58 protein-coding genes (1 of these 58 cut by a window edge) are annotated in these 54,826 nt (G+C 59.3%); 26 read left to right on the top strand and 32 right to left on the bottom strand.

Annotated features, from left to right (window positions below; translation table 11 throughout):
* The 3 genes in view from AC13Q5_RS32565 to AC13Q5_RS32555 are tightly spaced (each overlapping or abutting the next) and all read left to right on the top strand, a layout consistent with a single transcriptional unit that may run on beyond the window.
* On the top strand, positions 1–790 hold the 3' portion of the coding sequence (locus tag AC13Q5_RS32565) for an ATP-binding cassette domain-containing protein (RefSeq protein ID WP_488504522.1). The gene continues 98 nt to the left of window position 1, outside the view; 790 of the gene's 888 nt are visible here — the last part of the coding sequence; the start codon falls outside the window, past its left edge; its stop codon occupies positions 788–790.
* Complete coding sequence (gene znuB / locus AC13Q5_RS32560) at positions 783–1,610, top strand: zinc ABC transporter permease subunit ZnuB (RefSeq protein ID WP_488504521.1); 828 nt, start codon at positions 783–785, stop codon at positions 1,608–1,610. The genes AC13Q5_RS32565 and znuB overlap by 8 nt, the downstream gene beginning before the upstream one ends.
* On the top strand, positions 1,607–2,005 hold the full coding sequence (locus AC13Q5_RS32555; protein WP_457877624.1) for a Fur family transcriptional regulator: 399 nt from the start codon (positions 1,607–1,609) through the stop codon (positions 2,003–2,005). The genes znuB and AC13Q5_RS32555 overlap by 4 nt, the downstream gene beginning before the upstream one ends.
* 51 nt (positions 2,006–2,056) lie before the next feature.
* Here AC13Q5_RS32555 and AC13Q5_RS32550 read toward each other — a convergent pair whose 3' ends face one another.
* Entirely contained in the window at positions 2,057–2,587 is a 531-nt protein-coding gene (locus tag AC13Q5_RS32550; RefSeq protein WP_488504520.1) for a gamma carbonic anhydrase family protein, read from the bottom strand.
* Positions 2,588–2,603: 16 nt separating this feature from the next.
* On the bottom strand, positions 2,604–3,299 hold the full coding sequence (locus AC13Q5_RS32545; protein WP_075850762.1) for a fumarylacetoacetate hydrolase family protein: 696 nt from the start codon (positions 3,297–3,299) through the stop codon (positions 2,604–2,606).
* Positions 3,300–3,437: 138 nt separating this feature from the next.
* Here AC13Q5_RS32545 and dusA point away from each other — a divergent pair, with 138 nt between their 5' ends.
* Positions 3,438–4,451, top strand: coding sequence for a tRNA dihydrouridine(20/20a) synthase DusA (dusA, locus tag AC13Q5_RS32540; RefSeq protein ID WP_488504519.1), 1,014 nt, complete (start codon positions 3,438–3,440; stop codon positions 4,449–4,451).
* A 279-nt stretch (positions 4,452–4,730) separates the two neighbouring features.
* Here dusA and AC13Q5_RS32535 read toward each other — a convergent pair whose 3' ends face one another.
* A complete protein-coding gene (locus tag AC13Q5_RS32535; protein WP_069613123.1) occupies positions 4,731–4,943 on the bottom strand; it encodes a cold-shock protein in 213 nt (70 codons plus the stop codon).
* A 544-nt stretch (positions 4,944–5,487) separates the two neighbouring features.
* Between AC13Q5_RS32535 and AC13Q5_RS32530 the strand changes: the two genes are divergently transcribed.
* A complete protein-coding gene (locus AC13Q5_RS32530) occupies positions 5,488–6,894 on the top strand; it encodes an ATP-binding protein (protein WP_488504518.1) in 1,407 nt (468 codons plus the stop codon).
* Positions 6,895–7,514: 620 nt separating this feature from the next.
* On the opposite strand, the gene AC13Q5_RS32525 is transcribed toward AC13Q5_RS32530, so the two are convergent.
* From AC13Q5_RS32525 to uvrB, 3 genes are all read right to left on the bottom strand, one after another.
* Entirely contained in the window at positions 7,515–8,579 is a 1,065-nt protein-coding gene (locus tag AC13Q5_RS32525; RefSeq protein ID WP_488504565.1) for an adenylate/guanylate cyclase domain-containing protein, read from the bottom strand.
* A gap of 164 nt (positions 8,580–8,743) precedes the next feature.
* Positions 8,744–9,199: an SRPBCC family protein gene (locus AC13Q5_RS32520; RefSeq protein WP_488504517.1), complete on the bottom strand. Its 456-nt coding sequence runs from the start codon at positions 9,197–9,199 to the stop codon at positions 8,744–8,746.
* Positions 9,200–9,396: 197 nt separating this feature from the next.
* A complete protein-coding gene (gene uvrB, locus AC13Q5_RS32515) occupies positions 9,397–12,183 on the bottom strand; it encodes an excinuclease ABC subunit UvrB (RefSeq protein WP_488504516.1) in 2,787 nt (928 codons plus the stop codon).
* Positions 12,184–12,467: 284 nt separating this feature from the next.
* Between uvrB and AC13Q5_RS32510 the strand changes: the two genes are divergently transcribed.
* Complete coding sequence (locus AC13Q5_RS32510) at positions 12,468–13,718, top strand: MFS transporter (RefSeq protein WP_075850757.1); 1,251 nt, start codon at positions 12,468–12,470, stop codon at positions 13,716–13,718.
* Positions 13,719–13,774: 56 nt separating this feature from the next.
* Here AC13Q5_RS32510 and AC13Q5_RS32505 read toward each other — a convergent pair whose 3' ends face one another.
* From AC13Q5_RS32505 to AC13Q5_RS32480, 6 genes are all read right to left on the bottom strand, one after another.
* A complete protein-coding gene (locus tag AC13Q5_RS32505; protein WP_488504515.1) occupies positions 13,775–14,290 on the bottom strand; it encodes a hypothetical protein in 516 nt (171 codons plus the stop codon).
* 101 nt (positions 14,291–14,391) lie between these two features.
* Positions 14,392–15,228, bottom strand: coding sequence for an RDD family protein (locus tag AC13Q5_RS32500; protein ID WP_083961247.1), 837 nt, complete (start codon positions 15,226–15,228; stop codon positions 14,392–14,394).
* A 160-nt stretch (positions 15,229–15,388) separates the two neighbouring features.
* Positions 15,389–16,459 carry a tetratricopeptide repeat protein gene (locus tag AC13Q5_RS32495; protein WP_488504514.1) on the bottom strand — a complete coding sequence of 357 codons (1,071 nt, stop codon included), beginning with the start codon at positions 16,457–16,459 and terminating at the stop codon, positions 15,389–15,391.
* Between the two features lie 55 nt (positions 16,460–16,514).
* Entirely contained in the window at positions 16,515–18,107 is a 1,593-nt protein-coding gene (locus tag AC13Q5_RS32490) for an SEL1-like repeat protein (RefSeq protein ID WP_488504512.1), read from the bottom strand.
* A gap of 121 nt (positions 18,108–18,228) precedes the next feature.
* Positions 18,229–18,819: a hypothetical protein gene (locus tag AC13Q5_RS32485; RefSeq protein WP_075850752.1), complete on the bottom strand. Its 591-nt coding sequence runs from the start codon at positions 18,817–18,819 to the stop codon at positions 18,229–18,231.
* A gap of 4 nt (positions 18,820–18,823) precedes the next feature.
* Positions 18,824–19,213 (bottom strand): acyl-CoA thioesterase, encoded by a 390-nt coding sequence (locus tag AC13Q5_RS32480; protein WP_075850751.1) that lies wholly within the window; start codon positions 19,211–19,213, stop codon positions 18,824–18,826.
* 243 nt (positions 19,214–19,456) lie between these two features.
* On the opposite strand from AC13Q5_RS32480, the gene AC13Q5_RS32475 reads away from it, so the two are divergent.
* Both AC13Q5_RS32475 and AC13Q5_RS32470 read left to right on the top strand, forming a co-directional pair.
* A complete protein-coding gene (locus AC13Q5_RS32475; protein WP_488504511.1) occupies positions 19,457–20,650 on the top strand; it encodes an extensin-like domain-containing protein in 1,194 nt (397 codons plus the stop codon).
* 106 nt (positions 20,651–20,756) lie between these two features.
* A complete protein-coding gene (locus tag AC13Q5_RS32470) occupies positions 20,757–21,011 on the top strand; it encodes a hypothetical protein (protein WP_075850749.1) in 255 nt (84 codons plus the stop codon).
* A gap of 1 nt (position 21,012) precedes the next feature.
* Here the strand turns inward: AC13Q5_RS32470 and AC13Q5_RS32465 are convergent, their stop codons facing one another.
* Positions 21,013–21,417, bottom strand: a complete 405-nt coding sequence (locus AC13Q5_RS32465; protein WP_143525364.1) for a hypothetical protein — start codon at positions 21,415–21,417, stop codon at positions 21,013–21,015.
* Between AC13Q5_RS32465 and AC13Q5_RS32460 the strand changes: the two genes are divergently transcribed.
* The 4 genes from AC13Q5_RS32460 (at position 21,398) to AC13Q5_RS32445 (ending at position 25,020) form a co-directional block, all read left to right on the top strand.
* Complete coding sequence (locus AC13Q5_RS32460) at positions 21,398–22,324, top strand: ABC transporter ATP-binding protein (RefSeq protein WP_075850748.1); 927 nt, start codon at positions 21,398–21,400, stop codon at positions 22,322–22,324. The two genes, AC13Q5_RS32465 and AC13Q5_RS32460, sit on opposite strands and share 20 nt — an antisense overlap.
* Positions 22,321–23,082, top strand: a complete 762-nt coding sequence (locus tag AC13Q5_RS32455; protein ID WP_075850747.1) for an ABC transporter permease — start codon at positions 22,321–22,323, stop codon at positions 23,080–23,082. Before AC13Q5_RS32460 ends, AC13Q5_RS32455 begins: the two co-directional genes overlap by 4 nt.
* A 79-nt stretch (positions 23,083–23,161) precedes the next feature.
* Positions 23,162–24,493, top strand: coding sequence for a bifunctional folylpolyglutamate synthase/dihydrofolate synthase (locus AC13Q5_RS32450; RefSeq protein WP_488504500.1), 1,332 nt, complete (start codon positions 23,162–23,164; stop codon positions 24,491–24,493).
* Positions 24,490–25,020, top strand: coding sequence for a GNAT family N-acetyltransferase (locus tag AC13Q5_RS32445; RefSeq protein ID WP_488504498.1), 531 nt, complete (start codon positions 24,490–24,492; stop codon positions 25,018–25,020). The genes AC13Q5_RS32450 and AC13Q5_RS32445 overlap by 4 nt, the downstream gene beginning before the upstream one ends.
* Positions 25,021–25,050: 30 nt before the next feature.
* Here the strand turns inward: AC13Q5_RS32445 and AC13Q5_RS32440 are convergent, their stop codons facing one another.
* The 4 genes from AC13Q5_RS32440 to AC13Q5_RS32425 form a co-directional block, all read right to left on the bottom strand.
* Complete coding sequence (locus tag AC13Q5_RS32440; RefSeq protein WP_488504496.1) at positions 25,051–25,956, bottom strand: DMT family transporter; 906 nt, start codon at positions 25,954–25,956, stop codon at positions 25,051–25,053.
* Positions 25,957–26,062: 106 nt separating this feature from the next.
* A complete protein-coding gene (locus AC13Q5_RS32435; protein WP_075850743.1) occupies positions 26,063–26,764 on the bottom strand; it encodes a retropepsin-like aspartic protease family protein in 702 nt (233 codons plus the stop codon).
* Entirely contained in the window at positions 26,761–26,982 is a 222-nt protein-coding gene (locus AC13Q5_RS32430; RefSeq protein ID WP_075850742.1) for a DUF1289 domain-containing protein, read from the bottom strand. The genes AC13Q5_RS32435 and AC13Q5_RS32430 overlap by 4 nt, the downstream gene beginning before the upstream one ends.
* A gap of 19 nt (positions 26,983–27,001) precedes the next feature.
* Positions 27,002–27,778: an adenosylcobinamide-GDP ribazoletransferase gene (locus tag AC13Q5_RS32425; protein ID WP_488504490.1), complete on the bottom strand. Its 777-nt coding sequence runs from the start codon at positions 27,776–27,778 to the stop codon at positions 27,002–27,004.
* Between the two features lie 127 nt (positions 27,779–27,905).
* On the opposite strand from AC13Q5_RS32425, the gene cobT reads away from it, so the two are divergent.
* Both cobT and AC13Q5_RS32415 read left to right on the top strand, forming a co-directional pair.
* Complete coding sequence (gene cobT, locus AC13Q5_RS32420; protein ID WP_488504486.1) at positions 27,906–28,922, top strand: nicotinate-nucleotide--dimethylbenzimidazole phosphoribosyltransferase; 1,017 nt, start codon at positions 27,906–27,908, stop codon at positions 28,920–28,922.
* 185 nt (positions 28,923–29,107) lie between these two features.
* Entirely contained in the window at positions 29,108–29,500 is a 393-nt protein-coding gene (locus tag AC13Q5_RS32415; protein WP_075850739.1) for a diacylglycerol kinase, read from the top strand.
* A 21-nt stretch (positions 29,501–29,521) separates the two neighbouring features.
* Here the strand turns inward: AC13Q5_RS32415 and AC13Q5_RS32410 are convergent, their stop codons facing one another.
* Entirely contained in the window at positions 29,522–31,051 is a 1,530-nt protein-coding gene (locus tag AC13Q5_RS32410) for a sensor histidine kinase (RefSeq protein WP_075850738.1), read from the bottom strand.
* Positions 31,052–31,174: 123 nt separating this feature from the next.
* On the opposite strand from AC13Q5_RS32410, the gene AC13Q5_RS32405 reads away from it, so the two are divergent.
* The 3 genes from AC13Q5_RS32405 (at position 31,175) to AC13Q5_RS32395 (ending at position 32,935) form a co-directional block, all read left to right on the top strand.
* Entirely contained in the window at positions 31,175–31,750 is a 576-nt protein-coding gene (locus tag AC13Q5_RS32405) for a thermonuclease family protein (protein ID WP_488504481.1), read from the top strand.
* Positions 31,747–32,379 (top strand): uracil-DNA glycosylase family protein, encoded by a 633-nt coding sequence (locus tag AC13Q5_RS32400; RefSeq protein ID WP_488504479.1) that lies wholly within the window; start codon positions 31,747–31,749, stop codon positions 32,377–32,379. The genes AC13Q5_RS32405 and AC13Q5_RS32400 overlap by 4 nt, the downstream gene beginning before the upstream one ends.
* Positions 32,380–32,446: 67 nt before the next feature.
* Positions 32,447–32,935 (top strand): Lrp/AsnC family transcriptional regulator, encoded by a 489-nt coding sequence (locus AC13Q5_RS32395; protein ID WP_069613098.1) that lies wholly within the window; start codon positions 32,447–32,449, stop codon positions 32,933–32,935.
* Between the two features lie 58 nt (positions 32,936–32,993).
* Here AC13Q5_RS32395 and AC13Q5_RS32390 read toward each other — a convergent pair whose 3' ends face one another.
* Complete coding sequence (locus AC13Q5_RS32390; protein ID WP_488504564.1) at positions 32,994–33,887, bottom strand: NAD(P)-dependent oxidoreductase; 894 nt, start codon at positions 33,885–33,887, stop codon at positions 32,994–32,996.
* 246 nt (positions 33,888–34,133) lie between these two features.
* On the opposite strand from AC13Q5_RS32390, the gene AC13Q5_RS32385 reads away from it, so the two are divergent.
* From AC13Q5_RS32385 to AC13Q5_RS32370, 4 genes are all read left to right on the top strand, one after another.
* Positions 34,134–35,102 carry an aliphatic sulfonate ABC transporter substrate-binding protein gene (locus AC13Q5_RS32385; RefSeq protein WP_075850734.1) on the top strand — a complete coding sequence of 323 codons (969 nt, stop codon included), beginning with the start codon at positions 34,134–34,136 and terminating at the stop codon, positions 35,100–35,102.
* Positions 35,103–35,296: 194 nt separating this feature from the next.
* Positions 35,297–36,472 (top strand): FMNH2-dependent alkanesulfonate monooxygenase, encoded by a 1,176-nt coding sequence (gene ssuD / locus AC13Q5_RS32380; protein ID WP_075850733.1) that lies wholly within the window; start codon positions 35,297–35,299, stop codon positions 36,470–36,472.
* A 24-nt stretch (positions 36,473–36,496) separates the two neighbouring features.
* A complete protein-coding gene (gene ssuC / locus AC13Q5_RS32375; RefSeq protein ID WP_488504473.1) occupies positions 36,497–37,333 on the top strand; it encodes an aliphatic sulfonate ABC transporter permease SsuC in 837 nt (278 codons plus the stop codon).
* A 10-nt stretch (positions 37,334–37,343) separates the two neighbouring features.
* On the top strand, positions 37,344–38,144 hold the full coding sequence (locus AC13Q5_RS32370; RefSeq protein ID WP_488504470.1) for an ATP-binding cassette domain-containing protein: 801 nt from the start codon (positions 37,344–37,346) through the stop codon (positions 38,142–38,144).
* Here the strand turns inward: AC13Q5_RS32370 and AC13Q5_RS32365 are convergent.
* From AC13Q5_RS32365 to AC13Q5_RS32350, 4 genes are all read right to left on the bottom strand, one after another.
* Complete coding sequence (locus AC13Q5_RS32365) at positions 38,141–38,617, bottom strand: SRPBCC family protein (RefSeq protein WP_174179549.1); 477 nt, start codon at positions 38,615–38,617, stop codon at positions 38,141–38,143. The genes AC13Q5_RS32370 and AC13Q5_RS32365 overlap by 4 nt on opposite strands.
* Positions 38,614–38,958 (bottom strand): ArsR/SmtB family transcription factor, encoded by a 345-nt coding sequence (locus AC13Q5_RS32360; RefSeq protein WP_075850729.1) that lies wholly within the window; start codon positions 38,956–38,958, stop codon positions 38,614–38,616. Before AC13Q5_RS32360 ends, AC13Q5_RS32365 begins: the two co-directional genes overlap by 4 nt.
* Positions 38,951–39,643 (bottom strand): glutathione S-transferase family protein, encoded by a 693-nt coding sequence (locus tag AC13Q5_RS32355; protein WP_488504469.1) that lies wholly within the window; start codon positions 39,641–39,643, stop codon positions 38,951–38,953. Before AC13Q5_RS32355 ends, AC13Q5_RS32360 begins: the two co-directional genes overlap by 8 nt.
* 122 nt (positions 39,644–39,765) lie before the next feature.
* Complete coding sequence (locus tag AC13Q5_RS32350; RefSeq protein ID WP_488504468.1) at positions 39,766–40,590, bottom strand: class I SAM-dependent methyltransferase; 825 nt, start codon at positions 40,588–40,590, stop codon at positions 39,766–39,768.
* A gap of 160 nt (positions 40,591–40,750) precedes the next feature.
* Between AC13Q5_RS32350 and AC13Q5_RS32345 the strand changes: the two genes are divergently transcribed.
* Positions 40,751–41,464, top strand: a complete 714-nt coding sequence (locus AC13Q5_RS32345) for a DUF2270 domain-containing protein (RefSeq protein ID WP_488504563.1) — start codon at positions 40,751–40,753, stop codon at positions 41,462–41,464.
* Between the two features lie 33 nt (positions 41,465–41,497).
* Here the strand turns inward: AC13Q5_RS32345 and AC13Q5_RS32340 are convergent, their stop codons facing one another.
* The 4 genes from AC13Q5_RS32340 to AC13Q5_RS32325 all read right to left on the bottom strand — a co-directional run bounded on the left by AC13Q5_RS32340 (position 41,498) and on the right by AC13Q5_RS32325 (position 44,482).
* Entirely contained in the window at positions 41,498–41,764 is a 267-nt protein-coding gene (locus tag AC13Q5_RS32340) for an usg protein (protein WP_075850725.1), read from the bottom strand.
* Positions 41,765–41,950: 186 nt separating this feature from the next.
* Positions 41,951–42,781, bottom strand: coding sequence for an ABC transporter permease (locus AC13Q5_RS32335; protein WP_488504467.1), 831 nt, complete (start codon positions 42,779–42,781; stop codon positions 41,951–41,953).
* Positions 42,778–43,581 carry an ABC transporter permease gene (locus AC13Q5_RS32330; protein ID WP_488504466.1) on the bottom strand — a complete coding sequence of 268 codons (804 nt, stop codon included), beginning with the start codon at positions 43,579–43,581 and terminating at the stop codon, positions 42,778–42,780. The genes AC13Q5_RS32335 and AC13Q5_RS32330 overlap by 4 nt, the downstream gene beginning before the upstream one ends.
* A gap of 118 nt (positions 43,582–43,699) precedes the next feature.
* Positions 43,700–44,482 (bottom strand): ABC transporter substrate-binding protein, encoded by a 783-nt coding sequence (locus AC13Q5_RS32325; protein ID WP_075850722.1) that lies wholly within the window; start codon positions 44,480–44,482, stop codon positions 43,700–43,702.
* 370 nt (positions 44,483–44,852) lie between these two features.
* Here AC13Q5_RS32325 and AC13Q5_RS32320 point away from each other — a divergent pair, with 370 nt between their 5' ends.
* Positions 44,853–47,351, top strand: coding sequence for an OmpA family protein (locus AC13Q5_RS32320; RefSeq protein WP_488504465.1), 2,499 nt, complete (start codon positions 44,853–44,855; stop codon positions 47,349–47,351).
* A 49-nt stretch (positions 47,352–47,400) separates the two neighbouring features.
* On the opposite strand, the gene mobB is transcribed toward AC13Q5_RS32320, so the two are convergent.
* From mobB to AC13Q5_RS32305, 3 genes are read right to left on the bottom strand one after another with little or no spacing between them, the layout of a single operon-like run.
* Complete coding sequence (gene mobB / locus AC13Q5_RS32315; RefSeq protein WP_457877652.1) at positions 47,401–47,931, bottom strand: molybdopterin-guanine dinucleotide biosynthesis protein B; 531 nt, start codon at positions 47,929–47,931, stop codon at positions 47,401–47,403.
* Positions 47,928–48,578, bottom strand: coding sequence for a molybdenum cofactor guanylyltransferase MobA (gene mobA / locus AC13Q5_RS32310; protein ID WP_488504460.1), 651 nt, complete (start codon positions 48,576–48,578; stop codon positions 47,928–47,930). Before mobA ends, mobB begins: the two co-directional genes overlap by 4 nt.
* Before the next feature lie 10 nt (positions 48,579–48,588).
* Positions 48,589–49,500, bottom strand: coding sequence for a DMT family transporter (locus AC13Q5_RS32305; RefSeq protein WP_488504459.1), 912 nt, complete (start codon positions 49,498–49,500; stop codon positions 48,589–48,591).
* A 66-nt stretch (positions 49,501–49,566) separates the two neighbouring features.
* Between AC13Q5_RS32305 and AC13Q5_RS32300 the strand changes: the two genes are divergently transcribed.
* Together AC13Q5_RS32300 and AC13Q5_RS32295 are read left to right on the top strand one after the other, a co-directional pair.
* Complete coding sequence (locus AC13Q5_RS32300; protein WP_488504457.1) at positions 49,567–49,755, top strand: hypothetical protein; 189 nt, start codon at positions 49,567–49,569, stop codon at positions 49,753–49,755.
* An 81-nt stretch (positions 49,756–49,836) separates the two neighbouring features.
* The gene (locus AC13Q5_RS32295; protein ID WP_488504456.1) at positions 49,837–52,386 is read left to right on the top strand and encodes a methyl-accepting chemotaxis protein; all 2,550 of its coding nucleotides are present in this window, start codon (positions 49,837–49,839) and stop codon (positions 52,384–52,386) included.
* Positions 52,387–52,490: 104 nt separating this feature from the next.
* On the opposite strand, the gene AC13Q5_RS32290 is transcribed toward AC13Q5_RS32295, so the two are convergent.
* On the bottom strand, positions 52,491–53,240 hold the full coding sequence (locus AC13Q5_RS32290) for an MBL fold metallo-hydrolase (RefSeq protein WP_488504455.1): 750 nt from the start codon (positions 53,238–53,240) through the stop codon (positions 52,491–52,493).
* 19 nt (positions 53,241–53,259) lie between these two features.
* Positions 53,260–54,309, bottom strand: a complete 1,050-nt coding sequence (gene moaA / locus AC13Q5_RS32285) for a GTP 3',8-cyclase MoaA (protein ID WP_075850715.1) — start codon at positions 54,307–54,309, stop codon at positions 53,260–53,262.
* 133 nt (positions 54,310–54,442) lie between these two features.
* On the opposite strand from moaA, the gene AC13Q5_RS32280 reads away from it, so the two are divergent.
* On the top strand, positions 54,443–54,817 hold the full coding sequence (locus AC13Q5_RS32280) for a gamma-butyrobetaine hydroxylase family protein (protein ID WP_488504451.1): 375 nt from the start codon (positions 54,443–54,445) through the stop codon (positions 54,815–54,817).
* Positions 54,818–54,826 lie beyond the last annotated feature (9 nt).

The following is a 54,826-nucleotide window of genomic DNA, read 5'->3' as shown; positions in this document are numbered from 1 at the left end:
TTCCGTCAGTCGCGGTGAGATCGTCACCCTGATCGGCCCGAACGGCTCCGGCAAGTCGACCAGCGCCAAGACGGCGATCGGCGTCATGAAACCGGACGAGGGGCGTGTCGAGCGTATAGCCAATCTGAAGGTCGGCTATGTGCCGCAGAAGCTTGCCATCGATTGGACCTTGCCGCTCAGCGTGCAGCGTCTGATGACGTTGACGGGACCTTTGCCCGAACGCGAGCTGATCGGCGCTTTGGAATCGGTTGGCATTGCCCATCTCGCGAAAGCAGAGGTGCAGCACCTTTCAGGTGGAGAATTCCAGCGGGCGCTGCTGGCACGCGCCATTGCCCGCAAGCCTGACCTGCTCGTTCTCGATGAACCTGTACAAGGCGTCGATTTCAACGGCGAGATCGCGCTTTACGATCTCATCAGGTCGATCCGGAATACAGAGGGCTGCGGTATCCTGTTGATTTCGCATGATTTGCACGTTGTCATGGCGGCGACGGATACGGTGGTTTGCCTGAACGGCCATGTCTGCTGCCGCGGCACGCCGCAAACTGTCAGCCAGAGCCCCGAATATGTGAAGCTGTTCGGCACGCGGGCGGCGCAGTCCCTGGCCATCTACAGCCACCATCACGACCATACGCATCTGCCTGACGGCCGTGTGCAGCACGCGGACGGCTCGATCACGGACCATTGCCACGCCGATGATGGCCACCACCATCATGAGCATGACGAACATCACCACGATCACGATGATCACCATCACGGCCATGACCATGCCGAGGGAGAGCGCCATGTTTGACGATTTCTTCCTGCGCGCTGTCGTTGCCGGCGTCGGGCTGGCACTGACAACCGGGCCGCTTGGCTGCTTCATCATCTGGCGGCGCATGGCCTATTTCGGCGATACGATCTCGCATTCGGCGCTGCTCGGTGTGGCGCTGTCGCTGTTGTTTCAGCTTAATCTCACGCTCTCGGTCTTTGCGGTCGCGGCGCTGGTCTCAATTCTACTGCTCTTCCTGCAGCGGCGGCAGGCGCTGTCGGCGGATGCGCTGCTCGGCATTCTCTCTCATGCCACGCTGGCGATTGGCCTCGTCATCGTCGCCTTCATGAGCTGGGTGCGGATCGATCTCATCGCCTTCCTCTTCGGCGACATTCTGGCTGTCAGCCAGTCCGACATAGCGGTGATATGGGGCGGCGGCATTCTCGTGCTGGCGGCGATTGCCTGGCTCTGGCGGCCGCTTTTGGCTTCGACGGTCAATCCGGAGCTTGCAGAGGCCGAGGGACTGCGGCCGGAGCGTGCAAGGCTGTTCTTCATGCTGCTGATGGCCGTCGTGATCGCGATCGCCATGAAGATCGTCGGCATTCTCCTGATCACCGCGCTGTTGATCATTCCCGCGGCCACCGCGCGCCGCTTTGCCGCGACGCCGGAGACAATGGCGATTTTCGCGTCGTTGCTCGGCGCCATCGCCGTTGTTGGCGGGCTGTTCGGATCGCTGCGCTATGACACGCCGTCCGGACCTTCCATCGTCGTCGCGGCGCTCGTCCTATTTATCATCAGTCTGCTGCCCCTCATTCGCAGGGCCGGCACGCCAGCGGCGCAACAGAGAGGACAGTCATCATGACCACTCCGATGCTCACCAAGAACCAGACGCTTGTTTTCGACGTCCTGACCAAGGCGGAAGCACCGCTTAGCGCCTATACTATCCTGGACAAGCTGCGCGATCAGGGTTTTCGCGCGCCGCTGCAGGTCTATCGCGCGCTGGACAAGCTGCTGGAATATGGCGTGGTGCATCGGCTTGAGAGCATCAACTCCTTCGTCGCCTGCGCGCATCCGCATGAGGATTGCCACAGCCACGGTCTGGTCGCCTTCGCTATCTGCGAAAGCTGCGGCCAGGTGATCGAGTTCCACGATCACGAAGTGGATCACCGGTTGATGGACTGGCTGAAGTCGCAGAAGTTCAAGGCTGAGAAGTCGACCATCGAAATTCGCGGCCATTGCGCCAATTGCGCGGCTTGAACTTCGGGCAGAGGTCTATCAGACGCTCTGCCAGTTACTTGCAAGAATTCTCTAATCTAATCTCTTAAGATCGTGAGCGAAGTGCTGCCAGTTGGCGACGTAATGCTGAGCGGAGCGGCGCAGTCCTTCGATTGCCGTCTCGTCCAGCATCCGGATTGCTCTTGCCGGTGCGCCGACGATCAGGGAGCCATCCGGGAATTCCTTGCCTTCGGTGACGAGCGCATTGGCGCCGACCAGACAATTATTGCCGATCTTCGCGCCGTTCAGAATGGTTGCGCCCATGCCGATCAGGGAGTTGTTGCCAATCGTGCAGCCATGGATGATCGCATGATGCCCGATGGTGCAGCCTTCGCCCACCGTGACCGGGAAGGCCGGGTCGGTGTGGACCATCGTGCCCTCCTGGATATTCGTGGCCTTGCCTATTTTGATCAGCTCATTGTCGCCGCGCAGGACCGAGCCGAACCAGATGCCGACATCCTCGCCGATCTCGACCTTGCCGATCACGCTTGCATCCGGTGCGATCCAGTACCGGTCCGGACCAGGCGTTTTCGGCGTCAGGCCGGCAAGGGCGTAGAGCGGCATGGTCGATCCTCCTCGATCAGACGACGTTCAGGACAAGATTGGCGACGCCGTCGACGGCGCAGCTGATCCGGTCACCGCGTGCAACGGGGCCGACGCCGGCCGGCGTGCCGGTCATGATGATATCACCCGGCGCGAGGGTGAAGAGCTTGGAGAGCTCGGCAATGACTTCCGGCACCTTCCAGATCATCTGCGAGAGATCGCCTCTCTGGGCAGCCTCGCCATTGCGCATCAGCCAGATGCCACCCTTGTCGGGATGGCCGACGCGGGTGGCCGGTGCGAGTGCGGAGACGGGCGCCGAATGATCGAAGGCCTTGCCGATTTCCCAGGGGCGGCCGAGCTTCTTGGCCTCACCCTGCAGGTCGCGGCGGGTGAAATCGATGCCAACGCCATAACCATAGACGCAATCCAGCGCCTGTTCGACCGGGATGTTCGTGCCGCCGCTGCGCAACGCCACGACAAGCTCCACCTCGTGATGCACGTCCGACGACAGAGCGGGATAGGGGAAATCGCTCGACACAAGCAAATTGTCCGGATTCTTCTGGAAGAAGAAAGGCGGCTCGCGGCTCGGGTCATGCCCCATCTCGATGGCATGGTCGGCATAGTTGCGGCCGACGCAGTAGACGCGACGCACGGGGAAAAGCTCGGTCTCACCCTCGATCGGCAGAAGGACGGGGGCGGGTGGCGGAATGACTGTGGTCAGTGGGGCGTTCATATGGGCTTTCGAAACTCTCATCTTTTTCAGAGGGCTACTGCCGTCCGACTCCGTTCAGCAAGCTAGCATTATTGTTACAGCCACGAAAACTGGCGTTTTTGAGGGATTTGGTGTAGAGGGCGGGCAGAAAGGTTTCCCATGTATAGCGACGCGCTGAAAACTGGCCGCAAGATCTTTGCGGTTGCCCCCATGATCGACTGGACGGATCGCCATTGCAGATACCTGCATCGGCAGATCAGCCGGCATGCGTTGCTCTATACCGAGATGGTGGTGGCGGATGCGATCATCCACGGGCCGCGCGACCGGCTGCTGGGGCATGATGTCGCCGAGCATCCCGTTGCGCTGCAGCTTGGCGGCTCCGATCCGGCCAAACTCGCCGAAGCTGTGCGAATTGCGGAAGCCTATAATTACGACGAGATCAACCTCAATGTCGGCTGCCCGTCCGATCGCGTACAATCGGGCACCTTCGGCGCCTGCCTGATGCTGACGCCGGAGACGGTCGCATCCTGTGTTGCCGCGATGAAGGCAATTTCGAAGGCACCCGTCACTGTGAAATGCCGGATTGGTGTCGATGAGCAGGAGCCGGAAGAGGCGCTCCCCGAGTTGATGACGCGCGTGCTCGATGCCGGTGCCGATGCGATCTGGATCCATGCGCGCAAGGCCTGGCTGAAAGGCCTGTCGCCGAAGGAAAATCGCGAAATACCGCCGCTCGACTACGATATCGTCTATCGCATGAAGCAGCGTTGGCCAGACGTCTTCATCGGCATCAATGGCGGTATCCAGACGCTGGATCAGGCCGCGGCGCATCTGACCCATGTCGACGGCGTCATGCTTGGCCGCGCCGCTTATCAGAATGCCGCGATCCTCTCGGATGTCGATCATCGCTTCCATGGCGAGCCTGCCGTTGAGGCCGATTGGGACGGGCTGCGCGATCGGATGATGGCTTATGTGGAGCGCCATATAGCCAATGGCGGCCGCCTGCAGCATGTGGCGCGCCATATGGTCGGTCTCTTTACCGGCCTGCCGGGTTCGCGCCGTTATCGCCAGATCCTCTCCACCGACGCTAACAAGCCGGGCGCGGGGCCGGAAGTGATTGCCGCCGCCTTCGCCGCGGTCGATTTTGCTGGAGAGCGCGAAAAAGCGAGTGCTTGAGGGTGATATCCAACCCGCCCTCGTGGTTCGAGGCTTCAGCCTTTCAGGCTTTCGCACCTCACCATAAGGGCTAATCGATTGCGGGCGCGTCCGGCCGCAAACTGGCTCCAGGCAGAACTGCGAGGCTCACTCCACCCTCATCCTGAGGCGCGGAAGCCGAAGGCTGAAGCCTCGAAGGACGAGGTGGCCCGCCACATACTTGAAAAGCATTTCACAAACGAAAAACGGCGCGGTTTTCACCGCGCCGTTCGAAACCTTGATCAGGCAGTCAGCAGAGGCTTAGGCAGCCTGGATGTTGACAGCCTTCGGGCCCTTGCCCATGCGATCCGGCTCGGTGTCGAAGGTGACCTGCTGGCCTTCGCGCAGCGACTGGATGCCGGAAGCCTGAAGAGCGGAGATGTGGACGAAAACGTCCTTTGCGCCGCCGTCAGGAGTGATGAAACCAAAACCCTTGTCCTGGTTGAAGAATTTTACGGTGCCCTTGGTGGCCATGGGGGATAGTCCTTTACCCATCAGTCTTAGTTTATCCGGATGAACCCGGACGGCTTTGCTTCCGCAACATGCGAAAGCCAGTCGAGAAGTTCACGTACGGGGAAAGAACGTCTGCGCGGGTTGAAAGACCCAACCACTGCCTGCCGCCAGCGGATCACCAAATCAGTCCAGTCACCGGCATGCAAATGCCCGAGCATGTGTATGGGTGACAGGGTTTGTGGAAAAAGGCAAGGGGCAATATTAGGGCAGGGTGGGAAACGGGTAGGATTGGGTGGGGAATTTCAAGGGGTTGGATGGCAAACCTAGTGGCAGATAAATCATCTTGGAAGATGTATAAATGCTCCGAAAGATTGTGATAGCTCTTACAGCATTCCTGAAAATTCGCCATTAACGGAAGCAAGTTGGACGGTCGTCTGTCCTTCTGGGAAAGATTTTAATTTAGCTGTGTAAATACGAGTGCTTTCTTCTGCTTCTTTTATCAATTTTGACTGCATAATGGTACAACTATTCGGAGACCCTAAAAACCTGCTATATAGGTGCATAGATGCTTCAGTTCGATGACTTAACCGTAGAGCATATATTTGGCGCCGACGATGCAGAGAATGAGAATCCAGAGCGCTTTAAACAATATTTTTACAGAAATCGAGCGTTTGAGTCTCTGATATCTCCGCTACCGGTACGTATACTTGTGGGCCACAAAGGGGTTGGGAAAAGCGCGCTGCTTCGTCGGGCTTTTATGGAAGACGAGGACAGCAATCGGGTTGCCATATGGCTCAAACCGAATGATATCGTTGATATCAAAACGGAAGCGTCGGGCCATAACGATTTTATTCTGAAGATCGAAGCATGGAAAAAGGGCCTACTGCTTGAGATAATCGAGCGTGTCTTCATGAGCGTCTATGGTGAGGGGTCCCGTAGCGTGCTGGATGATGTGCGCTCCGCAAAGCCGAAGGAATTATTGAAGCTTCTACAAAGAACCCTGAGCGAAAGCACCAATGAGCGGTTCGTTAATGTCTACATAGATGATATTGATAGAGGGTGGTCCGCCTCGGTGGAAGATATTCGTACTATTTCCGCTCTTTTGAACGCAATTCGAGATATCGGCGGCGAATATGACACTGTTAGGTTTCGAATCGGCCTACGAAGTGACGTGTATTTTCTTGTCCGCACGTCGGATGAATCTACAGATAAAATCGAACGCAACGTAGTGTGGCTTCGCTGGGACAATGATGCAATCTTAAGGGTTGCAGCTAAGAGAATCGTTTCATATTTCGCGATGTCAATTTCAGATGATCAAATTGATAAGATGTCCCAAAGAAATATATCCGAACGTATACTTTCAAAAGTAATTGACCCAAGATTTCAGGGTCGTGGAAGATGGGAGGATAGGCCAACCCATACAATACTTATGTCATTGACAAGAGCTAGGCCGCGGGATCTTGTTAAATTATTCCATCTGTCAGCCAAAAATGCCTATGTTGATCGCTCGAGTATAATTCACACTGCTCATTTGGAGGCGGCTTTAGAACCATACTCCCAAGAGCGCCTACAAGACATTATTAATGAATATAAGAGCGAAGTCCCGCAGATTGAAAGGCTGCTATTAGAGATGCGGCCTTCGACAAAAGAGCGGCGCACCGCAGAGAGCTTCCAGTTTAATACTGCAGAACTCCGACAGAAAATCAACAATGCTTTAAACCACGTAAATGTTACATTCTCCAATGGGCGAATTGTGAACTCGGGATCTATAATACAATTCATGTATAAAATAGATTTTATTACTGCAAGAAAACAAATAGGCGATGAAATCGACAGAAAGTATTTCAGTGAGGGAAGGTTTTTGGCTCCAGAGTTCGCTGATTTTGGTTATGACTGGGAAATTCATCCGGCGTACCGTTGGGCTCTTCAGCCACAGGGCATTCAAGACATACTGGCTAACTTGTTTAAGTAAGGTTTAGCTTATGGATTGGCACTTAGTAAGAGCCATTGGTAATAGCAAGCCGGCGAAGGCTTCAATAATGATGCCGTTTGTTGGATACCTAATTGTTTTTAATGAGAAATTGACTAATTTCTTAGGTTTTTTACCTTTTGAATCGCGGGATTTCCCGAGTGGCCTTGGAAGCTTGTACTACTTCTATATGGGTTCTGTTTTAATTGGTATTGCTTCGATAATTTATCAGATACGTTGCCCTAGCCTTGTGAAGGAATTCCAGAACCAGCGCGAGTTTATCTCAAGGTATAAGGCGCACCTCGATTCCGATGAAGTTAAGGAGATTTGTAAGTTCCTTGTTGCTAATAGGAAATTTGATAACTTATTAGACGAAGGCCGAGTTCAATCTATAGCTTTGTTGTATGATTCTGGTAATTTTTCGGTCGGAGATCATTCGCTTGACTATGTTTTGGGAAGGTATTATTGCTTATTAAGCTCAAATAAATTTATTTCAATACTTTCATCCACCATACTATATGCTTTTGGTATATTTGTAATATCAATTCCAACGATAATTACTGCGCTGAAGATATTTAAAAATTACTTTTCTGTCGCGTTGATATGGAACTAGGGATGGGTTCTCACAGTTGGTCTCCGACTAGCGTAAATACCTTACAAGGCTCGGCAATCCCGCGCAGCTCATAATTCCCCAATGACATCAGCGGCATGCCCGTCTCTGCTGCGATCGAGCCCGAAATCAGGATATTTCTGCCCAGCGGCTTGCAAAGGCCCTCCAGCCGGCTGACGAGATTGACGGCGGGGCCGATGGCGGTGAAGTCCAGGCGGTCGGCAGCGCCGATATTGCCCCAAAACATGTCGCCGAAATGCAGGGCGACGCCGAAGGGGAGCGGCGGCAGGCCTTGGTTTGCTCGCGACGCGTCGAGATGCGCCATGCCGGCGCGGATGGCGGTGGCGGCGCGCAAGGCTGCCTCGCAGGCTTCCTTCGCCGTCCCGGTCACCGGGAAGATCGCCAGCACGCCATCGCCCATGAATTTCAGCACTTCGCCGCCGAAAGCATGCACGGCGCCGGCAACGCGGTCGAACCAGGCATCAAGCGCGGCGATCATGACGGTCGGTTCCGTCGCTTCGGAAAGGGCGGTGAAATCCCGAAGGTCGGCGCAGAGCAGGGCCGCGCGAATGGTTTCGCCGCTATTGCGGCTGAGCGCGCCGGCCTGCACACGGGCAGCGCTTCTGCGGCCGAGATAGGCTTCGAGCAGGGTCGATAGGGTGGCGCGGGCGGCCAAGCCCGCCAAGGGGGCGGCGGCAAAGCGGGCGATCTCGCGCAGGCTATCCGTCTCGGCGGAGGTGAAGGGCCGAGTACCGGCCCAGGCAAGAGCGGAATTGCCGGGCGCAATCCCGATCGTTTCCTCGCAGGTCGGGCCGAGATCGCCGAGCCAATCGCGGCCGGCCTGGCCGAGCGCCGTGCCGGCGAAGCCGAGGGCTTCGGTCACCGCGCCGGTTTCGGCGCGCCAGAGCCATGTATGTTGGGTTATGATCGGATGCGGCGCTGCAAGGGTCAGCGCGCTGCCGGCCAGCGGCATATCGGCGGCCAATAGTTGTCCGCCCAGATCGGCCAGGAAGCGTTCGGGGCTGGGCGAGGTGCCGGCCTCGTCAACCAGCCAGGCAAGGGGGGCGGGTAGATCCATGCCGCGATCATGCCATGGCGGTTGCAGCCTGTCATCCGTGCCGATGCGACCTTGCGGCCAGCGTTGGATCGTCACGATATCGAAGGCGAAGTTGTTGCCTCCGGCTGGTGACATGGCTTGCGCGCCAAGGCATAGAACTCGATGGCGCCGTGCTTAAAACGTCGTCAGCTTCTGCCGTCGTGACCGCGCATGGAGTCGGGGCCGGGATCGCGTCCGGCGGCCACTGCGGCCATACGGTCGAGATAATGCGCCCAACCCTTTGCGTGCGCTTCACATTGTTCAACGGTCGGCAGGCCGGTATGGGTGAGGCGCACCAGCGTCCCGTCCGGCTGCTCTATCAGGTCGATTTCCACCAAGCTTGATCCGGGAGGCACTTCCTCGCTGCCGTCCCAGCCGAAGCTGTAGGCGAGGCGATGGACCGGCACGACTTCGCGAAACGAGCCACGCGCGAAGCGGGCTCCGGTAACATTGACGAGATAGATGCCGCCGGGCTGCAGCTCCGTCTGGGCTTCCGTGCCCATCCAGCGCAGGATTTTCTCCGGATCGGTGAGCAATGCGAATATGGCGGCAGGCGGCGCCGAGACATGGGTCTCGCGACGGACGATTAAAGGCTCGGACATCAGTCTCTCTCCCCAGGTTGCTGTCGCTTCCCACCGGTTCGGTATGCACTCAAGCACCTTCCGTCCCTCCGTGGGCCTCCTCATGAGAACATGTAGCGGTTGCGGCCTCGCCAGCAAGGCATTGCTCAATGCTCGCGGGCTCAGCCCTCACAAATCGACAACTCAGGGCGGGTCGGCATCTGATAGACGCCGTCGCCCTATCGCCCGGGCCGCCCCGTCTTGCCTTTCGTCCGTCCCTTGCGCTGCTTCTCGTCAATCGGGTCCTCATAGGAACCGACGCCAGGCTTCGCACGGGTGATCGGCTTGTCCGGCACCTTGCCCGTCACCGGCTTTTCGGTGCGGCCGACGGTCATCTCGTCCAGCGTGTTCTTGCGGAAAAGCGGCGTACCGGCGTCGCTGCCCGGACCCATTTCGTCGAGGCTCGGTTTGGCGAAGTAAGAGCGAGATTCCGGCGCCGGCGGTGCGCGCTTGCCTACCGCCGCACCTCGACTTTCGAGGCTTTTCGCTTCCTCGCGGGCCAGCGGATCGTCCATGGCGGCGAGTTCGACGGCCTTGAGGCGTTTGATCTCGTCGCGCAGCCGTGCCGCCTTTTCGAAGTCCAGGTCGGCGGCAGCGTCGCGCATGGATTTTTCCAGCGCGTTGAGATGGGCCTGCAGATTGTTGCCGACGAGATGGCCGCCATCGGCAAAGCCCTTACCGGAGGCGCCGCCGATATCGGCGCGGACATGGTCCTTCTCGTAGACGCTGTCGAGAATATCGGAAATTTTCGCCTTGACCGATTCCGGCGTAATGCCGTTTTCAATGTTGAACGCCATCTGCTTTTCGCGACGGCGGCTGGTCTCGTCCATCGCCCGCTGCATCGAGCCGGTAATGTTATCGGCATAGAGGATGACCTTGCCGTCGACGTTACGCGCGGCGCGGCCGATGGTCTGGATCAACGACGTTTCCGAGCGCAGGAAGCCTTCCTTGTCGGCATCGAGGATGGCGACGAAGCCGCATTCCGGAATATCGAGACCCTCACGCAAAAGGTTGATACCGACGAGCACGTCGAAGGCACCGAGGCGCAGGTCGCGGATGATCTCGATGCGCTCCAGCGTGTCGATGTCAGAGTGCATGTAACGCACGCGTACGCCCTGCTCATGCAGATATTCCGTCAGGTCCTCGGCCATGCGCTTGGTCAGGACAGTGCAGAGCGTGCGATAGCCCTTGGCGGCGGTCTCGCGGATTTCGCCGACGACATCATCCACCTGCGTACGGGCCGAGCGCACTTCCACCGGCGGGTCGATGAGGCCCGTCGGACGGATGACCTGTTCGGCGAAGACGCCGCCGGATTGCTCCATTTCCCAGCTGCCCGGCGTTGCCGAAACCGCGATCGTGTCCGGGCGCATGGCGTCCCATTCCTCGAAGCGCAGGGGACGGTTGTCCATGCAGGAGGGCAGGCGGAAGCCGTATTCGGCAAGCGTCGCCTTGCGCCGGAAGTCGCCGCGATACATGCCGCCGATCTGGCTGACCGAGACGTGGCTTTCGTCGATGAATAGCAATGCGTTATCGGGAATATATTCGAACAGAGTCGGCGGCGGCTCGCCGGGATTGCGGCCGGTCAGGTAGCGGGAATAGTTCTCGATGCCGGCACAGGAGCCGGTGGCCTCAAGCATTTCGACGTCATAGCGGGTACGCTGTTCCAGCCGCTGCGCCTCGAGCAGGCGGCCGGCTTTCTCCAGCTCGGCAAGCCGGATTTTCAGCTCTTCCTTGATCGCCTTGATGGCGCCGTTCAGCGTCGGGCGCGGCGTGACATAGTGCGAATTGGCGTAGATCTTCACCGACTTCAGGTCACCGGTCTTCTGGCCGGTCAGCGGATCGAATTCGGTGATGGCGTCGATCTCGTCGCCGAACATGGAGATGCGCCAGGCGGCATCCTCCAAGTGGGCCGGGAAGATCTCGATCGTGTCGCCGCGGACGCGGAAGGAACCGCGGATGAAATCCATATCGCGGCGCTTGTATTGCTGCGCCACGAGGTCGGCGAGAAGCTGGCGCTGATCCAGCCGGTCGCCGACATTCATCTGGAACGTCATCGCCGTATAGGTTTCGACCGAGCCGATACCGTAGATGCAGGACACCGAGGCGACGATGATACAATCGTCACGCTCCAGCAGCGAGCGTGTCGCCGAGTGGCGCATGCGGTCGATCTGCTCGTTGATCGAACTTTCCTTCTCGATGAAGGTGTCCGAGCGCGGCACGTAGGCTTCCGGCTGATAATAGTCGTAGTAGGAGACGAAATACTCGACCGCATTGTCCGGAAAAAAGTTCTTGAATTCGGAATAGAGCTGCGCGGCCAGCGTCTTGTTCGGCGCGAGGATGACGGCAGGACGCTGCGTCGCCTCGATGACCTTGGCCATGGTGAAGGTCTTGCCGGAGCCGGTGACGCCGAGCAGCACCTGGCTGCGGTCGCCATTCTCCAATCCTTCGACGAGGTCGCGGATCGCCGTCGGCTGATCGCCGGCGGGCTGATACTCCGAGGCCATGCGGATCTCGATGCCGCCTTCGGACTTTGCCGGACGGGCAGGGCGATGCGGCGTCCAGAGCTTGCCGTCCTTGAAGAGCGGATTGCCGCTCTCGATCAGCTTCGACAACGCTTCCACGGTCGCAGTCACACCGCTCGTTGCGATCTTGTCGGCATCCTCGAGCGCGATATCAAGGCCAGCCACCGGATTGAGGCCGGCGGCGGCGCGCGTCTTCGGGTCGGTCGAACCACCCATCGAGGTGCCGCGTGCCGATTTGGAAGCGGCGATTTCCACCTTCTTGCGATGCTTGCCGGCCTTGGAGGCGATCTCGCGCTGGGTTTCGATGCCAGAGGATTCCGCATCCGCTTCGAGCTGCTTTACCCAATCGGCAACGCTGCCGCTGAGCGGCGCACCCTCAAACGATGCCTGTGGCGCCTCTTCGAAACCGGTCGGGGCGGGGGATTTTTTCGGTGATTTGGCCATGGGGCGAATATGGAGACAGATCGCACAGATGTGAAGGGGCAAAGAGTACAAAAGGGAAACAAAGTAGAGGATTTTTCCATTCGCCGAAGATGTCAAATATGTTACAACCCAAGGGCGGCCGATGCGTTATCGCTGATCCAAAGTCCGCATAGCGCGATCCTCGCAGGCGCCAAAGGAGGAACAAGCCGCAACGTCGACATGCCCGGCCACTTGCCGGGTTCCCCCAGCTTCGACGGCATCCGGTATTGCCCGCCTCGCCGCCGCCATCCGGTCGGAGGATCATGATGACCGCATTGGATAGCTTACGTTCCTTGTCCCCCCAGCAACGAAACACCGTGATCGCGGCCTATCTGGGCTGGACTCTGGACGCTTTCGATTTCTTTATTTTGGTTTTCGTTCTCAAGCATATAGCCGAAGAATTTCACACGGACGTTCCGGCAGTTGCCGTGGCGATCTTCCTCACACTTGCCATGCGGCCACTTGGCGCGCTGATCTTCGGGCTTGCTGCGGATCGGTTCGGGCGACGCACGACCCTGATGGTCGACGTGCTGCTTTATTCCGTCTTCGAATTCCTGACCGGCTTTTCGACCGGCCTGACGATGTTTCTCGTGCTGCGCGCGCTCTTCGGCGTTGCCATGGGCGGCGAATGGGGTGTCGGCGCGTCGCTCGTCATGGAGACGATACCCGAGGATTCGCGCGGCCTTGTATCCGGTATCCTGCAGGCGGGCTATCCCTCAGGCTATCTGCTTGCATCGATCGTCTTCTTTCTGCTGTTTCCGATTATCGGCTGGCGCGGCATGTTCTTCGTCGGCGCGGTGCCGGCGTTGCTGGTGCTGTATATCAGGCGCAATGTGGAGGAATCTCCGGCCTTCCTGCAGCGGCAGGCCAAGCCACAGCGGCCGTTTCTCACCGTGCTGCGCGAGAATATTCCGCTATTCATCTGGGCGGTGCTTCTCATGACTGCGTTCAATTTCTTCAGCCACGGCACCCAGGATCTCTATCCGACCTTCCTGGAAACCCAGCGGCAATATGATTCCTATACGGTCGGCGCCATCGCCATCGTCTACAATATCGGCGCGATCGTCGGCGGCCTGACGTTCGGTGCTCTGTCGCAGCGTTGGGGCAGGCGGCGGACCATCGTCATCGCGGCGCTTCTCGCCATTCCCGTCGCCCCGCTGTGGGTTTGGGGTCAGGGGCCGGTCATGCTCGCGATTGGCGCCTTCCTGATGCAGCTTTTCGTGCAGGGTGCCTGGGGCATCGTTCCCGTGCATCTGAACGAATTGTCGCCGGACGAGGTGCGCGGCACCTTCCCTGGATTTGCCTACCAGCTTGGGAACCTGCTGGCATCAGGCAATGCCTCGATCCAGGCGGGACTAGCAAAGCAATGGAACGGCGACTATGCCCTGGCGCTGTTGATCGTTGCCTGCATAGTTGCCGTGGTCGTTGCGATTTTCGCCGGCTTTGGCTTCGAGAAAAAGGGTGTTCGGTTTGGCGGCAAGGATGCCGGGCAGGCGGACAGCGCCGTGCGGGCCTGACGAGGCTCAATTATCCGGGCAAGCAAGGGCCGGCTGATATTGCCGGCCCTTTCAGGTCACTTTCCGCAAATTTCCGAGATCTTGGCCTGGGCAAAGCCACGGGCCAACTCCTGCAGGCCGCCGACTGAGGATATCAGTTCGCCGATCGGGCCGTTGATGCCGAGATGCAGGTCGGTGATGTGGCATGCGCCGACATCGACCGTCATCGAGGCATCGAGTTCCCCCTTGATCGTCGTCTTCAGCACGCCATGCGATTTGCAGGCCATTTCGGCATGCGCGTTGATCTGCACACCGCCGCCTGCGGCATCGCAGACATCGAGTGACTTCACCTCGAACTTGTCCTTGTGATCAACGCCCGGCAGTTTCTTGCAGGGATCGGCCTCGTTCACGGACTTCTCGATCTGCGGGCCAAACTTGCTCTGCAGTAGTGACCAGCACGAGCCGGCTGCGGCTTCTGCTGGCGTTGCTGCTATGGGAAGCGGAGAGAGCGGCAACACGACCGCCATGGCCAGCAGAGACATGCGAAGCGGCGGCAGAAGCGAGAAGGGGGACATGGGATATTTCAGGTTCACGACGATCTATCCTCTCAAGAGAAGAAGCAGCAAATCAGGCCTGGCGCGGCGACAGTCTTCCATCTCTTCTTCCGCCAAGGCAATCCCCCCGATTTTGATGGTTACTCCTTGACGACCATGGTGTCGCAGAAGCGGTCGTAGAAGGTCTGTCCGCGCCACAGGATTAGTGGAAAGACCCACCAGATAAGCGCGAATACGAACAGAAGCGGTGCCAACGCCCCGGTCAGGGCGAAGAAACCGATGGCATTGAGAAGGTTGGTATCGCGCGCCTGCTGAATCAACTGGTCGATGGGCGGCAGATAGGAAGGCAACAGGAACAGGCTGACCAGATTGACGATTGCGAGCAGCATCAACGGCAGAAACTTGAACATTTCCCGTTTGGCGGCAAGCGCAAAGGGCATGGCGTCGCCTTCCGCGGTTGTCACGCGCAACGAGGTCAAGCGCTTGCCTGGTGTTCGCCCGCCGTGGATCGAGCAGAGGGCGAAGGCGAAGGGAAGGAGCAGCAGGACGATGCTTGAAGTTGGCCTTACGGTGATATTCGGATCGATCGGGTTGCCATTGCCGTCGACGGGTACGGAAAAGGCGCGCTTCAATGCGGCCGATCCCTGCTGCGATGCGACGATTGAAAGGAAGACCGTGTATCCGTTGCTGCCCAGCCAGGATATGCGGCACAGTTGGTTGCTTCTCACTTCGCCTGGCTGCAGCGGCCATTCTGCCTCCACCTTCGCAACGAGAGGCGCCGAAGTTGCTTCTTCGCATTGCTGCTTCTGAAGCAGCGGCAGGGTCAAATCCCACGACGTTACCGCCGACAGCGCGAGAAACAACAGCGTAAAGGCGACCTGGAAGATGACGATATCGACCGCGTAGGCACCGAGGCGTCGCCAAAAATGGCGAGGCGGCAAAGAGGCCATTTGATGATCGGAAGCAGCAGAACTCATAGTTTCCCCCGGCTCAGCGCGCGTCACGACGCCCCACACGCCGCATCACGTACTTCAAGTACTTCAAGTTGTGGGCATTAGCATATCTTGCCGCGATTCGCCGGGAGTGAAGGCAGGTGACCGGCAGGGCATGATGGTACCGATCGGACAGTGCAGCGCGTCATATCGGAATAGTCTGTCCACCGGAGGGGTCTTCCGGTTGGTCGTCCGTGTCGCCATCATAACCCAGGCGCTTCGCCTTGCGGAACCATTCCGCCGCCTTGGCCGCATCCGCAGCAACGCCATCGCCGTCACGATACATCACGGCGAGATTGTAGGCTGCGCCGGCATAGCGATGCTCCGCTGCTCTCTCGAACCAGTAGACGGCTCGAGGACCATTCTTGGCGACGCCTTCGCCATCGCTGAACATGACGCCGAGATTGTATTCGGCCTCGACATCGTTCTGCGCCGCGGCCTTCAGGAACCACGCGATCGCCTGGGCATCGTCCTGCTTGATCCCGTCGCCATCGGCATACATGGCACCGAGATTGAACTGCGCACTGGCGTCGCCTTGATCCGCCGCCTTCTTGAACCAGGAGAAGGCTGCAGCGCCGTCCTTGGCGACGCCTTCGCCGTCGCGGTACATAATGCCGAGATTGTATTGCGCCTCGACTTTTCCCTGCTCGGCCGCCTTGCGATACCAGACGACGGCCTTGCTCTTGTTCTTGTCCGTGCCGTCGCCCTGATCGTACATGGTGCCGACATTGAACTGTGCTTCGGCATCGCCCTGTTCGGCGGCCTTGCTGTACCAGTCAAAAGCCTGCGGCTTATCCTGCGCTACGCCTTGGCCCGTGTCGTAAACGACGCCAAGATTGTATTGCGCATTGAGGTATCCCTGTGCCGCAGCCTTCTTGTACCAGGCAATAGCCTCGCTTTTGTCGGCGGTAACGCCTTCGCCCTGATCATACATGGTGCCGACGTTGAACTGTGCTTCGGCGCTGCCCTGATCGGCGGCCTTCTTATACCAGCTAAGGGCAAGGGTGAGGTTTTTTCCGACGCCGTTGCCGTCCTCGTACATCTGTCCGAGTTTCAGCTGTGCCGCGACATTGCCCCTGTTCGCCAGGGGGCGCCAGTAATCCAGGCCCGATTTGATATCGCCGCGATCGTAGCTGTTTCGTCCGACATCGGCTTGTGCCGTTCCCATGGACGCCAGTGCGAAGAGCAAACCTGCTGCCCCCTTCTTCCAGTTCACGATTTACCCCTCAGTCGAAATCCGTTGAATTAAGATGCCGAACGCTTCGTGACCGCTAGGGCACCAGCGCCATCAGCAAATGAAATAGGACCCAGCCCGTCATGTCGCCGGTGCCCTTTTTTCCGGTCGCCCCTTGTCCCAGTGGTCCGAGATCCTTGATCGGGCCGTCGCCGTTTGCTTCCATATAGCTGAGCCCATGCTGTGCTTCGGGCAATCCCTTCGCCGCCGCCTTGTTGAACCAGTCGGCAGCGATCGTCGAGTCCTTCGGCACGCCATAGCCGTTATAATAGAGATATCCAAGACCGTATTCCGCGCGGGAGTCACCCTGATCGGCGGCTTTGCGAAATAGATTGGCCGCCTGGCCGTAGTCCTTGGCCACGCCGGCGCCTTGATAATAGAGATAGGCGAGGGCGTATTGACCTTGGGAGTTGTTCTGGTCAGCAGCCTTGCGATACCAGCTTGCCGCGACCGATTTGTCAGCCTTTATCCCCTGGCCGTTTTCGTACATGTAGCCGAGGGCATATTGTGCGTCCGCATGGCCCTGGCCGGCGGCTTTCCGACACCAGTCAATGGCCTTGCCGTAGTCCGCAGCAATGCCACGGCCGGCAGCATACATGAAGGCGAGGGCGTATTCGCCTCGTGCATCGCCTTGCTCGGCGGCCTTGCGATACCATCTCACTGCGCTGTCATCGTCGACCTTCACGCCCTGGCCGTTGGCATAGAGATAGCCGATGGCATATTGCGCGTCGGGGCGTCCCTGGTCAGCCGATTTGCGAAACCATTGAAGCGCCTGACGGTAGTCCTGTGCCACCCCGACCCCATTCTCAAGGCTGTAGCCGACGGCGTATTGTGCCTCGGCTCGCCCTTTCTCGGCTGCTTTCATGTACCAGGAATAGGCTTCGGCATCATCCTGCCCGACACCCTTGCCATTGGCATAGGCGTAGCCGACCGCATACAGACCTTGCGCACTTCCTTGGTTGCCGGCCTTTTTATACCAGGCGAGGGCCTGTTCCTGATCTTCTTCCGTGCCTTGGCCGTTGTCGTACACATAGCCGATTGCGTATTGCGCATCGGCGCGGCCCTGGTCGGCCGCCTTGCGATACCAGCCGAGTGCGATGGCGCGGTCCTGATGTACGCCGAGGCCATTGGCATACATATAGCCGAGCGCATATTGTGCCTGTGCCTCTCCCTGAGCGGCGGATTTCTGATACCAGGTGACGGCACCTTCATTATCGACAGCCATGCCCCGGCCATTGGCATGGGAATAGCCGATGGCATATTGAGCATCCGCATTGCCGTTTTGCGCCGCCTTCAAATACCAGTCGTTTGCCTGTTTCAGATCGGTATCGACGCCGCGACCGTTGGCATACATATAGGCCAGAGCATATTGGGCTTGCCCATTGCCTTGGTCAGCCGATTTCCGATACCAGTCGACCGCCTGCGCATCGTCCTGCTCCACGCCCTCACCGTGGGCGTAGCGATAGCCAAGACCATATTGGGCAGCCGGATTGCCCTGATTTGCGAATTCCACCCAATATTTCAGATCGATCGTGGTATTGGCAGGTCCCGGTGCGGGGTCTTCGGCATGAGCAAGCCACGGTAACGATAGAGCAAAGGCCAATCCCAGTGCATAGCTCTTTGTCTTCAAGGCTTGAGTCTCCCACCTGCGTCTCAGAGCATAATCGATCTGAACAATATGGCGATGTCTTGGTTAAAGATCGTGAAGCATCGAAATGGCAGCCGCTTTAACGCCGTGCGGAATAAGATCGTTAGACCGGAAGCACGTCGTAGAGACGGAAGATCCATGTAATCTGGTAAATCAGGCCGACGGTCACGAAAGCCGCCTGGAAACGCCGGTTGGCCGTGATCGCGGCGATGATACACAGGACGACGTAGACGACATTGCGTATTGGATACTCCCAGCCTAGCGACTGAAAATAGGCTCCACCCTTCAGCAATGTGTCGATGAGATCGACGGCATAGGTCACGGCGAGCAGGCCGAAAAACCAACGCCGGCGGGAGATGAAATATTCCTCGAAGCCGCCGTAATCTTCGACCGAGGGCGGATTGAGCAAGACGCAGAGGAAATAGAAGAGGCAGCAGAAACAGATCAGGAAGAGGTAGACGCCGAAATTGATCTGCGCGACGGATTGCAGCCGATATTCCCACCACCAGAAATGGATGATGAACAGGAACATCGACAAGACCCAGCCGATATGGACGAGGTAGATCTTGTTCTTGCCCGGCGCCTGCACGAAGCCGGCAAGCCGGGTCAGAAGCTGGGCGAGCGAAAGGCCGATCACCATGCTCATGACCGTCCTGATGTAGACGTAGACTTCCGGTGCGTGTGCGGAACCCATTGCGTCAGCTCTCCCCTGGTACAGCCTTCGGCAAGCCATCCTCATCAAGGGCGACCATGATGAATGTCGCGGCGGTGACCTTCTCGAGGCTATTGTAGCGCGCACGGTGCGCCCAGGCTTCGACGCTCAAGGTGATCGAGGTGCGGCCGACGCGTTCGATATCGGTGAAGACGCTCAGCGTATCGCCGATCTTGACGGGCAGCTCGAAAGCCATCTCCTTGACCGCTGCCGTGACCACGCGGCCGCGCGCCCGTTCGGCAGCACGGATGCCGCTTGCCAAGTCCATCTGTGCCATGACCCAGCCGCCGAAAATATCGCCGGCAGGATTGGCGTCGGCGGGCATGGCAAGCGTGCGCAATGTCAGCTCGCCTCTCGGTTTAACGCTATCATTCATTCATCTGCTCCTGTTCACGGTCGATTCCGACAATCAGCCTATGCAATCCTGCCGCGATGGAAAAGCCATGCCGGCATTTCCATGGAGGACTCCTGTGGGCCGTGTGCCTTGCTTCATGTCATTCCATGCTCCTGTGGTTCCAGCACGAAACATCGAGATCCTCCTGCGGTAAGCTTTCGTTCACCCTTCCCATTTAGGATTTGTAATCGTTACCGACCGTGGCTGGGGCAGCGGATCAGGAGTATGACCATTTTACCCATTCTACGGCGGATCGCGCTGCCATTGCTGTTGTCGTCGGCGCTGGTCGCCTGTACGGCAGATAGTCTCGTGCCGCCCTCCAGCATCGATAGTTCCTCGCGTGTCGGATCCATCAAGCCGCATCGCAGTGTGCCGCAGCGACAGTTTGCCTATCAAGGGGTGCAGGATCCCGTCGTTTCCACATCGAGCAATTACAAGAGCGGCGGTCCCCTTCGCTCCAATGGAACCGGTGAGGCCGTGACCACTTCGGACGTCGAGGTTGGGCTGGCGCAGCAATCGGAGGTTCCCTCGCAAGGCGTCAATATGGATGCCGAACTCGGCGTCGGGCCGAGTGAGGAAGAGCAATCCGGATCGGTTGTCGGATTGGCGCAGGAAGAGCAGCAGAATATTGCCGAAGGTCAGTCCGACCAACCCGTGGTCGACGGCATCGGCACCGATGCTCCGGTACAGACCAACCGGTCGATTGTTCAGCGCCCGGCCGCACAGGCCGAGCTCAACCAATCGCGGATACCGAGGCAGTTGCCGGGAACGCAGGTCGCGATGCTGCCGCGTGTCGAAAATCCGATACCGCGCCTCGATCAGCAATTCGAAGCGCCGCAATCGACGCCGGGTATGATGCCGCCCTCGGAAGTTGCCTGCCGACAGGAGTTGCAGCGCATGGGCGTCGTCTATGCCGACAAGCCGGCCATATCCAACGGGCCTGCATGTCAGGTTCCCTATCCGGTTTCACTGAGCGGCCTGTCCGGCAATATTGCGGTCAGACCTGCTGTCACATTGAATTGCCAAGTGACGCTCGCCTTTGCCAAATGGGTGAAGAACGAGCTCGCCCCAGCCGCGCGCACGCGCTACTGGACGGGCATCGGCACGATCGTACCGCTTGGCGGATATTCCTGCCGGCGAATGAACAATAGCCGGCAACGCTATAATCCGATGTCGGAGCATGCCCATGGCAATGCGATCGATGTGGGCACCTTCATTCTCAAGAACGGCCATGTAATCGACGTGCGGAGGAAGGGCCTGTTCTCCTTCAGGGAAGGACGCTTGCTCAAAGCGGTACGCAGCGACAGTTGCCGCTATTTCGATACTGTGCTCGGACCGGGCAGCAATCCGGAGCACTGGAATCACTTCCATTTCGACCTCAGGGATCGAAAGGGCGGCCGGCGCTATTGCAGCCTTTGATTGGCCCTTTGCCGGGACAGCATCCACCCTTGCCAAACGGAGAAGCTGATTTACCTATCGGTGGGATCGCGCTTAACAGCGCGCGCCGAGGGCAAGAGAGGGGCTCATGGAAGACGTACCGAGACGAAAGAGAAGCCTGGGAAGGGCGCTCGTTGCCGCGCTGATTGCCATCGTTATCGTCATCGGCGGCCGCTGGTACGCTTATGTCGCCTATGCCGACGATCCCTTCGATGAAGTCGGCATCGGCCTCAATTCCATGATGCCAGGTCCCATTCGCGACAAGGGCTGCGCAATGCTGAAGGCGCGCTTCGAGCACAAGACCCTGCCACCTGCCGGCTGTGGTGTGAATGGCAACTGGTAGGTCACGTTTTCCGATCGTAAGCTGGCAAAAAAGAAAAAAGCCGGCTGGGCCGGCTTGAGCGGAGCATGGCAACGACGGGGGATCCTTGCCTGCTCCAGAAAAGAACTTCATGTTGCAATGATGATGCACGCAATATGAATGCGAGGGCAATAAATCGGCCAATACAGCAGGCGCTGACGGTGTCGCCAAGAGGCGTTGGGCGGAGTTGCGACAAACGTTGCTCACCTAAGGAGCTATATGCCCGACGAAGGTCACGATTTGATGACAGCTTATTTGACTTAAGCGAACGCTGTGTTCCACCACCATGGGGTGGTAAAAACGCAAGACCGGCTATATAGCGGGCAAACGCCGCGAAATTCATCATAAAAGCCGGACTTTGCCTGACCATGGCTGCGATCATTTCCATACGCAATCTCACGAAAACATATGCCAACGGGTTTCAGGCACTGAAGGGCATTGATCTCGACATCGAACGGGGCGAAATCCTGGCGCTGCTTGGGCCGAACGGTGCCGGCAAGACGACGCTGATTTCCATCGTCTGCGGGATTGCCAATCCAAGCGGGGGCTCGGTAACGGTCGGCGGCCATGATGTTGTGCGCGATTTCCGCGCCACGCGCAGCTTGATCGGCCTCGTGCCGCAGGAGTTGACGACCGATCAGTTCGAAACCGTCTGGAACACGGTGAGCTTCTCACGCGGGCTTCACGGCAAGAAGCCGAATCCTGAATATATCGAGAAGATACTGCGCGATCTCTCGCTCTGGGAGAAAAAGGACAATATGCTTCGCCAGCTTTCAGGCGGCATGAAGCGGCGCGTGCTGATCGCCAAGGCGCTCTCGCACGAGCCGGAGATCCTGTTTCTCGACGAACCGACGGCCGGCGTCGACGTCGCGCTGCGCAAGGACATGTGGCATGTGGTCGAGCGCCTGCGCGCCTCCGGCGTCACCATCATCCTGACGACCCACTACATCGAAGAGGCCGAAGAAGCGGCCGACCGCGTCGGTGTCATCAATGGCGGCGAGCTGCTGCTGGTGGAGGAGAAGAAGGCGCTGATGGCCAAGCTCGGCCGCAAGCAGCTCATCCTCGATTTGAACGAACCGATTGACGCTGTACCGCAGTCTCTCGACGGGAACGGGCTTTCGCTCGGGCCGAACGGTCAGACGCTGATCTATGATTTCGACGCCCAGCATGAGCAGTCGAGCATTGCGGCCCTGCTGTCGAAGCTGGCCGAGCAGGGGATTCATTTCAAGGATCTTTCGACGCGTCAGAGCTCACTCGAGGATATTTTCGTCTCGCTGGTGGAGGCAGGTAAATGAACTTCGAAGCGGTCAAGTCCATCTACGCTTTCGAAATGGCCCGCACGCGCCGCACGCTGCTGCAGAGCGTGGTCTCGCCGGTCATTTCCACATCGCTCTATTTCATCGTGTTCGGTGCGGCGATCGGATCGCGCATCAATCTGGTCGAGGGTGTTTCCTACGGGGCGTTCATCACGCCGGGCCTGATCATGCTGACCTTGCTCGGACAGTGCATCAGCAACGGCTCCTTCGGCATCTATTTCCCGAAATTCACCGGTACGATCTATGAGGTGCTGTCGGCGCCTGTCGCCATGACCGAGATTGTTCTCGGCTATGTGGGTGCGGCGGCGACCAAGGGGATGCTGATCGGTCTGATTATCCTGGCAACCGCGAGTTTCTTCGTCGATATCAGGATCGAGCATCCGTTCATGATGATCCTGTTTTTTGTGCTGACGGCAGTCACCTTCAGCCTGTTCGGCTTCATGATCGGCATATGGGCGGGCAATTTCGAGCAGTTGAACCTGATCCCGATGCTGGTCGTGCCGCCACTGACCTTCCTCGGCGGCAGCTTCTACTCGATCAACATGCTGCCGCCCTTCTGGCAGGCGGTCAGCCATCTCAACCCGGTTCTCTATCTTGTCAGCGGCTTCCGCTGGAGTTTCTATGGCATCGCCGACGTCAATCCGGTGCTAAGTCTTGCCATGATCACGCTCTTCCTCGTCGTCTGTCTGGCGATCCTTGGGTGGATTTTCAGGACGGGGTATCGATTGAGAAACTGATGGCGGTACTGGATGGGTGGGGCTAATGAAGCTTGCGGCCTTCGTAGAGCCGCAAGAAAATCATTGAAAAGGCGGTCCCATGTCGCAGTCCCATCCCAGCCAGCTGCTATCCCAAGCACTCTCCCGGCTCGATCAACTGACCAACTGGGAGCGCAAGCCGCGCGGAGAGATGCGGGTCGGTCTCGAGCCGATGCTCGATCTCATGCAGCGTTTGGGCGACCCTCATCGAAGCTTCCGCGCTATCCACGTTGCCGGTACCAAGGGCAAGGGATCGGTCTCGGCGCTTCTCGAAGCTGGATTGTTGCGGGCAGGGTGGCGGGTCGGTCGTTACGGGTCGCCGCATGTCGACCGTGTGAACGAGCGTGTCAGCGTTCTCGGCCGCGAGGTCGAGGACGATGCGCTGGCGAAGGCGATCATGCAGGTGTTGGACAGCTATGAGAGCGCGAAGCAAGCCGCAACTGCCGGCGAGGATGCTACCTGGTTCGACGTAATAACGGCTGCAGCCTTCGTCACCTTCAGAGATGCAGCCTTGAACTGGGTCGTGGTCGAAGTCGGGCTGGGCGGCAGGCTGGATTCGACAAACGTGGTCTTCGGCGAAGTGGCCGTTGTCACCAATATCGCGCTGGAGCATACGGAAATTCTTGGGGTCACGCGCGCGGCGATCGCGGGCGAGAAGGTGGGCATATTGAAGCGCGGCGCGGTGCTTGCCACCACGCTTGCCGCCGATGATGCTGCGGGGCAGGTCGTACAGCAGCGCGCCGACGAACTGGGCTGCAAGGTGCTTCGAACCGAGCTTCCCGAAGATGCCACGATTGCGGAAACTAATATCGCGCTGGTCGGCCTGGTGTTCGATCATTTGGGGCGACAAGGCGAGAGCGTGCTGGAAGGAAGTGCAAAAGGCCAGCCGATCGGTACATGGCTGCTCGATCCGGCCGTTGTCGACAAGGCGCGGCTGCCGGGGCGAATGGAGCGTTTCGACTTCCTGCTGCCGCCGGCATTGCAGGACGGACGACAGACACTGCCGGTGATTATGGACGGCGCGCATGTGCCGTTCAATATCGAGGCTGTCTTGCGCGATATCGCGTGCTCGGCCAGCGTCAGCGGTGATTGCATTGCCGTCGTTGCCTTGGCGTCCGACAAGGATGCACCCGGCTTTATCGAAGTGCTCTCGCGGCACGTTGTCTATGTGGTGTTTACCGAGGCGTCCGGATCCGGCCGCGCCCATGCCGCGCGGGATTTGGAAATGCTGGCGAAATCCATGGGCTTGGCGTGCGAGGCTGAACCGGACCCGCACAGGGCGCTGGAACTGGCGACCATGAAGCTTGCCGAAACGGACGGCTGGATGCTCGTCACCGGATCGCTCTATCTAGTCGGGGCATTGCGCGGCACCGTTCTGGGGAATGTCGGGTGACGGCTGATATCACGATCAGGTCGGCTCTCGTCGATGACGTTGCCGATATCGCCAGGCTACATCGTGCGATCTGGTGCGACACCTACCGCGATCTTGCGCCTGCCGATGTCTATCAAGCGCTTGACGAGGAATACCGTCGCATGCGCTGGGCCGACATGCTTGCCAATCCCCGAAGGGATCAGCGCGTTCTTCTGGCGGTACTGGACGACCGGCTCGTCGGCATCGGCGCAATTGCGGCTTCGTCCGAGCCGGCATTCGAGGGACGTGGCGAGATAAAGTCGCTCTATGTGGATTCCTCTATCAAGCGCCGGGGAATTGGCCGTCTGATGATGCGGGAGATGGCGCGGGAATTTGTGTCGATGGGGTATTCCGCTATCGGTCTGGGCGTGGTTGTGGGCAACGAGCCGGCAATTGCCTTTTACCGCGCGCTCGGCGGACAATTGGTCGGCCAGTATGTGGATCCGGGGCCGATCTGGCGCTCCGACAATCTGATTTTTGCCTGGGATGATCTTTCGCTTTTGACCTGATCCATCGCGGGCCGGTCGGAGCCGATCGCTTTATCCCGCTATGGCTCGCTTGCGCGGCGCGATGGTCATGGCCATGACGCCGGCCACCACGCAGACGAGGCCGATGGCTGCGGTCGGGGACAGGGGTTCGCCGAGGAAAATCACACCGATGCCGACGCCGATCGGGACGCGCAGATAGGCCTGTGCCGTCGTGCCGACCGAACCAAGAGTCTGGATAAGCCGGAAATAGATGCTGAAGGCGAGGGCGGTGGAGACGACCGACAGGCCGATCAGCGCCAGGATCGAAGCCGCCGACGGTGCGATCTGCCAGGGGTGTTCGAAAACCAAGCTGGCGGGGATCAGGAGAGCCGCACCGCAGAGCAAGGATCCAGCCGCCGGCATCATCGGGTCCAATCCCTTGAAGTTGCGGCCAAAAAGGGCAGCGCACGCATAGCAAATCGATGCCGCGACGACGGCGAGCTGTGGCAGCAGCTCACGACCCATGTCACGTAGCGCATCGAGGCCGATGACCAGGCAAATGCCCGCCATGCCCACAATCACGCCAAACAGCTTGCGGCCCGTCAGCGGCTCGCTGCGCAGCAGGAACGCGGCGATCAGGAAGGCGAAGATCGGCGTCGTGGAATTCAATATGGTCGCCAGGCCGGCATCGACGGTCTGTTCTGCCCATGCGATCAGCGTGAAGGGGATGGCGCTGTTAAGGCAGGACTGAATGAGGAAACGTTTCCAGGTCGCAGCATCCCTCGGCAGGCTCAGGCCGCGCCAGCGAATGATGGCGAGCAGGACAAGGCCGGCGATCAAGGTGCGGGCGGCAATCAGCGTGATCGGCGGAATGGTTGCCACGCCGACGCGGATGAAGGTGTAGGAGGCGCCCCAGCAGGTGGCGAGTGCGAGGAGAAGCAGCAGTTCGGTTGTCAGGTTGGGTCTTGCAGGTGTCATGGGCGTTTCACTCTTCATGCGGTTCGGACATGCCGTTTTCTAGAGTGAAGAGACCGGCGAATGCTTCGGTCCCAACCGAACTATCGCACGCGATGGCTCATATCCCTTAGTCGCGCAGCCGCAATTCGTCGGTCTGCATCTGCATGGACCCGAGAGTTTCGAGGAAGCTCATGCCGAGCAGGCTCTGATCGAGCTTGCCCGCTTCGGCCACGCTCGCCTCGACATCCCTGCGCTTGATCGGACCGATGGCCACCGAGCCTAGCTCAACGGGAGCTGCCCTGGCGCGACCGTTGGCGGTCAATACCGTCATCGAATAGGTGAGGTTTTCTGGAATTATGCCGACGCGCTCGGCATCTTCCTGCGACAACGCGATGGTGCTGGCGCCGGTGTCGATCAGCATATCGATCGGCTGGCCGTTAATCATTACCTGGGCTTCGAAATGCCCGCTCGACCGTTTGTGGAGGATCACTTCCTGACCACCTTCGCTCGTCGTGACGACGACGGCGTGGCCAGGCATCAAGCCGGCGAAGACGCGGTTACCCACCTGCTCGGCATCGTAGCGATAGATATAGGCCGTCGCGAGCGCCATGATGATGACGAACCAGATCAGGAGATTGCGGACCGACTGGCTGACGGTATGACGGCTACCCCATACGGCGGCACTCATCATCAGCGCGATCGGCAGGAGATAGACGACACGCGCGAAGTCATCGTTGCGCATGCCGAAGGTGGAGCCGGTATTGTTATTGAAGATGAGCAGTGCGAGGCCGATGCCGAGAATGGCGAGAACGATGTTCAGGCGGTTCATACGGCACTGCGCTCCCGTGCCATCCTTTGGCGGCGGGTCTCCCGGCGCGGCTTGCGTTCGACCTTGGTCAGACGCTCCGGAAGCAGCTCCATGATCTCACGGCGTTCCTCGTCGCTATAGTTCATCCACGCGCCGATTTCAGCTGATGTGCGGCCGCAACCGAAGCAATAGCCGGTATTTTGGTCGATGGAGCAGACGAGGATGCAAGGTGTCAGCATGGGATCATATATCGATGCTTCAAACGCACATGGCAAGAGTACACAGGGAGGCGATCTCGCAAATCTGCTGGGTCGCGCCGATCGTGTCACCCGTATGACCGGCCAATTTTTGACTGATATATCGGGTGGCCAGAAATGTCGCGACGCTTGTCGTAAGAAGGCAGCCAACCAGCGCCGGAACACCCATGGCAGGACCGATGAGCAGTATCGCGAGGCCAAGTGTCGCAATCAGCGCCAGCTGCATGGCGTCGCCATCAGGCTTGCCTGCCGACGCGGCTACCCCATCCGGTTTGGCCGACGGCAGGGCGTACCAATGCCAGACCATGGCGCCGCGGCTTAAGGTGGCCGCGGCGAGGATCGCGACAGCAGCATCCTCAGGCGGAAGATGCCGAGCGATGGCGGCAAGCGCCGCAGCCCGCAATCCGAACGACAGTATCAATGCCGCCGCCCCGTAGGTGCCGATGCGGCTGTCTTTCATGATTTCGAGCGCGCGCTCGCGGTTCTTGCCGCCACCCAGTCCGTCTGCGGTGTCGCTGAGTCCGTCTTCATGAAGGGCGCCGGTCAGGATCGTCTGCACGGCAAGCGCCAGCAATGCTGCCATCAACGGATCGGCGTTGAGGGCGAGCAGCACGCTGAAGGTCAGTGCCGAGGGCAGGGCGATCAGCAAGCCGGCGACAGGAAAGGCGCGAGAAGTGCGCGAGAGCTTGCCGTCATCGCCTTCGAAGAAGGACGACGGCACAGGGACGCGGCTCAAGAAAGCGACGGCGCGCGCGGTGTCACGCATATATTCCCGCATTTCTTCCTCTCCCCGCCATACGCGCGACAGCATCGGGCGCTTTTGGAGTTGTTCGCACCGATTCCCAGGACTAATAGAGTCGCACGCAAAGAACCCGATTTGAGACTAAAAGACAAGGAACGCATTCATGAGCGTCAGCGGCCTCCCATTCGACGATTTCCGCGCATTGCTGCGCGAGCTTCCAGGCCCGGATGCCCGGGCGCTCGTGGCCGCGCGCGAACGTGATGCGCAACTCACCAAGCCGCCGGGCGCGCTCGGTCGGCTCGAGGAAATCGCCTTCTGGCTGGCTGCCTGGACTGGTCGCTCTCCGGCCGTGACCCGCCCGCTCGTTGCGATCTTTGCCGGCAATCACGGTGTCACCAAGCAGGGAATTACGCCATTCCCGCCGTCCGTCACGCAGCAAATGGTGGAGAATTTTGCTGCTGGCGGCGCCGCGATCAACCAGATCTGCGTTGCCTACGATCTCGGCCTGAAGGTCTTCGATCTCGCACTCGATTTTCCGACGGGTGACATCACCGAAGAGCCGGCGCTGAGCGAGCGTGATTGCGCCGCGACCATGGCCTTCGGCATGGAGGCGATTGCCGGTGGCACCGATCTGCTCTGCATCGGCGAGATGGGGATCGGCAATACCACGATCGCCGCAGCCATTCACTACGCGCTTTATGGCGGCAAGGCGGAGGACTGGGTCGGCCCCGGTACGGGTTCCGAAGGCGAGATGCTGAAGCGCAAGATTGCCGCGGTCGAGAAGGCGGTCGCGCTCCATCGCGACCATCTCTCCGATCCGCTGGAGATCCTGCGCCGCCTTGGCGGCCGCGAGATCGCCGCCATGGCCGGTGCCATCCTTGCCGCGCGCATGGAACGCATCCCCGTCATCATCGACGGCTACGTCGCAACGGCTGCCGCTTCCGTTCTCAAGGCAGCGAACCCGTCCGCGCTCGACCATTGCCTGATTGGACACGTTTCGGCGGAGCCGGGGCATCTGCGGTCCATCGAGAAGCTCGGAAAGACGCCGCTCTTGGCGCTCGGCATGCGGCTTGGCGAGGGCACGGGGGCTGCATTGGCGGCCGGAATCGTCAAGGCTGCGGCTGCCTGCCATTCCGGCATGGCAACATTCGAGAGCGCCGGCGTTACGAATAAGCACTGAGGATCGGGGCGGCGAGATGTCGAAATATGCGTTTCGCCGCTAGATTTCCTGTAGACGATCGGTTTTTCGTCATAAATCTGTAATGAATTTGGCGGCGGCGATTGGCATCGCCTTGCTTCGACCGCGGCGAGGCGGTATTCGCAAAGCATCCAGATTGCAACCGGGACATTACGGGCGGAACGCGAATGGCTGAGTTTTCAAAATCAACGGTCACCAAGGAGACCGGGATTCGGCACTTTTTCGCCGCCGCCGGTTATTCCTGGGGCGGCTTTCAGCGGTTGTTGCAGGAATCGGCCTTCCGCCAGGAACTGCTTTTTGCTGCAGTAGCGTTGATCCTGCTGATCGCCGTCGGCGCGACGATTGGCGAGATCGTCATCGCGATGGTGTTGTTCCTCGCCGTGTTTGCGGTCGAGGCCATGAATACGGCGGTGGAAGAGGTGATCGACCGTATTTCTCCGGAAATCTCCAATGTTGGCAAACATGCGAAAGACCTCGGCTCGTTTGCCGTTCTCTGCATGCTGGTCGCGTCCGGCATCTATCTTCTTTATGTCATCGGCAGCCATCTGCTGTTCCGCTAGAGCTCGGCACCTGAGCTTCGTTTAAGCGAAACTCTTCTTGCGACGCTCGACGAGTGGGGCATCTTCGACAGCCGGCAGGCTTTGCAGAACGCGCTTGGCCGGCAAAATGGCGATGACCTCCGTGCCTTCCCGCAGTTTGGATTTCAGCATGAACTGACCGTCATGCTTGGCAAGGATGGCCTGCACGATCGGCAGGCCAAGGCCCGTGCCTTGCTCGGCGCTCTTGATGGCGATGGAGCCCTGGCCGAAGGCTGAGAGCACCACCGGAATTTCCTCTTCGGGAATGCCGGGGCCGTTGTCCTTTATCGCCACATATTCGCCGCCGCCGGCCGTCCAGCCGACCTTGACGCTGATCTCGCCGCCTTGCGGCGTGAACTTCACCGCGTTCGACAGGAGATTGAGGATCACCTGGCGCATCGATTTCTCATCGGCCCAGACCGAGGGCAGTTGCGCTTCGAATTGCGATGAGATCGAGATATTCTTGGCGCGGGCTCGCAGCTGCACCATGCCGATGCAATCCTCGGCAATATCGAGCAGGGAAATCGCTTCCTCGTTCAGTTCGTATTTGCCGGCTTCGATGCGCGAGAGATCGAGGATTTCGTTGATCAGGTTGAGAAGGTGCTGGCCGGACCGATGGATATCGGTGGTGTATTCGCGGTAGGTCGGGTTGTTGAGCGGCCCCATGACCTCGGCGGACATGACTTCGGAAAAGCCGAGGATCGCATTCAGCGGCGTTCTGAGCTCGTGTGACATGGAGGCTAAGAAGCGCGACTTGGCAAGATTTGCCTCCTCGGCGCGCCGGCGCGCTTCATCGGACATCGATTTCGCGACTTCCAGCTCGGCGATCAGATCGTCCTTCTCCGATTGGAAGAAGAGGATCTTCAGGTTCGACTGATACATGCGATTGGTGATGAAGCTGAAGAATATGACGGCAACCGAAATGGCTGCAGTGAGGGCGATATCGGAAGGCCTGCGCGTCAGGATGGCCGTCACGAACAGCGCCACGGTTGCCGGTGCGAAGGAAAACGGGACTGCCCGCGGCAGCATGAAGCTCGACATTGCCGTGATGCAGATGGCCACCAGCAGGGTCGTGCCCTTGTAGAAGGCAAAACTGTCGCCGCCGCAGGTCGAGCAATTCTGGATGGTGAAGAGCGCCCAACAGAAGCCGACGAGCAATTGCCCCAGCAATAGCAGCTGGCGCCATTTTCTGGCGCTTTCGGCGGACATTTCCTGCTTCTTGGCGCGCCGTCCGATCAGCATGTTGATGGCATGCGCCGTCAGGATCGGAATGGTCCAGAAGAGAATGCCCGCATCACGCGTGAGATAGACGCCAAGAACGGCAACCACGATGACGAAAATCGGCACCACGGCGGCACTCTGCCGCAAGGTGTCGATATGCATCATCATCAGTTCGCGGTCGAAATTGCGGCTGTGACCGCTCTGCAGGCGCTCGCGCGTTTGCCGCACGGCCTTCGACACAGCCCGGTTACGGTGACTGCGCGATCGGTCGACAATGTTTTTATCTGTCGATGTGCTGACGCCGGTGCTCATGGTTACATTGAAACTTGGCCTGCCTGAGACTACACACTAGCGTCCAAACCTTAAGAAGATGCTGCGCCGAAATGATTTGTTTGCCATCTTCGCCAAGGATTTGTTCTTAAAGGAGGCAACAACGTGATGCGGTCGGGCCGCCTGTTTCGTGACGGCGCGGCCACTTTCGCGCTGCTTGCCATTCTTGCGTTATTCGCGTTGAAGATGAACAATCGACCGGAAATAGTTCAAAACGGCAGCTTTTATGTCATCGATGGCGATACGCTTTCCGCCAATGGCGAGCGCCTGAGGCTCAAGGGTATCGACGCTCCTGAATTTAGGCAGCGTTGCCAGCGTAGTGGTGCGGATTGGGCTTGCGGCGAAGACGCGCGCAAAGCGCTTGCCACAATGATTAAGGCCGGGGTGCCTGAATGCCGAGGGCGGGAAAGGGATCGTTATGGTCGCCTGCTGGTGACATGTGTCGCTGGCGATGTCGATATCAATGCAGCGATGGTGCGCAATGGCATGGCGGTTTCCTATGGTGCCTATGCCAGCGAGGAGCGCATCGCGCAGCAGGCGAAAGCCGGGCTTTGGGCCAGTGATTTCGAGAGGCCGAGCGACTATCGGCGCGAGGAGCATATGGCGCATGACAATGACAACGATCCCATCGCCGGATTGTTCAGCTATTTGCGCCAGCTTGTCGGATGGAGCGCCCCATGAAACAGGAAGGCGAATTGCAGATCCTGCGTTCGGCAATCGCGGCCTGTCGTCTCTGTCGAGATGCGCCGGCCAAAGGCGAGGCGGATCGCTTGCCGCACGAACCGCGTCCGGTTGCGACACTATCGTCGAGCGCACGGATACTGATCGCGGGCCAGGCACCAGGATTACGCGTTCACGAGAGCGGTCTGCCCTTCAACGATGCCTCGGGCGACCGTTTGCGGCAGTGGCTCGCTGTCGATCGCGAGAGTTTCTACAATCCGGATCATTTCGCCATAATGGGCATGGGCTTTTGCTTTCCGGGCTATGATAAGGCGGGGAGCGATCTGCCGCCGCGCAAGGAGTGTGCGCCATTGTGGCGGCAGCGGGCGATGGATGCGATGCCGCAGATCGAGCTGATCCTGACGATCGGTCAATATGCGCAGGCGTGGCATCTTAGGACACAGCGCATGGGTTCGATGACCGAGACGGTCGCGGAGTGGCGGCGTTACCTTCTAACCAACCGGTCGCCCGCCGTCCTGCCATTGCCGCATCCGAGCTGGCGCAATAGCGGCTGGCTGAAACGTAACCCGTGGTTCGAAGCCGAATTGCTTCCCGTATTGCAACAACGTGTGAAAAGCCTGCTTCCTTGAGAAAAAGTTTCTTTTCTCTCGCTTAAAATAGGCTATAGAGAGAATATAATTCGAAGGGATGCTTTTAATGGACCGTCTAGACCGCAAAATCCTGCGCCTGCTGCAGGAGGATTCCACTCTGGCCGTAGCCGATCTCGCCAAGAAGGTCGGCCTGTCGACGACGCCTTGCTGGCGCCGTATCCAGAAGATGGAAGAGGATGGCGTCATTCGCCGCCGTGTGGCCCTGCTTGATCCGGAAAAGGTCAACACGAAGGTCACGGTTTTCGTGTCCATCCGCACCAACAGCCACTCCATCGAATGGTTGAAGCGCTTTTCCGAAGTGATCGCCGATTTTCCGGAAGTGGTCGAATTCTACCGCATGAGCGGCGATGTCGACTATCTGCTGCGTGTCGTCGTTCCGGATATCGCCGCTTATGACGCCTTCTACAAGCGCATGATCGCCAAGATCGAAATCCGCGATGTTTCCTCGGCGTTTGCGATGGAGCAGATCAAGTACTCGACGGAACTACCGCTGGATTACATGCTGCTGGAGAATGCGAAGTCCAACGAGGACTGAGCAACTCTTTTGTAAAGCGCTCAGCCGAAACCGATATCGGCTGAGCGCTTTTGTTTTGTTATTTCTTGTCCAGGCGCGCCAGCAGCGAGGAGGTATCCCAGCGATCGCCTCCCATCGCCTGGACATCGCCGTAAAACTGGTCAACGAGGGCCGTGAGCGGCAGTTTGGCCTTGTTGCGGCGGGCCTCCTCGAGCACGATGCCGAGATCCTTGCGCATCCAGTCGACGGCGAAGCCGAAATCATACTTGCCGGCATTCATGGTCTTGTGGCGGTTTTCCATCTGCCAGGAGCCGGCGGCACCCTTGGAAATGACGTCCACGACCTTTTCGATATCGAGTCCTGCCTGCTTGCCGAAGTGAATGCCTTCGGCAAGGCCCTGGACGATGCCGGCAATGCAGATCTGATTGATCATCTTGGTCAGCTGGCCGGCGCCCACGGGTCCCATGAGACCGACCATGCGGGCATAGGCATCGATCACGGGGCGGGCTTTCTCGAACACGACTTCATCGCCGCCGCACATGACGGTCAGTACGCCATTGTCTGCACCCGCCTGTCCGCCGGAAACCGGCGCGTCGATAAAGTCGACACCCTTTTCCTTGGCGGCAGCGTAGAGTTCGCGGGCGACCTCGGCGCTTGCGGTCGTATTGTCGATGAGTATTGCGCCTGCTTTCATGCTTGAAAGGACGCCGTTTTCGCCCGTGGTCACCGAGCGCAGGTCGTCGTCATTGCCGACGCAGGTGAAGACGAAATCGGCGCCTTCAGCGGCCTGAGCCGGGGTAGGGGCGAATTTGCCGTCATACTGCTTGGCCCATGCTTCGGCCTTGGCGACGGTGCGATTGTAAACAGTGACGTCATGCCCGCCTTTGACCTTGAGATGTCCTGCCATGGGATAACCCATGACGCCCATGCCGATGAACGAGACCTTTGCCATTTTATGACTCCCTGACCGAATTTGTTTCGAAGGCTTAGCCGAAAGGCCAGGGGGACGAAAGGCCGATTTCTCGGGCAACTTGTCACCATGGCATATGATTTGAAATTTGGTTTCTTATTTCCGTTCATATGGGAATGGAATTTCGTTTTCAGTGCGAATCTTCATAATATCCTTTGTCGATATAATCTATGGATTTGCGATCTTAGGCCATCGACAACAAGCCGATGGCAGCGGAAGCGCCGAGGCCTCATGAAAAAGGGATCTTCGATGATTTCGCGCAGACAGACACTCGGCCTTCTCGGCGCCACGGCGGCGGCCTTCGCTTTGCCTTCCATTCGACAGGCGCGGGCAGCAGCAGCGACGACGCTTCGGATCGGCTGGCAGAAGAACGGCGTATTGGCGTTGGCAAAGCGCCAAGGGGCGCTTGAGAAGCGGCTTTCCGATCGCGGCATATCGGTCGAATGGTCTGAATTCACATCCGGGCCGCCGCTGCTCGAAGCGCTCGGCGCCGGCGCCCTTGATTTCGGCGCCACGGGCGACGTGCCGCCGCTCTTCGCTCAGGCTGCCAACGGCAATCTGCTCTATGTCGGCCTTTATACCGGCAGCCCCGAAAGCTCCGCCATTCTCGTGCGCAAGGATTCGCCGATCCAGACCCTTGCCGATCTCAAGGGAAAGAAGCTTGCCTTCAAGCGCGGCTCCAGCGCCCACAACGTCACCGTCAAGGCGCTGCGCAAAGGCGGGCTGACGATCAACGATATTCAGGCGCTCGATCTCGCACCGCCGGATGCATCTGCCGCCTTTAAGACCGGCGCCATCGATGCCTGGTCCATCTGGGACCCTTATCTCGCGATTGCCGAGGCTGACCCGGATACGCGTGTCCTGACGACGGCACGCGGCATCGTCGATTCCTTCAGCTATTTCCTTGCGAACGGTGATTTCACCAAGAGCAATCCACAGGTCATCATCGATGTTATAGATGAGTTGGCGAAGGTGGGCGCTGCGGCGCAATCGAATCTGGACGGCACTATTAAGGCCCTGTCCGAAATCACCGGTGTTCCGGCCGATGTGACCAGGGTGACGCTGACCCGTCCGGGCGCCGATCTTGGCGGCGTCTCAACCATCACCGACGCGGCAATCACCTATCAGCAGGGACTGGCTGACGAATTCTATAATCTTGGCATCGTTCCGAAGAAGCTCAACGTCACGGATATCGTCTGGCGGCCGAAGGCGAGCTGAGGCTGACGAGGCCCGCAGATATCGTCCGCGCCCGAAACACTACGGGTGCGGGCTTTGTCGGCAAAAATATTTCGTCAAACACCGCCGATTAGAAAATCCATATTGTCGATATAATCGATAGTCTATGCCACTATCCGGATCGAACATCGGGAGGTGGCTCCCGACCACGCGCATCCAGAAAGCAGGAAAGCTTCATGACCGCGACCGCAAAACCCATCGATTTCCTCTGGTTCATTCCGACCTCCGGCGACGGCACCTATCTCGGCACGACCGATCTCAATCGCGGCCCGGAGATCGGCTATCTCCAGCAGATCGCACAGGCAGTCGATCGGCTGGGTTATACGGGCGTGCTTTTGCCGACGGGTGTCTCCTGCGAAGAGTCTTTCGTCACGGCTGCGGCGCTTTCGGCGCATACGCAGAAGCTGAAGTTCCTGGTTGCCATCCGCCCTGGTACGGCATCTCCCGCCTATTATGCGCGCCTTGCCTCGACGCTCGATCGCGTCTCGAACGGCCGCGTCCTGCTCAACATCGTCGTTGGCGGCAGCCCGGCGGAGCTGGCCGGCGACGGCATTCATCTGGAACATGATGAACGTTACGCTCATGCCGATGAATTCTTCCATGTATGGGAGGAATTGCTGGAGACGGGAACTTCTACCTTCAAGGGCAAGTATATTACGGCCACCAATGCAAAGCTCGGCCTGCCACCGGTACAATCACCGCGCCCGCCGCTCTATTTCGGCGGCTCTTCGGATGCCGGTATCGAATTCTCTGTCGGGCGTGTAGACAAATACCTGACCTGGGGCGAACCGCCGGCACAGGTCGCGGAGAAGATTGCAAAGGTGAGGGCGGCGGCTGCCGCGCGCGGCCGTGAGGTCAGCTTCGGTATCCGCCTGCATTTCATCGTTCGCGAAACGGACGAGGAGGCATGGGCAGCAGCCGACAAGCTCATCTCCAAACTCGACGACGAGACGATCCGCGAGGCGCAGGAGCAATTCGTCAAACAATCCGATTCCGTTGGGCAGAAGCGCATGGCGGCACTGCATGGCGGCCGTCGCGACAAGCTGGAAGTATCCCCGAACCTCTGGGCCGGTGTGGGCCTGGTGCGCGCCGGAGCGGGTACGGCACTCGTTGGCTCGCCAAAGACGGTAGCTGCGAGATTGCGGGAATATCAGGAGCTCGGCATCGAAACCGTGATCGGCTCCGGCTATCCGCATCTGGAAGAAGCCTATCGCGTGGCCGAATTGCTGTTCCCCGAATTGGGATTGAAGCGTGACGAGCAGCGGGCCGGGTTCCGCAACGAATTTGGAGCCAAGCAGATTTTTGCCGGCGGTAGCCATGGCGGTAATCTGAAGGTCGTTTCCGGCTCGTAACGCCAACTCAAGAGGAAGATCCCCATGTCGGCATTCGACACGTCCTTCGTCCGTGTGGGTTCGGAACGCCGCACGCGCCCTGTCAAGGCGGCTCGGCAGGCCATCTCGCTTCAGAGATTTCTGCCCTTCCTGCTGCCTGTCGTCGTCATTGCTGCATGGCAGCTCGGTTCCTCGTTCGGCTGGATCTCCAATCGCATCATGCCATCGCCGGCGGCTGTCGTGGTCGCCTTTTGGCAGACCACGATTTCTGGGCAGCTGCCGAACAACATCCTCGTCAGCGCCGGCCGCGCTTTCGCTGGCCTGCTGGTCGGCGGCTCGATCGGTTTCCTGCTTGGCATCGCCAACGGCGTATCGCGGCTGTCGGAACAGTTGACCGATACGACGCTGCAGATGCTGCGCACCATTCCGCATCTCGCCATGGTGCCGCTCGTCATTCTCTGGTTCGGGATCGGTGAGGAATCGAAACTGTTCCTGACAGCGCTTGGCGTGCTCTTCCCGATCTATCTCAACACCTATCATGGCGTGCGCAACGTCGATCGCGGATTGATCGAGATGGGGCGGGTCTATGGGATGAGCAACTGGACGCTATTCCGGAAGGTCATCTTCCCTGGCGCACTTCCATCCATCCTTGTCGGCTTGCGCTTTGCCCTCGGCATCATGTGGTTGACGCTGATCGTTGCTGAATCGATCGCGGCATCGTCAGGCATCGGTTACATGGCCAACAATGCCCGCGAGTTCGGCATGACCGATGTCGTCGTCCTGACGCTGGTCATCTACGCCATCCTCGGCAAGCTCGCCGATGTCGTTGCGCGGGCGATCGAACGCAAGGCCTTGCGCTGGAACCCGGCCTATCAGAATTGAGGAGCCTGTCATGAGCGCCATCGCGATAGATCACCCGCGCGCAGAGGCCGCAAATATCGCCCCGCAGGTTGCGGGTGCTGCGGCCATCCATATCAAGGGACTGGAGAAGAGTTTCGGCAATAACCGTGTCCTGCGCGGTATCGATCTCGATATTCCAGCCGGCCAGTTCGTCGCCGTCATCGGCAAGAGCGGTTGTGGCAAGAGCACGCTGCTACGTATCCTGATGGGGCTGGAAGAGCCGAGTGCCGGTCATCTACGGTTCGGGGCGGCTGATGGCAGCGACGCGCAACCCAATACGCGTATCGTCTTTCAGGAGCCGCGCCTGTTGCCCTGGTTTTCCGTCGCCGACAATGTCGCGGTCGGTCTGGGCGAGGGGGTGCCGCAGGATATCTCGCGCCAGGAAACGGCTTCAGTTCTTTCTGAGGTGCAGCTGGCCGAGAAAGCTGGTGAATGGCCCTCCAGTCTTTCCGGCGGCCAGAAGCAGCGCGTGGCGCTTGCCCGCGCGCTTGTCAGCAAGCCCGGCATCCTTGCGCTCGACGAGCCGCTCGGTGCGCTGGATGCCCTGACACGCATCAGCATGCAGGAGTTGCTGAACCGCGTCTGGCGCGAACTCGGCTTTACTGCCGTGCTTGTGACGCATGACGTCAGCGAGGCCGTGCATCTCGCAGATCGGGTCGTGGTGCTGGACGAAGGGCGGATCGCGCTCGATCTCGACATTCCCCATCCGCATCCGCGCCGCCACGGCAATCCGGCCTTGGCGGAGCTTGAAGGGCAGCTGCTCGCGGCCATCCTCGGCGAGGCGCGGGGCTAATTCACTCTCGCGTCGTCTGCCTCGACGAAAAGCCTGAGATTGTCGAAACCGATTTCCGTGCCCATGAGGCGCGAACCGTTATCACTGTAGCCATCCAGAAAGACGACCTGCTCGACGAAGGTCATCTTCGTGCCGCCGGGCTCGGAGGCGAAGTTGACAGTCGCCAGCGACACGGAAATTCTGAGGTCGTCGAGCATCATGTCGAAGGCATATATGAAGCGCTCGTTCTGGATGACGTCGATATAGCGCGCCTGATAGGCATGCACGACGCCATCCGCCGAGGCGACGCGATTGCTCTCGCTGCCGCCGGTGCGGAAATCGAGCTGGAATTCCAGCGGCTTCCAGCCTTCATGACAGGCAAACCATTGCCGCTTCTGCTCGGGGATCGCCCAGGCGTTGAAGACCTTCGATAGTGGTGCCTTGAAATGGCGTTCTATGGTGATGGTCGTATGGTCTGTCGATCGTTTGCTCATTCGTCTGCCATCTCCGTCGAGGTATCGCTAAGAAAGAGATCCAGGCGGTCGAAGGCCTGGTTCCAGGATGCCTTGCGCTCTGCAATCCATCGCTCGACGGATGCCAACGCCTCCTTGCGAAGGTGATAGGTCCGTACCCGACCGGCCTTTTCCGACAGCACCAGGCCGCTCGTCTCCAGCACCTGCAGATGTTTCATCACGGTCGGCAGCGCCATGTCGAGCGGCTGCGCCAACTCGGTCACGGAGGCAGGGCCGCGGCCTAGCCTGTCGATCATGCCGCGGCGGCTCCCGTCTGAGAGAGCCTGGAACATGCGGTCGAGAGACTGCGCATCCTCAAGCATTCGGCTTTTCCGGCCGGAACTGTGCCGGCAATTTCTCGCTATAGGGATAAAAATGGAAGTAGGGCATGGCCTCCTTCAGCACGCGGGCAAAGGACGGCCGGTCGAGGAGACGCTGATAATACGCCTTCAGCCGGCCATGTTCCTCGCCAAAAGGAATGAGCGTTTCGGCATAGAATAAAGCCGGTGCTGCAGCGCAATCGGCCATGGTCAGATTGTCTCCGGTGATCCAGATTTTCCCGTCCAGCTGCTTTTCGATCATTCCATAGGCGGTGCGCAGCAGCGACTGCGCTTCGGCGACGCCCTGCGGGCTTTGGTTCTTCTCGGCCCGGCGCACAGCTGCGACGATTGCTTGCATCGGCTCCTGCACATAAAGGTCGAAGAAGCGATCCCAGAGCCGGACGCACAGGGCGTCCGAAAGCTCGGTCGGCAATAGCTGGGTTGCGCCGGGATAATGCCGATCGAGATATTCGATGATGATACTGGTTTCAGGCACGGTGCTATCAAGCGCTTCGTCGCGCAGCACCGGAAATTTCGTAAGCGGCCAGAGCCGTGCCAGCGAGGCACGCGATTCCGCATTGCCGAGATCGATGATCCGGCTTTCGAACGGCGTCCCGTTTTCATAGAGCGCCATCAAGACCTTGTGGCAGAACGAGGCGAGCGGATGCTGATAGAGAATAAGGGACATGCGACGACCTTTCCGAAATCAAGGTTCGAGCTGATACTTACCTGAATGGCTAAGTATCAGCTTGGCGGTCGCTGTGCAACAGAATAGTTATCCAAACGGGTAACTATTCTGTTTTAGTCGTCTCAATCGGCATTCAGGCGCGCAATGACCAGATGGCCCGGCGTCGGCTGGCCGTCTTCCATGCGGACATTGATGTCGGTGATTTCGACGAGTTCGAAGCCGGTCGCTTTCAGCCGTTCGCGCACATAGGCTTCGGAATGGGCAAAGCGCTGGTGCGCGCCGACCATATACGGCCGTCCGGCCATGGTCGCTTCCGGCAGGGTCTCGGAGGAGAAAATGAAGAGGCCGCCCGGTGTCATGTTTTCCGCCGCTCCGAAAAACAGCGGTTCCAGCGCGCCGAGATAGGGCAGCACATCGGTTGCGGTGATCAGATCGAAGGCGTCTTCATCGTTATCGTCGAGGAAATCCTCGACTTCGGCGACGAAGAGCGTCTCGTAGATGTCCTTTTCATGGGCGACTTCGACCATGTTCTCGGAAATGTCGATGCCGGTGATATCCTCAACGATATCGCGCAGCGTGCCGCCCGTGAGACCCGTGCCGCAGCCAAGATCGAGCATGCGCTTGAAGGGGCCGAGGCCGAGCGCCTGCAGGCGCTGGCGAACGAGCATCGGCACATGATAGCCGAGCTGCTCCACCAGCACGTCCTCGAAGACCTCGGCATGCTGATCGAACAGGGTCTCGACATAGGCGTCCGGCGCCTTGACCGGCGTTTCGCCGCGTCCCATCGAGGCGATGCGAACGGCCGCGCCGCCATGGTCGTCCGGATCGAGGGCCAGCACCTTCTCATAGGCCCGAACCGCAGCGTCGATGTCGCCCGCCTTCTCCAGCGCCAATGCGTGGTTATAGGCTTCCGCCAGCGCGTCTTCGTCGATCTTCTTCTTTGCCATGGTTACAGGCCCTTCCTTTTGTCACGCAGGCATTAAGACGCCTGCTCGGCTTTTGCAATGCTTGCCGTGCAGGCGCAGAATATCGATTTCGGCAAAGGCGAATTGGGGGCGCTATCCGGATAGAACAACAAATAAGGGAGGAACGACAATGGATACCGAAATGACAACACCGAACCCGGCAGGCAGCCCGGCGGAGCGCGGCCGCCCTTCCTTGCCGGCGACCTCGGCTGAAGTCACCAACACATTGACCCATTACTATCGAGGCGAACTGGGGCGGATGACCAGTTGGCGCGATCGTATCGACCGGACCTCGAACTGGGCGATCACGGTCACGGCGGCATTGCTTTCCGTATCGCTCTCGACGCCATCGTCGCATCACGGTGTGCTGCTGTTCGGAATGATGCTGATCACGCTTCTGCTCATGATCGAAGCGCGGCGATATCGCTTCTTCGATGTCTACCGTTCGCGGGTGCGGCAGCTGGAGCGGCATTATTTTGCGCAGATCCTGGCGCCGCAAGCCGAGCTCAATTCCGACTGGACATTGCCGATTGCGGCCAGTCTGCGCGCTCCACGGCTACTGCTAAGCCAGGTCGAGGCTGCGCAGCGGCGGTTGCGACGTAACTACTGCTGGATGTATGCGATCCTGCTTTTGGCATGGATACTAAAGATTTCGACGCCGAGGTTGCAGACAGATGGCCTGGCGCAGGAACAGGCGCGTTCATGGGGCTATATTGCTGACAATGCAGCCCTTGGACCCATGCCTGGCTTCATCGTCATCATCCTTGTTGCGGCCTTTTATGCCGCCATTCTTTATGGCACGCTCCATCGCGGGCCGGATGACGGCGATTTCATCCATGGCGAGGCGCATGTTTGATCGCCGCCAGCCGCCACGCATTTGAACCGATCCTCAGTGCAGGATGAATTCGCCCTTCACAGCGCGCCATTCGGTAGCCGAAATCAGCTTACGATGGACATAACGCACCGAATGCAGCGGCCCATCCAGCGTTTCCTGCCAGAATTTCAGGAAGCCGCGCATTTCGGGAAAGTTCGGGGCGAGATCATAGTCCTGCCAGATGTATGTCTGGAGAAATTGCGGGTGATCGGGCAGGCGATAGAGGATCTGCGCCGTCGTCAACCCATAACCCTGCAACTGCTTTTGCATGTCGTCGTGCATGAGCTTTCTCTTTCCGTTCCCATTTTTTCGTGACTCATGGTCACAAAGATATGGAAACAGGCGATGGTAAACTCAAGCTTTACAAAACTGTCATGAAGGAAATTTTATTCACAGAAATCAATACGTTAGCAGCGATAGCCAGAGAGTGCTGCCAAGGGCGGCGCCTCAACGCCGCCCTTTCCGGGATCAGCGCTTCAGATGCCGGGTCAACCGGCCTTCCATCCGCGCCCAGCCGTTTCGCATGAACTCGACGATCACCAGGTAGAAAATCGCTGCCCAGAGGTAGATCTGATAGTCGTAGGTGCGCGAGAATGCGTAGCGCGTCTCGCCCATCAGATCGTAGACGGTGATGATGGAGACGGTCGCCGAACTCTTGATCAGCAGAATGATTTCATTGCCGTAAGGCCGCAGCGCCACGATGAGCGCCTGGGGAATGATGATTTTGCGGAAGGCGATCCACGTATGGATGCCAAGCGCGCTTGCCGCTTCCGTCTGACCCTTCGGCACGCTCTGGATGGCGCCGCGGACGATTTCCGTCTGGTAGGCTGCCGTGTTCAGCGTCATGGCGAAGACACCGCAATAGAAGGGGTCCTTGAAGAACCACCACAGGCCGATATCCTCGAAGAACCAGCGGAAGCTTGGAAAGCCGTAGTAGACCATGAAGATCTGCGCCAGCAGCGGCGTGCCGCGGAACAGATAGACATAGCAATAGGTCAGCGTGCTCAGGACCCTGTTGCTCGACATGCGGGCGAAGGCCAGCGGTATCGACAGGATCGCACCGAGGATGAAGGATATGGCGACCAGCTTTACCGTGATCCAGAGACCGTGCAGCAGCCGCGGCCCGTAGGTCTGGAGCTTGTCGATATCCCAGCCCGTCACGATCATCGTCAAGAGGGAAATGCCGAGAAGGGTCCAGAGCGTCAGGAAGAAATATCCTACGATACGCGCCTTGGATAGTTTCCTGGCGATCTGGGGCGGTGCCGGCTGCGCGGCTATCAGAACTTCGGCATGGCTCATCGATGAACCTCCGCACGTTTGGCCCATCGATCAAGATAGAAGAGGCCGACCGAGGAAATGACGGCCAGCGTCAGATAGAAAAGGCAGGCGATAGAATAGAAGGTGAAGGGCGCCTTGGTGGCGCGCACGGCGATCCCCGTCTGCCTGATGATGTCGGCAAGGCCGATGATGGAGACGTAGGACGTGTCCTTCAACAGGTTCATCCAGAGGTTTCCGAGATTCGGCAGCGAGATGCGGACAAGCTGCGGTATGATGATCAACCGCATGGTACGCACGCGGTGAAAGCCGAGTGCATCGCCTGCTTCGTACTGGCCTTTCGGTATAGCCTTGAAGGCGGACAGAAGCACTTCCGAGCAATAGGCGGAGAAGACGATCGCCAAGGCGACCATGCCTGCAGCGAAAGCATTGATTTCGACAGGTCCGTTATAGCCGAATTTGGCGAGCAGCGACTGTAAAAGGATCTGCATGCCATAGTAGATGATGAAGAGCGTGAGCAGCTCAGGCAGGCCGCGGAAAATCGTCGTGAAGACGCCAGCGGCAAGGCGCAAAGGCTTCTCGTCCGATTGCTGCGCAAGTGCAACGAAGAACCCGATGATCACGCCAAGCGGCAACGTCAGGACCGAGACGGCAATGGTGATCTTCAAGCCACCGGCAAGCTCATCGCCCCATCCCGTGTCGCCACAGGCGAGCATCGTATTTTGGCCGAACAGAGTGAATAGTCCGGCCGGACCACACAACGGGTCAAAAATCGTACTCAACCAGGTCCACACGGAACCGAGGGCGGAAAACAATCCGCTCATGCTGTATTTCCCCTAGCGGCTTTTGCCGCGTTTCTGCTTATATTCTTCTCGTTGTCAAACAAAAACGGCGGAAGAGCAAGCTTCCGCCGTCGTCTTTTCCCAGGGAATCGACGGGCGATCAATCGCCGTAGACGTCGAAATCGAAATACTTGTCCTGGATCTTCTTGTAGGTGCCGTCAGCGCGGATCGCGGCGATCGCGGCGTTCAGCTTGTCCTTGAGGGCCGTATCGCCCTTGCGGACGGCGATACCAGCGCCCGCACCGTTGATGACCGGATCGATCTTCAGCGTTCCGAGCATCTTGCAGCAATTGCCGGCGTCAGACTTCACCCATTCGGACAGGACAACGACGTCGTCGATAGCAGCATCGATTCGGCCATTGCTGAGGTCGAGCTTGTATTCGTCGGCCGACGGATAAAGCTTGAGTTCGGCATCCTTCAGATGAGCAGAGGCGTAGTTGGCATGCGTCGTGGAGGACTGCGCGCCGATCGTCTTGCCTTTCAGGGCTTCGTCGGTTGCTTCCTTGAGAGCGGAGTCCTTCGGTACGGCGATTGCCGGCGGCGTGTTGTAGTACTTGTTGGTGAAGTCGACGATCTTCTCGCGCTCAGGCGTGATCGACATAGACGAGACGATGGCGTCGAACTTCTTGGCCTGCAGGGCCGGGATGATGCCGTCGAAATCCTGGTTCACGAAGGTGCACTTGACCTTCATCTGATCGCAAAGCGCATTGGCTATATCGATGTCGAAGCCGACGAACTTGCCACCGGCGTCGAGCGCTTCGAACGGCGGGTAGGTCGCGTCGGTGCCGATGACGAGCGTGTCGCCGTCGGCAAGCGCCGCGCCGGCGACGAGCGACATCGCGGCGAAGGATGCGGCGGCAAAAAGACGAGTGGAGATGCGCATATTGACCCTCTCTGTTGGTGGCCGGCAGCCCGTTATTGTTTTTGGCAGACGGCTCGAGTGGAGCGGACCGGTGGCCCGCCTTGCGGCGATATTCGTACTTTTTTTCTGGAAAATGCAACTGGAATTACAAAGGCAACCTGCCTTTGCGCAATGCCGCCGCAATGCAAGTGCGCCACAGGGAAATCTGAACGAAAACCATCCACTGCGTTCAGCCAGGGTTAATTGCGGCAACCTAATAGTGCGGGAACTTATAGCGGCTTGCCGCGATTCAGCCTCATGAGAACGGAAAAATGGCCGGGATCTTGGGGCAATCGCCTTGCCCGCTGAGATTCGCAATTCGGCGGACAAAGATCATAAGAGGAGATCCCATATGGGAAAGCGATCCAGACTATTTGCCAGCGCCGCGTTTCCGCTGCTTTCGCTATCGCTCGCCTTCGAGCCGGCAGCAGCTGCGGCACTTCGTGAACAGCCCGTCGCACCGCTTAGCAATGGCATCGTCGGCGTAGCCGCGACTGCTGCAGACGCAAGTTTCGAGGTGGCCCAACAGGAAGCGCCGGCCGCGCAGCCCGATGAAGAGCAGCTCAAGCACAAGAAGCCTGCCGAAGGCGGCGAGGGCCAGAAGCATCAGGGCGGCGGAGAGCAGCAGCACCAGATGAAGCAGGCCGAACCTGAAGGCGAGCCGCAGCAGAAGGCGCCGAAGCAGCAACCGGAAGCCCAGCCGCCGAAGGCCGAACATCAGCAGCCCGCAGAGCAGGAGCAGCCGAAGCCGCAGAAGCAGCAGCCGGCCGCAGAGGCACAACCCGAGCCTCCGAAGAAGCAGCGCCAGCAACCGGCCGAAGAGCCGCAGGCACAGCCCGAAGCGAAACCGCAGCCTAAGGCTGTCGCTCCCGAGGCACAGCCGGAAGCACCGCAGCCGAAGCCGAAGGCCAAGCAGCCCGAAGCCAAGCAGCCGGCCGAAGCACCGCAGCCGAAGGTGGAGCAGCAGCAGCCTGCCACGGAAGCGCAGCCGGAAGCTAAGCCTGAACCGAAGGCCAAGCCCGGTGCAAAGGCTCCGCAGCCGGTGCCGGCCGAGAAGCAGGCTCCCGCTGCCGGCGAACAGCAGAATCAGGAGGCTCAGCCTGGAAAGCAGGTGCAGCCCGAACAGAACGCCCATCCCAAGCCGCAAGGGCAGACCGAGGCTCCGGCAAAGCAACCCGCCGAGCAGCAGCCTGCGCCTGCAGGCGAGCCAGCCCAGGGACATAAGGCTCAGCCGGGAACGCAGGCGCAGCCCCAAACGCAGGTGCAGCCTGAAACCCAGCCCGGCACGCCGGCGACACCTGGCGCCCAGCAGGGACAGAAGCAGGGTGGGGACAAGACCCACGGCAAGCAGCCGCAGAACCAGCAGCAGGGCGAGCAGCCCGCCGCCAATCCGCAGCAGCCGGCCCAGCAGGGCACGCCGCAGGGACAGCCCGCCCAGACTGGCAACCAGGCAGCGCCGCAGCCCGGCAAGCAGCAGCCGGCCAATGGCGCCGCGACACCTGCACAAGGCGGTGCAACGGCTCCCGCCGCCAACGGCAATGGCCAGCAGGCCGGCGAAATCCAGGTGCCTCCGGCCGAACAGGTCTCGCCGCAGGAACTGGAGCGCCGCAAGAAGATCGCCGAGAACCCGGCTTCTGCCAACGGCCCTGTCATCCTGCCGGTTGAAAACGGCAGCGCGGTTCTGGACAGCCAGAAGGGTGTGGTTCGTCGGGGCGATCACCTGAACAATGGTCAGAACCCAGGCGCTCCCGGTGCACAGGTTGGTCGCGGACAGGCCGGCCAAGGCCAGGGCCAGAACGGGCAGGCACAGAACGCGCCCGGCCAGCAACCGCCTCCGGCCTACACCAAGCCGCCGACCTCCGACGCCGAGGCTCAGCGCGTAACGGGTGGCGCCCAGGCGCAGCCGCCGCTGAAGATCGAAGCCGTGACCAGCGAACAGGGTCGCCGGATCGATCGCCGGCCGGACTTCGCTCCGCCGCAGGGAACGACGGTCCAGACCATCATCAATCAGGACAATCGGACCATCGTGAATGTCGACAATAACTATGTCGTCCGTCACGATGACAGCGAGCGCTTCATTCGTGGCGGCGAGCGGCCGGTCTACGAACAGCTGCCACGCGACCGCTATCGCGAGACGATCGATCAGCCCGATGGCGATCGCGTCGTCACGATACGCAACCGTTATGGCGACATCATCCAGCGCTCGCGCATCGACGCCAGCGGCCGCGAATATGTGCTGTTCTACTCGCCGGAGCTGGAAGATCGTCCCGACAACGATGACTACTTCCGCGATCCGGGCGATAGCCTGCCGCCGATGCGCCTGCTCATTCCGCTGAGCCAGTACATCATCGATACGGCATCGAACCGCAATGCAGACTATTACGACTTCCTGCGTGAGCCGCCGGTCGAGCCGGTCGAGCGTATCTATTCGGTCAACGAAGTCCGCTATTCGGCTCGTATCCGCGACAAGATCCGCCGTATCGATCTCGATACCATCACCTTCGCGACGGGCAGTGCGGACATTCCGATGTCGCAGGCCAGCACGCTGCGCGGTGTCGCCGACGGCATATCGAAGATCGTCAAACGTGACCCGACCGAAACCTTCCTCATCGAAGGTCACACGGATGCCGTGGGCTCGGCCCAGAGCAACCTGATCCTGTCGGACCAGCGCGCGGAATCGGTCGCCAACGTGCTGACGGATGTCTACGGCATTCCGGCCGAAAACCTGGTTACCCAAGGCTATGGCGAGCAGTATCTCAAGGTGAATACGCTCGGACCGTCGCAGGAAAACCGTCGCGTTACCATCCGCCGCATCACGCCGCTGGTGCGTCCGGTTGCGTCCAATCGGTAAGCATCAGACTACATTCAGAGCAGGGGCCGCCGGGAAACCGGCGGCCTTTTCATTTCGGCGGTTTGCCGAGCCCGACTTTCGCGGCGATGAAATCGGCGATGGCAAGTGTGTCGTTGAGGTCGAAAACAGCGAGCGAGCCGGCGTCTTCCACTGGATGATCGGCGGCGATGGCGACGATGTAAGGGTCGTGCGGAGCGAGCGGTTCCCGGTTGGCCGCTTCAAGCCGGCGGGCTTCGATCTTCGGAATCGGTTCGCGCTTGTAACCCTCGATCAGAACGAGGTCGCAAGGGGCCAGACGTGCCAGTATTTCGTCAAAGCTCGGCTCCGGCTTGCCACGCAATTCGTGCATGATGGCATAGCGCGTGCCGGAGACGATGGTGACTTCATGCGCGCCCGCCTCGCGATGGCGAAAACTATCGGCGCCGACCTTGTCGATATCGAAATCATGATGTGCATGCTTGATGGTCGAGATGCGATAGCCGCGCTGGGTGAATTCGGTGACCAGCCGGACGGCAAGTCCCGTCTTGCCGGAATTCTTCCAGCCGGCGATGCCGAAGATCCGGGGACGAGATTTTGTCATGACATGTTTTCCAAAGCTGCCAGCCATGCCTCTGCTTCGGCGAGATCGGCTGGTGTATTGATGTTGAAGAAAGGGTCGAGAGGGCCGATCGCAGTTTCGATCGCAGGAAACTCCACCCGCCGCACCTTATGTCGGGCGAGGAAATCTCTTACGCGCCGCTTTTCGTCTGAGGCGATCCATTGTTCCAGATCGGCGGCGGCGGAGATGGGCCAGAGACCGAAAACGGGATGATCCTGACCGAGTGATGCGGCAATGGCAATCTCATCGGAACCGTGAATGACATGGGCGAGGCGCACGATAAGGTCGGGAGGAAAGAAGGGGCTGTCTACGGGGATGGTGGCGACATGCGACGCCTCTGGGTAACGCAACTGCGCGTCCTGCAGCGCGGCGAGCACACCTGCAAGCGGCCCCAATTTGCCGGGAATTCTATCCGGAATAAGCTGCATCCCCATGGCGTCTGGCCAATTGACATCTGCATTCAGCACGATCGGTTTGCGTTGCCGTTGCTCGATCTTCGACGAGATGCGTGCGAGCAAGCTTTCGCCGGCGAGCAATGCAAAGGCCTTGTTTGCGCCCATGCGGCTGGAACGCCCTCCAGCAAGCACAACGACGGGAATATCTTCAGGATTGGCGATGAAGTCGGACATGGTTGCGACCTCAGGCGGGAACGCGGGGTTCTGATTCCTGCGCGACGGGCTCGGCCGCCGGCCGTTTGCTTTCGCGATAGAAAGTATAGATGCCGGAGGCAATGACAACAACTGCGCCGAAAACAGACCATCCGTCCGGCACTTCGCCGAAGACGATCAGTCCGAGCAGAGCCGACCAGATGAGACTGAGATAACGGAACGGCGCGACGAAAGAGATTTCGCCCGTGCGCATGGCCAATATGACGCTCTGGTAGCCGATCAGCACCAGCACCGAGGCCAGAAGGATTTGCAGGAGCGATGTTGTGCTCACCGGTTGCCAGCCGCCGAAGGGGACGATGCACAATGCTCCGAATATCGATATGGAAATTGCGGTGCAGAGCGTAACCATCAGCGACGGCACGTCCTTGTCGATGCAGCGTGTCGCCAGATCGCGGGCGGCGGTCGCAAACATGCAAGCGATAACAAGAAGGGCCGCCGTCGTGAAACCTTCCCGGCCGGGCCTGATGATGATCAGCACGCCGACGAAGCCGACGGCAATGGCCGTCCATCGCCTCCAGCCTACCGGCTCCTTCAAAAAAATCATTGCGCCAAGCGTCACGGCAAGGGGGACGGCCTGCTGAATAGCCGAGGCATTGGCGATGGGCATCATTCCAAGAGCGGTGATATAGGTTGCTGCCGCCAGAGCTTCGCAGGCGATGCGCAATGCAATCATCGGCTGCAGGATGACGCGCCAATTGCGCAGGGCGCCCATTCTACGGGCGAGCAGATAGACGAAAAAGGTCGTGAACAAGCCGCGGATGAAGATGATCTCGCCTGCGTTCATCGTGGCGATGACCGTCTTGGACAGCGCATCGCTGCATGAGAAGCCGGCCATGGACGCCGCCATGAAGAGCGCGCCCTGCGTATTCCTAGTCAGTCGCATGAGAAAGATGAGTCCCCCGATATACTCATCTGGATTAGCGCCGTTTTCGACAAATTGGAATCGGCTGTGCTTTGGTTGCAGTTGAATTCGATTGTGCGATGCGGCGAAATTGCCGCGAAAAAAGAGGTTGGTTTTTCGCGCAACGGTCGCGAAATGATGCGGCGGTTGTATTTTTTTGCCAATGCGAAGGGTTTCAGGCGGGCGATTAATGCTTATTCAATCTTATTTCTCGAGGCTCACTGCGGTTTTGCATGAGGCAGAAGCACCTACCGCAGCGCAGCAGGAATGACGATCCCGCCTTCGCTGGAGATTTTCATAATCCAGTTGAGGCGCCGCATGTTTTTCATTGATCGTCTTTTGCAAGGCCGCAGGATTGTCACCAAAGTTCTTATTTTCGTGGTGCCGCTGGTGGTTCTCATCGCCGGTGTCGGCCTCGTCGGCTATCACACGGCCAATATTCTGAACGGTCATATGACCGTGACGCGTGCTACGATCGAGAATATCAGTGACTTCGAGAACCTGCAGGCCGCCCTGCAGGAATTCACCGGGTCGCCTTCTGAAGATACGCGCCAGGCGTTGGCTGACAAGATCGACGCGCAGGAACAGGGTGTCCGTCGCTTAAGCGGGCTGCTCAGCGACGATCAGCGCGCCAAGATCGTGCCGGTCACCGAGCTTGCCGCCAAGATGCGCACGCAGGAAGCCACGCTCTGGTTTATCAAACAGAAGCAGGACAACGACGTCGAAGCCATCCAGAAGGCGGTGCAAAATGTCGAGGTGACCGCCAAGGCGGCCGGCAAGCAGATCGACATTATCCGCAAGGATTTCAGCGACAAGGAAACCTTCGCCAAGGAGCTGCTCTACGATGCCGCTGCCTATAAGGGCTTGTCGGAGAAGATGAGCAATCTGCGCATCCAGGTTCAGATGGCAGCCGACTCTACCGAGGAAATTTCAGACGCGCGCACTTACGCTGATGCCATTTTGAAGCAGGTCGTCGTTTCGAAGGCACTGGTCTCCAAGCGTGGCGCCGGCCTCGTTGCGAATGCTTCGGATGCCGCCGACAAGCTCGATGCGGTATTGAAGGGCTCCGGCACGCCAGACCAGAAGGTCGAAGCGATGGGTCCGATCCTGCAGAGCTTCGTGAAGATCGAAGGCGATATGACTTTGCAGTCAGCCAAGAACAGCGATACGGCTGCCGATCGTTTCGTCAGCCTCGACAAGATCATCGATGGCCAGAAGGAGCTTCTGGATCATGTCGATCAGGCGCTTGGCCTTGTTGACCGCCTGACGCTGCATGCCTCGCGTATGGAAAACGTCCGCGATGCCGCCTCGCGTGAACTGGTGCTTGCGGACCTCAAGGATCTGCAGAGCGTTGCCGCCAGAATTTCGGAGCTCGGCCAGACCAACGCCACCATGCGTGATTTCGCTACTCACATGAAGCCGCTGATCGACGGCCTGACCAATGGATCGGCGGATCTGCTGCAGACGGCAGCGGATTGGAAGACGACACGTGTCCAGTCGAACGGCCTGCTTGCCGATGCGATGACCTCGCTGCGTAGCTTCGTCGCCCAGGCGCAGGAACTCGGCAAGGAAGACAGCGAGCGCTCGGCCAATGTCTCGGTCATCGCCATGATCGTCGGTACGCTGCTTGCCATCATCGGTGGCCTGATGCTGGTGGAAACCTTGCGTGGCCCGTTGAAACGCGTCACCGACGTTATGACGCGCCTTGCAAGCGGCGATCTCGAAGTGGCGATCGACGGGCGCAATCGCGGCGATGAGATCGGCGACATGGTACGTTCCGTCAGCGTCTTCCGCGATGCCGCTCTCGAAAATGTCCGTCTGGAACGCGAAGCCGAAAGTGCCCGTGCGCTCTCCGCGGAGGAGGCATCCCGCCGTGCCGCTGAACGCGCCCGCATCGAGGCTGAACAGAAGCAGGCGCTCAATGCGCTGGCGGACGTTCTCGCCAAGCTTGCCGACGGCAATCTGGAAGAAGGCATGCGCGAGGATCTTTCCGCTGATTTCGTGGAAATGGCTTTCACCTACAATCATGCTGTAGAGGCCCTTCGCGAGACCCTGACGGACGTTCGCTACACGGCCGAGGAAATCAAGGGCGGCACCGGCAACCTCGCCATGTCTGCCGACGACCTCGCGCGGCGTACCGAGCAGCAGGCCGCCGCCCTCGAGGAAAGCTCGCGTGCACTGCATCGTCTCAGCGATGTCGTCCGCTCGACCGCCGACCGTGCGCGCCAGACCGCAAGCTCCGTCAACGAGACGCAGGCCTATGCGACGCAGTCGGGCGAAGTGGTCGCCAAGGCCGTCGGTGCCATGAGCGAGATCAATCGTTCTTCCGAGAAGATTGCCACCATCATCGGCGTCATCGACGAAATCGCCTTCCAGACCAATCTTCTGGCGCTCAATGCCGGCGTCGAGGCTGCCCGTGCAGGCGAGGCGGGCCGCGGCTTTGCTGTCGTCGCCCAGGAGGTGCGCGAACTAGCGCAGCGCTGCGCCAATGCGGCGAAGGAGATCAAGGGCCTGATTTCGGCAAGTTCCGCCCAAGTGCAGAATGGCGTCCATCTGGTCGAGCAGACCGGCGCGGCGCTTGCGGAGATCATCAACCACGTCACTGGCGTCCAGAGGCTCGTCGCGGACATTTCTTCCGCTACCACCGAACAGTCGACCGGCATCGAGGAGGTCACCCGCGCCGTGTCCGAAGTCGAGCTGATCACGCAACGCAACGCTGCCATGGTCGAAGAGAACAACGCCGAGATCCACGGCCTGCGCCAGCGCGTCGACATGCTGTCCGAAAAGATCGATCGCTTCCGCACTGGCGATGGCGAGGGGGATTACGCGGATTACGGCAATGCGGATGCGCGCTATCGCGCTGCGTAAGACTGTCCGAACGAAAGACCGTCAGGAATCGAAAAGCGCCGGGCAATGGTCCGGCGCTTTTCGATTACACTTTGCTTCGATACTCGTCGAATAACAGGGGATTATCAGGCGAGATGCAATGTTTCGCCATCGGCGGGGATCAGCAGCCGCGAGGGGGCAATGCCGCCGGTATCTGCAGCTTGGCGAAGGTCCTCCCGCGTGACGGTTGCGTGATCGAGCGCTTCCATATGGGTTGCGACGATGGTCGCCCGAGGTGCCAGGTGGCTGACTTCGATGGTCTGCTCCGCATCCATGACGATCAGATCGCTATCCCAGCGCGCGCCACAAGAATGCGTGATGATGATATCAGGCGAGACCTCTCGGATCGTCTCGGCGACCGGGGGATAGAGCACGGTATCGCCGGCCCAATAGATGGTAGGCTCGCCTGATGCCTCCAAGGTGAAGCCGATGACTTGGCCCATTTTCTCGACGACCGGGCCGACGCCGTGGCTGCCTTGGCGCCGCGTGATCGTCAGCCCTTGCCATACTGTCGATTGGGTAAGGGGCGAGACATTTGTGAAGCCGGATTCCCGAATCTTCTCCTCGTCGCCCGGTTGGCAGAGTATCGGCAGGGACTTCGGCAGACGTTCCTTCGCCACCGCGTCGAAATGATCGGTGTGCAGGTGCGATACGATCACCAGCTTGACGCCCTCAAGGATGTCGTCGATTTCGTGGGGCAGTTCCGTCATCGGGTTGGGAGAACGGCCGGTGAAGGATGGGAGGCTGTGACGCGGCGCAAAATAAGGATCGACCAGCAGAATATGGCCGCCATAGGTGACCTTCAGCGTCGCGTTGCGAATAAGCTCAAGCTGCATATTGATGTTCTCGGTGGGTCTAACCGCCGGTGACGCTCATGTGGCGAGCGACCGCCGGGCGGTTATGCGTGCGGTCGATGATGAAGTCATGACCTTTGGGCTTGCGGGTAATGGCTTCGTCTATCGCTGCATGCAGCAGGGCGTCTTCCTCGCTGGCGCGCAACGCCGTGCGCAGGTCGGCTGCGTCGTTCTGCCCGAGGCACATATAGAGCGTGCCCGTGCAGGTCAGCCGTACGCGATTGCAGCTCTCGCAGAAATTATGGGTCATCGGTGTGATGAAGCCTAGGCGGCCGCCGGTTTCGGCAACGTCGACATAGCGGGCAGGGCCGCCCGTCTTGTAGGGAATGTCGGTCAGTGTGAACTGACGCTCGAGATCGGCGCGCAGTTCGGAGAGCGGCAGATACTGGTCGGTACGGTCCTCATCGATCTCGCCCATGGGCATGGTCTCGATGACGGTCAGATCCATGCCTCGACCATGTGCGAACCGCAGCAGGTCAGGAATTTCGGTATCGTTGAAGCCTTTGAGCGCGACGGCATTCAGCTTGATCTTCAGCCCGGCTTTTTGCGCTGCGTCGACGCCTTCCATCACCTTGGAGAAATCTCCCCAGCGGGTGATCGCGCGGAATTTGTCGGGATCGAGCGTATCGAGCGAGACGTTGATGCGCCGCACGCCGCTATCGTAGAGCTCTTCGGCGTGGCGGGCGAGCTGAGAGCCATTCGTCGTCAGGGTCAATTCGTCGAGCGTGCCATTCTGCACGCTCTCGCCGAGTTTCCGGACCAGAAACATGATGTTCTTGCGCACCAGAGGTTCGCCGCCGGTGAGCCTGATCTTGCGCACGCCCTTGGCGATAAAGGCGGAACAGAGCCGGTCGAGCTCTTCGAGCGTCAGAAGATCCTTCTTGGGCAGAAAGGTCATGTGCTCGGCCATGCAATAGGTGCAGCGGAAGTCGCAGCGGTCGGTGACAGAAACGCGCAGATAGGTGACAGCACGCCCAAAGGGATCGATCATCGGGCCATTATCTGCTGCCAGCGGCGATGCGCGGCCTATCGTACCAACAATGCTATTCACTCGAACCTCCGTCACATCACTAATGTGTGCATAGGCGATTGTTGCGTCAAGGAAAATGCCTTTCAATTATACTTGCGTGTGAACGTGTAGCGGCATAATTCTCGGAAAGACACTGAAAGGCATGGGAAAATCGATGAGTGACGTTTGGCCGACCGAATTGCGGGTCTCGAAGGATCGCCGTCACCTCGTGGTGACGTTCGACAACGGCGCGAGCTTCGACTTGCCGGCCGAGATGCTGCGTGTGCTGTCTCCCTCCGCGGAAGTGCAGGGACACGGACCGGGACAGAAGGTTACCGTGCCGGGTAAACGCAATGTCGGCATCATGTCGATGACGCCTACCGGCAACTACGCCGTACGCATCGGGTTCGACGACATGCACGATACGGGCATTTTTACATGGCCCTATCTGCGCGAACTCGGCGAGAGGGGGCATGAGCTCTTTGCAGCTTACGAGGCCGAACTGAAGGAAAAGGGTCTCAGTCGCGACCCGATCGGAAGGCCGCACTAGAGCCGGATA

The organism is Martinezella sp. CNPSo 3964, assembly GCF_057784375.1.
Note: the sequence above shows the minus strand (reverse complement) of the source record. Positions and strands in the feature narration are given on the sequence as shown.

What these genes read in the sequence shown, in the direction of transcription:
- AC13Q5_RS32350 (WP_488504468.1), bottom strand. Translation starts at nt 40,590, where the DNA reads ATGGCAAAGAAGAAGATCGACGAAGACGCGCTGGCGGAAGCCTATAAC.
- AC13Q5_RS32460 (WP_075850748.1), top strand. Translation starts at nt 21,398, where the DNA reads ATGGCTGCGATCATTTCCATACGCAATCTCACGAAAACATATGCCAAC.
- AC13Q5_RS32470 (WP_075850749.1), top strand. Translation starts at nt 20,757, where the DNA reads ATGGAAGACGTACCGAGACGAAAGAGAAGCCTGGGAAGGGCGCTCGTT.
- AC13Q5_RS32410 (WP_075850738.1), bottom strand. Translation starts at nt 31,051, where the DNA reads ATGAGCACCGGCGTCAGCACATCGACAGATAAAAACATTGTCGACCGA.
- AC13Q5_RS32345 (WP_488504563.1), top strand. Translation starts at nt 40,751, where the DNA reads ATGACAACACCGAACCCGGCAGGCAGCCCGGCGGAGCGCGGCCGCCCT.
- AC13Q5_RS32555 (WP_457877624.1), top strand. Translation starts at nt 1,607, where the DNA reads ATGACCACTCCGATGCTCACCAAGAACCAGACGCTTGTTTTCGACGTC.
- AC13Q5_RS32450 (WP_488504500.1), top strand. Translation starts at nt 23,162, where the DNA reads ATGTCGCAGTCCCATCCCAGCCAGCTGCTATCCCAAGCACTCTCCCGG.
- ssuD (WP_075850733.1), top strand. Translation starts at nt 35,297, where the DNA reads ATGACCGCGACCGCAAAACCCATCGATTTCCTCTGGTTCATTCCGACC.
- AC13Q5_RS32280 (WP_488504451.1), top strand. Translation starts at nt 54,443, where the DNA reads ATGAGTGACGTTTGGCCGACCGAATTGCGGGTCTCGAAGGATCGCCGT.
- AC13Q5_RS32295 (WP_488504456.1), top strand. Translation starts at nt 49,837, where the DNA reads ATGTTTTTCATTGATCGTCTTTTGCAAGGCCGCAGGATTGTCACCAAA.
- AC13Q5_RS32535 (WP_069613123.1), bottom strand. Translation starts at nt 4,943, where the DNA reads ATGGCCACCAAGGGCACCGTAAAATTCTTCAACCAGGACAAGGGTTTT.
- AC13Q5_RS32475 (WP_488504511.1), top strand. Translation starts at nt 19,457, where the DNA reads ATGACCATTTTACCCATTCTACGGCGGATCGCGCTGCCATTGCTGTTG.
- dusA (WP_488504519.1), top strand. Translation starts at nt 3,438, where the DNA reads ATGTATAGCGACGCGCTGAAAACTGGCCGCAAGATCTTTGCGGTTGCC.
- AC13Q5_RS32430 (WP_075850742.1), bottom strand. Translation starts at nt 26,982, where the DNA reads ATGCTGACACCTTGCATCCTCGTCTGCTCCATCGACCAAAATACCGGC.
- AC13Q5_RS32440 (WP_488504496.1), bottom strand. Translation starts at nt 25,956, where the DNA reads ATGACACCTGCAAGACCCAACCTGACAACCGAACTGCTGCTTCTCCTC.
- AC13Q5_RS32320 (WP_488504465.1), top strand. Translation starts at nt 44,853, where the DNA reads ATGGGAAAGCGATCCAGACTATTTGCCAGCGCCGCGTTTCCGCTGCTT.
- AC13Q5_RS32530 (WP_488504518.1), top strand. Translation starts at nt 5,488, where the DNA reads ATGCTTCAGTTCGATGACTTAACCGTAGAGCATATATTTGGCGCCGAC.
- AC13Q5_RS32425 (WP_488504490.1), bottom strand. Translation starts at nt 27,778, where the DNA reads ATGCGGGAATATATGCGTGACACCGCGCGCGCCGTCGCTTTCTTGAGC.
- AC13Q5_RS32305 (WP_488504459.1), bottom strand. Translation starts at nt 49,500, where the DNA reads ATGCGACTGACTAGGAATACGCAGGGCGCGCTCTTCATGGCGGCGTCC.
- AC13Q5_RS32525 (WP_488504565.1), bottom strand. Translation starts at nt 8,579, where the DNA reads ATGGATCTACCCGCCCCCCTTGCCTGGCTGGTTGACGAGGCCGGCACC.
- AC13Q5_RS32325 (WP_075850722.1), bottom strand. Translation starts at nt 44,482, where the DNA reads ATGCGCATCTCCACTCGTCTTTTTGCCGCCGCATCCTTCGCCGCGATG.
- uvrB (WP_488504516.1), bottom strand. Translation starts at nt 12,183, where the DNA reads ATGGCCAAATCACCGAAAAAATCCCCCGCCCCGACCGGTTTCGAAGAG.
- AC13Q5_RS32360 (WP_075850729.1), bottom strand. Translation starts at nt 38,958, where the DNA reads ATGCTTGAGGATGCGCAGTCTCTCGACCGCATGTTCCAGGCTCTCTCA.
- AC13Q5_RS32435 (WP_075850743.1), bottom strand. Translation starts at nt 26,764, where the DNA reads ATGAACCGCCTGAACATCGTTCTCGCCATTCTCGGCATCGGCCTCGCA.
- AC13Q5_RS32500 (WP_083961247.1), bottom strand. Translation starts at nt 15,228, where the DNA reads ATGAGTTCTGCTGCTTCCGATCATCAAATGGCCTCTTTGCCGCCTCGC.
- AC13Q5_RS32510 (WP_075850757.1), top strand. Translation starts at nt 12,468, where the DNA reads ATGACCGCATTGGATAGCTTACGTTCCTTGTCCCCCCAGCAACGAAAC.
- AC13Q5_RS32355 (WP_488504469.1), bottom strand. Translation starts at nt 39,643, where the DNA reads ATGTCCCTTATTCTCTATCAGCATCCGCTCGCCTCGTTCTGCCACAAG.
- AC13Q5_RS32370 (WP_488504470.1), top strand. Translation starts at nt 37,344, where the DNA reads ATGAGCGCCATCGCGATAGATCACCCGCGCGCAGAGGCCGCAAATATC.
- AC13Q5_RS32395 (WP_069613098.1), top strand. Translation starts at nt 32,447, where the DNA reads ATGGACCGTCTAGACCGCAAAATCCTGCGCCTGCTGCAGGAGGATTCC.
- AC13Q5_RS32330 (WP_488504466.1), bottom strand. Translation starts at nt 43,581, where the DNA reads ATGAGCGGATTGTTTTCCGCCCTCGGTTCCGTGTGGACCTGGTTGAGT.
- AC13Q5_RS32550 (WP_488504520.1), bottom strand. Translation starts at nt 2,587, where the DNA reads ATGCCGCTCTACGCCCTTGCCGGCCTGACGCCGAAAACGCCTGGTCCG.
- AC13Q5_RS32485 (WP_075850752.1), bottom strand. Translation starts at nt 18,819, where the DNA reads ATGGGTTCCGCACACGCACCGGAAGTCTACGTCTACATCAGGACGGTC.
- AC13Q5_RS32365 (WP_174179549.1), bottom strand. Translation starts at nt 38,617, where the DNA reads ATGAGCAAACGATCGACAGACCATACGACCATCACCATAGAACGCCAT.
- AC13Q5_RS32290 (WP_488504455.1), bottom strand. Translation starts at nt 53,240, where the DNA reads ATGCAGCTTGAGCTTATTCGCAACGCGACGCTGAAGGTCACCTATGGC.
- AC13Q5_RS32385 (WP_075850734.1), top strand. Translation starts at nt 34,134, where the DNA reads ATGATTTCGCGCAGACAGACACTCGGCCTTCTCGGCGCCACGGCGGCG.
- AC13Q5_RS32400 (WP_488504479.1), top strand. Translation starts at nt 31,747, where the DNA reads ATGAAACAGGAAGGCGAATTGCAGATCCTGCGTTCGGCAATCGCGGCC.
- AC13Q5_RS32520 (WP_488504517.1), bottom strand. Translation starts at nt 9,199, where the DNA reads ATGTCCGAGCCTTTAATCGTCCGTCGCGAGACCCATGTCTCGGCGCCG.
- AC13Q5_RS32465 (WP_143525364.1), bottom strand. Translation starts at nt 21,417, where the DNA reads ATGGAAATGATCGCAGCCATGGTCAGGCAAAGTCCGGCTTTTATGATG.
- AC13Q5_RS32455 (WP_075850747.1), top strand. Translation starts at nt 22,321, where the DNA reads ATGAACTTCGAAGCGGTCAAGTCCATCTACGCTTTCGAAATGGCCCGC.
- ssuC (WP_488504473.1), top strand. Translation starts at nt 36,497, where the DNA reads ATGTCGGCATTCGACACGTCCTTCGTCCGTGTGGGTTCGGAACGCCGC.
- mobB (WP_457877652.1), bottom strand. Translation starts at nt 47,931, where the DNA reads ATGACAAAATCTCGTCCCCGGATCTTCGGCATCGCCGGCTGGAAGAAT.
- AC13Q5_RS32340 (WP_075850725.1), bottom strand. Translation starts at nt 41,764, where the DNA reads ATGCACGACGACATGCAAAAGCAGTTGCAGGGTTATGGGTTGACGACG.
- mobA (WP_488504460.1), bottom strand. Translation starts at nt 48,578, where the DNA reads ATGTCCGACTTCATCGCCAATCCTGAAGATATTCCCGTCGTTGTGCTT.
- AC13Q5_RS32480 (WP_075850751.1), bottom strand. Translation starts at nt 19,213, where the DNA reads ATGAATGATAGCGTTAAACCGAGAGGCGAGCTGACATTGCGCACGCTT.
- AC13Q5_RS32545 (WP_075850762.1), bottom strand. Translation starts at nt 3,299, where the DNA reads ATGAACGCCCCACTGACCACAGTCATTCCGCCACCCGCCCCCGTCCTT.
- znuB (WP_488504521.1), top strand. Translation starts at nt 783, where the DNA reads ATGTTTGACGATTTCTTCCTGCGCGCTGTCGTTGCCGGCGTCGGGCTG.
- cobT (WP_488504486.1), top strand. Translation starts at nt 27,906, where the DNA reads ATGAGCGTCAGCGGCCTCCCATTCGACGATTTCCGCGCATTGCTGCGC.
- AC13Q5_RS32335 (WP_488504467.1), bottom strand. Translation starts at nt 42,781, where the DNA reads ATGAGCCATGCCGAAGTTCTGATAGCCGCGCAGCCGGCACCGCCCCAG.
- AC13Q5_RS32415 (WP_075850739.1), top strand. Translation starts at nt 29,108, where the DNA reads ATGGCTGAGTTTTCAAAATCAACGGTCACCAAGGAGACCGGGATTCGG.